Source organism: Cytobacillus sp. Hz8 (assembly GCF_042263505.1).
Lineage (GTDB): Bacteria > Bacillota > Bacilli > Bacillales > Cytobacillaceae > Bacillus_BE.
In genome coordinates, this window is record NZ_JBHKFI010000012.1 from 57,495 (window position 1) to 115,165 (window position 57,671).

The window sequence follows — 57,671 nt, forward strand, 5'->3', positions numbered from 1 at the left end:
AATTTGCCCAACCAATGGTTTCATCTTTCATAGAGGATTCATCCCAAATTCCTTTTTCAATTAGGAGTTTGGCGATTCCAAACGCTAAAAAGGCATCAGAGCCGGGTGTAATTTGGACATACAGATCCGCTTTTGCTGCTGTTACAGAATAGATTGGATCAATTACTACCAATTTTCCGCCACTACGTCTTGCCTTATAAATAAATTTCATTTGATGAATATTAGTAACAGCAGGATTTGCACCCCAAATGACGATCAGTTTTGCTCTTGCCATGTCTTCAGGTCTTGGGCTGACTATTTGACCTAGGGAGGATTTTATGGCCTCTTCTCCTGTTGATGAGCAAAGGTTTCCGTATGACTTTGTATGAGGTCCGATACTGTTAAACATTCCTTCCACTGCATAATGAAGGAGACCTAAGTTTCCAGAAAATTTATTATACCCACAAGCAAGATTGGAGCCATAGCGGTCATTTAATTCAAGTATTTTTTGGGCAATAATTGCGTAAGCTTCATTCCATGTGATTCTTTTCCAATTGCCAGATCCTCTTGAGCTCTGGTAGATAGGATATTTAATTCGTAATGGATTATATACATATTGCGTGTAAGCATAGCCTTTAGCACATAAGTGTCCTTGGGTAAACCCATGTTTTGGATCGCCAGTCACTTTTAAAAGCTTTCCATCTTTCACATAAGATAACATACTGCATGTTCCAAAACAGTTTCGTGGACAAGCATTGCGAAATAGTTCCATATCCAAATAGGTCGCCCTCCCTCCGAAAGTCATAGATCGTTGTAAACTTATTGCTGGTAACAATCGCACTAAACAAATTGAAAATTACAATTTGTGTAACTGCTTTATTTTTAGGGCTGCAGTTATGTTTAAGCGATTATTGATGTCATCAAGCTTGATGTCCAGCACTTCTTCTATTTTTTTAATTCGGTATCTAAGGGTATTCCGATGAAGAAATAGTTTTTCTGATGTTTGTTTTAAATCAAACTGATATTTTGCAAAATTCTCAATGGTATACATCAGTTCACCATTATGCTGCTCATCATATTGTTCTAAATTTCCTAAAACATGATAATAAAATTCCTTTAGCTCTTGTAAATCATGCTTATATAAAAGACGTTCAATTCCTAAATTATTGAAAAAAGGAAACTTGATTTTTAATAATAATCCCAATTCATAAGCAACCTTTGCTTCTTGGTAGCTACGAAATAATTCCTTTGGATTGGAATATAATTTACCAATTCCTACGCCGACTCGATTAGGGAGCCCTGTCATTTGAGCTTGTGCAAGAATATGAGCAATAAAATCCTCTAACCCCTTGGTTTCATTTATATTTTTCTCATTTGTATTAGGGAGAATGACAACGACTTCATTTTGTTTTTTAAATAGAATCGGTTCAATTTCATTTTGAATGAGCATCTTTTCTACGATATAAAAAAGTGTTTGAATCAAATCTTTGTCAGTAGAATAATAATCGTAGTCAATCAGCGAAAAAATTAATATGAAATGTGGCTTGGTGAAATCCCAATTCCAAATAGCACCGTAAGAAATGATATCATCTCTTTTTTTTAGATTTCCATAGAGTAAGTCAAATAGAAATGCTTCCTTAAAACGATATCGTTCTTTTTTTATGACGAATTTTTCTCTTAAGTGAAAAGAACATAAAGAAGATACATACATAATTATAGATTCATACTCTTTTAATTCATCAAGTAAACGTTTTCCTGAAAGAATAATAAAGAGATAACCAAGTATTTGATTTTTTGAAGTGATTGGATAGCCAATGGCATCAAAGTGTTCACCTTCTAAAGAAATGACAGATTGCAAAATTTCCTGATTCAAAGATTCTTCCAGAGTGTCTTTCATACGAATATCCAAAGTGGCGTTCATACGATCATCAAGGGATACAGAAAGAACTTTAAAGAGAGGGTCTGTTACAAGAACAGGTTGATCGAGGATTTGAGATAACTTATTCACAATGAAGTCCATTCCATTATCAGAAGCCATTAGTAATTCTTGTAAAAATTCTGGGACCATATAGCTTTCTTTCATAATCATGTCCTTCCTATCTTTTGTTGCTAATAATTTTTATCTTACCCCTAGAATATTTATGAGTACAACTAAAGTCACAGAATCGTAAGAAAAGCTTGTGACGAATAGACAAAATTTTGTCTGTCTTTTTGTCCTTTGTAACTATACCGAATTGGATACAAAAAATTTATAATGGAATAAATGTGAATACAATCACAAGATGAAAAATATAACCTTTTTTAGGAGTGTTAAGAGTGGGGTTATTTGAAAAATGGGTTGAGAGCTTAGACTATGAATATGAAATTTTACAAAAATGTACACGTCAAAAAAGTCCAAGGTCCACTTGCTCAAACTGTGTAGAAGTGTGTCAGCGAAATGCGATTTCCATTAAGAACGGGATTCCAATTTTAAATGCCGCCAAATGCAATGAATGTGGAAAGTGCATTGCTGCATGCCCAGTACAAGCTGTTGCAGGAATTTTCCCTCAAAGAATGATCATTCAAAATCAATTAGTCGCCTTCAAAACAGAAGAAGCTCCTGAAGTTAAGGAATTATTAATCTTTTATAAAAAAGGTGTTAAAACCATTATTACGGAAGATAATGAATTAGATGGGAATTGGGAAGAAAAGATTTATGAAGTCAATCGTATCCTGGAAGTATTGGGAGAGCCTTTAATTTCTGTGAGCTTTCAAGAAATTCAACAAGAAGAAAAGAAATATACGAGAAAAGAATTATTGACCGCTTGGAGAAAAGAAGGCCAGTCTTTAATGAAACAAATGGTTCCTGCCAAATGGCGGTTCAATCAAAATGACTTAGATCTTGCAAAATATTATCCTAATTACCAATTTGCGCAAATTTCTTTAGATGCGGATCAATGTACATTATGTGGAGCATGTCAAAAGCTTTGTGACAAAAATTGTTTCACCATCACTGATTCAAGCTTTATGATTTCAGCGCAGAAATGTTCTGCCTGTCGACTTTGCCAAGATACATGTCCAGAAAAAGCGATTGTTATTGAAGAAAAGGTGATGCCAAATACCCCTATTGATATTCCAAAATTGCATAAAACATGTACAAGCTGTCACAAACAGTTCGAAACTTTGTCAGATGCTAACGATGAATGCATCCCATGTGTAAAACGAAAAGGGTTTATGATTGCTCATTAGATAGGAATCATGGATATCTTTAAATAATACTTGATATTAATGGAAATAAAAAAATGCACTTTCAACATGAATGTGTATTTTTTTTTGCCTTTGTCAGGGTGTACAAAATTTTCTTGTTTTTTTTGTGTTTTGGAGCCATACTCTTGATTTTTTCCAGATAGTATAATTTACTTATGTGAATTCTATCACAAATCACTTCAGGAATTAGATTTTAACCTTTAGGATGTGAACAGGATGATAAGAAAAGTAAGTATAGATAATTTGAGTTTGATTAAAAATAAATCCTTTAATGAATACGCCCAAATTTATACCAATATTGAAGCAGTAACTCTGAAAAATATAGAATCCTTTGGTTTGTCGCTACAGCCAAGACAACCTTATAACAAGAAAAACTTGAAATTGAAACAGCTTGAAGAAAAAGGAGCTGTCATACGTAATAACAAAAAAAGTATTATGACCACAAGAATCTCCAGTGCATGTGAAGCCTGTCAAACAGGAACGGGTAGCTATACAACTTATACCTCATTAAAATGCCATCGCCATTGCTATTTCTGCTTTAATCCAAATCAGGATGATTATGAATTTTATAAAGATCAACAAAAAGATATTGAGAAGGAGCTACTTCAATTACTTGAAAGTGGTGTCAAGTTAAAACACCTTGCTTTAACTGGAGGAGAACCCCTTTTATTTAAAGACGAAATGATCTCCTTTTTTGAGCTTGCTAATCAGAAAACTCCTGAAACCTACACGAGATTATATACAACAGGAGATTTATTGGATGAAGAAACCCTCCAAAGACTTCAAAAAACGAAGTTAAATGAAATTCGTTTTAGCATTAAGATGGAGGATTCAATCCATAAAATTAATCATATTTTCCGCAAAATTGAATTAGCCCAAAAATATATCCCCAATATTCTTGTAGAAATGCCAGTTATTCCGGGAACCTTGAATGAAATGAAGGAACTGTTGTTAAAGCTAGATCAATTAGGGGTTTTTGGTATCAATTTATTGGAGTTTTGTTTCCCGTTAGGAAATGCAAAAGCCTTTAAAGAACGAGGATTTCAGTTGAAGAATCCTCCTTATGAAATGTTTTATAACTATTGGTATGCTGGAGGACTCGCCGTTGCAGAGAGTGAAGAAGCTTGTTTAGAACTTGTGGAATTTGCTTTACAGGAGAACTTGCAGCTTGGTGTCCATTATTGCTCATTGGAAAATAAATACACTGGGCAAATTTATCAGCAGAATCTTGATCGAATTCTCGATGAAACATATTCTTACTCCAATCTGGATTATTTTTTCAAAACAGTAAAGGTCTTTGGAAAAGATCGAAAAAAAGCTGCTGCTATCTTGGGGAAAAATCTTATTCCTTTCTATGAAAATAGCAACCATGATTTTCTTCAATTTCCAATTGAGGCGATTCATTATTTGAAGAATAAAAATATTGAGCTCGCCATTTCATCGAATGTGGTTGAGTTTGAAGAAGGGGAATCGCAAATTCGAGAAATCGCTTTAGATTGGACAACCCCTGATTTATTTGAAATAGAAGATGTTTTTCTGAAGGAAGAAGGAGGAGAAAAATGATGACACAAACGAACACTCAAATGACTGTATCCGATTTATCCCATCTCTTATTTGCAAGAGAGTACGCTTATGATATTTTAAGAAGATTTTTTATTGAGGAACCATCACAAGAATATCTCAAATTATTCGCGCAACAAAGAATGATTAAACAATTTCCGTTTATTGATGATTCACCAGAAATTGAAGAAGGAGTAAATGAGATTCAGCAATATCTTTCTGAATTCGATGTTGTTCATAATCAATCTCATTTTGATGATTTACATTGGGACTATACCAGAATGTTTATTGGACCTTTTGAACTGCCGGTTCCTCCATGGGAATCTGTCTATGTCAGAAAAGATCGACTGCTTTTTCAACAGAATACGATAGATGTGAGGAAGGAATATGAGCAGTTTGGATATAAAGTGTTCAATGTCAATTTTGAAGCAGACGATCATATTGGCTTGGAATTGGATTTCCTCTATCACCTAAACAATCGATGTGTAAAGCTATCTGAAGAAGAAACGGGCGCTTTAGAAGAAGTGAAATATCTTCTTAATGAGCAACAGGAATTTTTGAATCACCATCTATTGCCATATGTATCTGAGTTTTGCGAAAAAGTGATTGAGCATGCAGATACTCAATTTTTTAGAGGAATGGCGAAAATATTAAATTCTTACTTAAAAATGGATTCAGAAGTTCTCAATGAACTTTTGAAGATAGATTTCATTCAATAATTTTCTAGGAAAGGAGAATTACAAATGCTAGATCTATTTAAAAAAGCAAATGAGTTCAAAATGACAAGAAGATCATTCATTGGCTGGTCATCCGCTGTTGCCGCTACAGCTGCAATCCCTGTGAGTCATGGCTTAGTAGCAAAGGCACAAACAACAGCTGGAACAAAAGATGCTAGTGGAGAGGGTGTTTGGAAAACGGCTGCTTGCTGGCATAACTGCGGCGGACGCTGTTTAAACAAGGTTCTTGTTAAGGATGGGGTAGTTATTCGTCAGAAAACTGATGATACCCATACGGACAGCCCAGATTATCCACAACAACGGGGATGTATTAGAGGCCGTTCTCAAAGACAACAAGTGTTTGGAGCGGACCGCCTTAGATATCCAATGAAGCGTAAAAACTGGAAGCCCGGTGGAGGAAAGAAGGAATTACGTGGAAAAGATCAGTGGGTTCGGATTTCTTGGGATGAGGCCTTAGATAATGTTGCAAGTGAAATAAAACGTATTTCTGAAAAATATGGGTATGATTCTATTTGGGTTACTGGTGGAGGAGATATGGTCAACGTTCTTTCTGATTACGGAGGATGTAATACAGACTGGGGAACTACTTCTCGCGGCGCATGGACATTTGTTCCAGATATGATGGGTGTTGGGCCAGCACCAGAAAGCAGCATAAACGATAGAATTGATATGCGAAACTCCCAACTGATTGTTCTTTGGGGGATGAATCCTGCTTGGAGCTCTGCAGGAAGTCCAGCTTACAATTTCCTTCAAACCAAAAAGGCTGGTGCAAGATTTATTTCAATAGATCCAATTTATAATGATACGGCCAATATTCTTGGAGCGGATTGGGTGCCTGTACGCCCAGGATCAGACCATGCTTTGGCACTAGGCATGATGTATACACTTTTAGATGAAGATAATCCTTCAACAAATCCATTGATTGATTGGGATTTCTTAAATCGTTGTACGGTTGGTTTTGACAAGGACCATATGCCTGAGGGAGCAGATCCAAAAGAGAACTTTAAAGATTACTTACTCGGTACATTTGATCAACAACCAAAGACACCTGAATGGGCATCTGAAATTTGTGGCGTTGAACCACGCAAAATTCGTCAATTAGCACGTGAAATTGGTTCTACCAATCGTGTAGCACTACTTACTGGATGGGCACCTGCCCGTATAAATGAAGGGGAAGGCTGGGTACAAGCCTTTTCGACTTTAGGAATGATGACTGGACACATGGGACGCTCAGGAAGAATGACCGGAGTAAGTTGTCACTCTCGTGCTAGTAACGGAGGGCAAATATTAATCCAACCTGGTATGAATGGATACATCATTCCAGAAAATCCTGTTACTAATACGATTAATCACAATGAAATTTTCCAAGCAGTCATTGACGGAAAATTTCATCAACAGGATGAAGGGGAGCGGAAAGTCAATATTCAGCTAATGTACAATTCCTTTGGTGCAACCATGCAAACCCGTGTTGATATCTCAAGCGGGATAAAGGCTGCAAGAAAAGTTGAATTTGTCGTTTCAAACGCTTATGTATTAAATACAAATGCCAAATATTCTGATATTGTCCTTCCTGTTACAACGGAATGGGAAAAAGTCGGAGGAGTCTTATCAGGAAACCGTGAGATTTTAATTGCCTATACCCAAATTGTGGATCCGTTGTATGAAGCAAAGAGCGATGTGTGGATTGCAAAACAATTAATGAAAAAGCTCGGGAAGGACCCTTCAAAAGTATACCCATTTGATGAAAAACAAGCTTTCTTTAATACACTTGCAACAAGTACCGTTATCGATGAAAAAGGTGTTAATTTTGAGCCTTTAGTGACGATTACTGCTCAAGATATCAGTGAATGGGGAGTTCAAGGAAAGCCTCAAAAAGGAAGAATTGGACTAAAGGAATTCTTGGATAATGGCCTTTATCAGGTTGAAAGAAAACCTGGAGACCAATACGGGGGCATAGCATATAAAAATTTTGTAGAAGACCCTAAAAAGAATCCATTACCTACTAAGTCTGGTAAATTCGAAATTTATTGTAAAACAATTGCCGAAACTTCTAAAACTGGATGGACAGAGCAATCTCCAATCGCAAAATATGTTCCAAAACCAAAAGGCTATGAATCTACTTTTGATGATTGGGAGAGCAAAAAGAAAGGAAAATATCCATTCCAAGTTATGAACCCACATTATTTAAGACGTTCACACAGTACGCTTAATAATGTTCCATGGTTGCGAGAAGCTTGGCCGAATCCTGTATTTATCAATAAAAGTGATGCGAAAAAACTAGGCATTAAAGAGGGAGAAACGGTATTGTTATCAAATGAATATGGAAAAGTGCTGCGTCCAGCCCATTTGATGGAATCAATGATGCCTGGTGTTATTGGGTTGCCACACGGTGCCTGGGTCGAAATGGATGAAGAGCTAGGAGTAGATAAAGCAGGTGCTGATAATATGTTGTGTGGACCGGTTCCAACTGGCTTTGGAACCTCTGGCTGGAATACAGCAACATGTAATTTAGAAAAATGGGACGGTGAACCACTTGAAGAAGATGTGAAGTGGCCACAACGCATTGTTAAATTTTAAATGAAGGAGGTCGTAGATTATGGCTCAAATGGGTTTCTTTATCAATGTAGCCCAATGTATTGGGTGTAAAACATGTACGGTTGCTTGTAAAGATAAAAATAATTTAGAAGTCGGAAGAAATTTCCGCAGAGTTTATGATTTTGAAGAAGGAACTTATCCGCACCCTTCTATTTACCATATCTCACTTTCTTGTAATCATTGCGATGATCCTGGTTGTGTAAAAGCGTGTCCAACTACTGCCATGCACAAGAGAGACGAAGATGGAGTTGTGGTTGTAGACCATGATAAATGTGTAGGATGCAGGTATTGTGAATGGAACTGTCCATATCAAGGTCCGCAATTTGATGAAAAACTTGGCAAGATGACTAAATGTGATACTTGCCTAGATTTACGGGAAAATGGTGAAGAACCAGCATGTGTAACTTCTTGTGTGATGCGTGCGATTGAATTTGGTCCAATCGATGAATTGCGTAAGAAATATGGAAAAGTCAATGAAATAAAAGGAATGCCAAATGCTTCTATCACCAAACCAAATATCGTCATTAATTATTAATAAAGGAGGTTTTCGTCATGAATGAGTGGGCGTTATTAATCTTTACAGTTTGTATTCAAGCTGCTATTGGCGGAATCTTTATGCTTTCACTATTCTATTACAAAATTTCTAAGCTTGGACAAGAACAAACCTTTCAAGCTATGAAGCTCCCTTTAATTGTCATCGCTGTCTTGTCCATTATTGGACTAGGTGCTTCATTTGCCCATCTAGGTGCGCCAAGCAATGCTTTTAACACGTTAAGACATTTAGGCTCTTCCTGGATGAGCCGTGAGATTTTAGTAACAGGCTTCTTTATTGCTGCAGCATGTATTACAGCCGGATTAAGCTTAGTGCAAAAAAAGGTGAATTTTTGGTTGCTTCTTATTTCAACCGTAATTGGAGCTTTTGATATATATTGTATGGCATCAATTTATTCGAACTCCCTAATCAATGGCTGGCATTCTGCCAATACATTTACATCTTTTTATGGAACAGCATTGGTTCTTGGACCAGTGTTAGCCATTAGTTTTATTGTACCAATGTTAAAAGCAGATCCAGGTTTAGGCAAGAATCTCACCAAGTATTCCTTCTTTATCGCTATTTCTGGGATTGCTGTTCAATTGGTAGGAGTAGCCTTATTTTCTGCAGGCTCTCAGGATATCAATATGATTGCCGGTATGAATGCAAGTGCATCACTTCACAATTATCAGGGAACGATTGCCCTTCGCTGGATTATTGAGGTAATTGGGTTAGGTGGATTAGGATTCTTATCTCTAGCGGATAAAAGAAAATTCTCTCTTTCCTTTATATATGTCGCCTTAGCAGTTCTTGTATTAGCAGAAGGAATGAGTCGGTATTTGTTCTATGTTTTAGGTGTTTAATCAAAGTCTCAAATGAAATATATTTCCACATAATGAAGATTTTATCAAAGTAATTTTAGTTAAAGCTTAAGGAGTGGGTATAGATGTTCTCTAATATTGGAATACCCGGATTAATCCTCGTTTTAGTGATTGCCCTAGTTATTTTTGGCCCTAAAAAGTTACCTGAGATTGGTAGAGCGATTGGTCAAAGCTTGAGAGAATTCAAATCTTCTACAAAAGGAATTATCGAGGATGATGAAGCAGAGGAAGTAAAAGAGGAGAAAAAGGAAGAAGTATAAATCAAAAAATCCCCATAAAAGATATAGTAAGCCCTGGTACATTTTTAGTATCAGGGCTTATTTTTTTGTGAAGAGCTAAGAAAGAAAATATGTATGACTATAAGGAATAATGAACATTCTGCCTAGTGGAAAGAATAGGTGCTTAGGATGGAGTCTTATTTTAAAGTAATGTCATTGGTTTCCATGTCATATCGTACAAAATTTGACCGTAATTTTTGTTTTTGGGGGCCATATGTTCTGATTACCCAAAATTGTATAATGAATTTATGTAAATATGTGAATTGCCTCACAAAAAGATAAGCTAATTGACCAAAGGATAAAATGGATTGAAGTTTGGGATCATTCAAGATTTGTCAGGAATTGAGTTCAAGAAAAACAATTCTTCCTGAGAAATGGCAAGCAAAATAAAGAGAATTCATTCAAAGTGAATCATAAGTTTCATAGAAACTTTTGATATAGATTTTATTTTCTAAGAAAGGAGAATGACCATGTTAGATTTATTTAAAAAAGCAAATGAATTTAAAATGACAAGAAGATCTTTCATCGGCTGGTCATCAGCAGTTGCTGCAACAGCAGCCATTCCAGTGAGTCATGGTTTAGTGGCTAAAGCAAAAACAACCATTGGAACGGAAGATGCAAGTGGAGAAGGTGTATGGAGAACCGCTGCTTGCTGGCATAACTGTGGAAGTCGCTGCTTAAATAAGGTTCTTGTAAAGGATGGAGTTGTCATTCGGCAAAAAACAGATGATACACATCCAGATAGTCCGGATTATCCACAACAACGAGGATGTTTAAGGGGCAGGTCTCAACGGCGTCAAGTCTTTAATACGGATCGAATAAAATATCCGATGAAGAGAAAACATTGGAAGCCAGGTGGCGGAAACAAAGAGCTCCGCGGAAAGGACCAATGGGTTCGAATCTCCTGGGATGAGGCTCTTGAACATATTGCTTCAGAAACAAAGAGAATTCAAGAAAAGTATGGGAAAGAATCTATTTTTGTTTCTGGTGGTGGAGATGTTTGTAAGGTTATGTCAACGATGGGCGGATATACCGACCATACGGGTACGACTTCATGGGGAGCTTGGCTATATACGTATGATAAGCTTGGAGTAGGAGAAGGATTAATGGTTGATGGGATTAATGACCGTCTTGACATGAGAAATTCCCAATTGATTGTTCTTTGGGGGGTTAACCCTGCTTGGAGTACGATGGGAAGTGCAACCTACAACTACTATCAGGCGAAAAAAGCAGGAGCACGCTTTATTTGTATCGATCCACTTTATACTGCTTCAGCCAGTGTATTTGATGCGGATTGGGTACCTATTCGACCAGGTACGGATCATGCGTTGGCACTGGGTATTATGTATACCTTATTGGATGAGGATGATCCGAAAAAGAATCCATTAATTAAATGGGACTTTTTAAATAAATATACGATTGGTTTCGATAAAGATCATATGCTGAAGGGAGTAGATCCGAAAGAAAACTTCAAGGATTATCTTCTTGGAACTTATGATGGTCAACCGAAAACACCTGAGTGGGCTTCAGAAATTTGTGGAGTGGAACCAATGAGAATTCGTCAGCTTGCTCGAGATATAGGGGGAACTGAACGTGTTGCGTTACTAACGGGTTGGGCTGTTGCAAGGATAAGCAATGGTGAAGGCTGGGTGCAAGCATTTTCAACTCTTGGAATGATGACGGGACATATGGGAAGCTCAGGAAATATGACGGGTGTTAGTTGTTGGGAATATTCAGGAAACAATGGGCCAATGCTTTTAACTGCTGGCGATGGAGGATTACCACCTGTTACAAATCCGGTAACAAATATCATCAATGATAATCAAATTTGGGATGCTGTTTTAGATGGAAAGTACTTGCAAATAGGTGAAGGCGAAAGAAAGGTAAATATTCAATTTATCTATCATGGTTTCAACGCTACTCTACAAACCAAAAGTAATATTGGAAGAGGAATTGAAGCACATAAAAAAGTTGAATTTGTTGTCACCAACGCCTATGCATTGACAACGAATGCTAAATACTCTGATATCGTGTTACCAGTAGCAACTCAATGGGAAACAGCGGGTTCTGTGACTGGAGGAAATCGTGAAATTCTCATTACATGGTCAAAAATTATTGAACCATTATATGAGTCAAAAACCGATCAAGAAATAGCAAAAGCACTTTTGAAAAAGTTAGGGAAAGATCCAAAAGCAGTTTATCCAATCAGCGAAAAACAACAGTATTTTAATCAATTAGCGGGAAGTATGGTAGTAAAAGAAAATGGTGCGGATTTTGAACCATTATGCACCATTACTGCTCAAGATTTAAAAGATTGGGGAGTAACAGGAAAACCGCAAAAAGGACGGATTTCTTTAAAAGAATTTGTGGATACGGGAATTTATCAAGTTCCAAGAAAGCCTGGTGACAATTTTGGAGCCATCGCTTATAAAAAATTCATTGATGATCCAAAAGCTAATCCAGTTTCCAGTGAAAGTGGAAAGTTCGAAATCTATTGTAAAGCATTAAACGAAGAATCCAAAAAGGCATTTTCTGAGATTGCCCCAATTGCCAAATATGAACCTAAAGTACATGGTTATGAATCAACATTCGCAGATTGGAAGAAAAAGAAAAAAGGAAAATATCCATTCCAAGTCTTTAATCCACATTATTTAAGACGGTCACACAGTACGTTAGATAATGTCCCACAATTACGTGAAGCTTGGCCAAATCCGGTTTATATAAGCAAAAAGGATGCGAAAGAGATTGGAATAAAAGATGGTGAAACGGTTCTTTTGTCCAATGAATATGGAAAATCTTTACGCCCTGCTAAGGTAGTAGAGACTTTAATGCCGGGAGTGGTTGCCCTACCGCACGGAGCTTGGGTGGATATCGATGAAAAAGGAATTGACCATGCAGGTGCTGACAACTATTTAGTAGGTCATATACCAACCGGTTTAGGAGCTTCAGGCTTTAACTCAGCAAGATGCGATGTTGAGAAATGGGACGGAGAGCCACTCGAAGAAGATGTGAAGTGGCCACAGCGCATTATTAAATTCTAATAAAGAAGGAGGTCCTGATTGTGGCTCAAATGGGTTTCTTTATTGATGTAGCAAAATGTATAGGATGTAAAACATGCACCATTGCATGTAAAGATAAAAGTGATTTAGAAGTCGGAAGAAATTTCCGCAGGGTGTATGACTTTGAAGAAGGGACTTTCCCTCATCCAACTACTTATCATATCTCTCTTTCATGTAATCACTGCGATGATCCAGGTTGTGTCAAAGCATGTCCGACGACCGCTATGCATAAGAGAGAAGAAGATGGAGTTGTTGTTGTAGATCATAATAAGTGTGTAGGATGCAGGTACTGCGAATGGAACTGTCCATATCAAGGTCCGCAATTCGATGAAAAACTTGGCAAGATGACCAAATGTGATACTTGCTTGGATTTACGGGAAAATGGTGAAGAACCTGTATGTGTTGCTTCTTGTATTATGCGTGCAATTGAATTTGGACCAATCGATGAATTACGCAAGAAATATGGAAAAGTCAATGAAATAAAAGGAATGCCAAGTGCTTCCATCACTAAACCAAATATCGTCATTAATTATAAATAAGGGAGGGGTTCCTCATGCATGAATGGGCATTATTAATCTTTACGGTTTGTACACAGGCTGCTATTGGCGGAATCTTTATGCTAGCGCTATTCTATTACAAAATTGCTAAGCTTGGACAAGAACAAACCTTTCAAGCTATGAAGCTCCCTTTAATTGTCATCGCTGTCTTGTCCATTATTGGATTAGGAGCTTCATTTGCCCATCTAGGTGCGCCAAGCAATGCTTTTAACACGTTAAGACATTTAGGCTCTTCCTGGATGAGTCGCGAGATTTTAGTAACAGGCTTCTTTATCGCTGCAGCATGTATTACAGCTGGATTAAGTTTAGTGCAAAAAAAGGTAAATTTTTGGTTACTTCTCCTTTCAACTGTAATTGGAGCATTTGATATTTATTGTATGGCATCTATTTATTCACACTCTCTAATCAACGGCTGGCATTCTGCTAATACTTTTACATCTTTTTATGGAACGGCATTCGTTCTTGGGCCAGTGTTGGCTGTTAGCTTTATCGTTCCGATGTTAAAAGCAGATCCGAACTTAGGAAAAAATCTCACGAAGTACTCCTTCTTCATAGCTATCTTTGGGATTGCTGTTCAATTGGTAGGTGTAGCCCTATTTTCTGCAGGCTCTCAAGATATCAATATGATTGCCGGTACGAATGCGATAAGTTCTTTACACAACTATCAAGGAACGATTGCTATTCGCTGGATTATTGAGGTAATCGGTTTAGGCGGTTTAGGCTTTTTATCATTAGCGGATAAGAAGAAAATTTCTCTTTCCTTTATCTATGTTGCCCTTGCTGTTCTTGTATTGGCGGAAGGAATGAGCCGATATTTATTCTATGTATTAGGCGCTTAAAAAGGCAAAACTCTTAAAATTGGCATAATTCCTTTCGTCATTGTATTCGGAAAGTATTATACTAGAAATAAAGAGTTCAACAAAGTTTAATCCAGTTAAACCCTTTGAAAAAACTTTCTATGTTTAAGGAGTGGGTATAGATGTTTTCAAATATTGGAGTACCCGGATTAATATTACTTCTCGTCATCGCCCTTGTTATTTTTGGCCCTAAAAAATTGCCTGAAATTGGGAGGGCTGTTGGTCAAAGTTTAAAAGAATTTAAATCCTCAACAAAGGGTATTATTGAGGATGATGAAAAAGCTGAAGTAAAAGAAGAAGTAAAGGAAGTTAAAACGGAAGAATAGAACTTCCCTATTTTCAATTATTACAAAAGAAAAAAGCAATCTTCTATTAGAATAACGATGAGAAGATTGCTTTTTTATTTTCGTTTTTTTCACAAAGATTGTTGTTTTTTTGAACAGATTTTAAATACTTATGATAGGGCTTCTGATTCGGATTTGATGGTTTTGAAATCTATTATGCTGTCCGAATGCGCCCAAAAGGGTTCTCAAACAAATTTTTAACTAAAAGCAACAAATTTTACAAAAAGAACCTGTATCTTTGAATAAGCTAGTCCCCTATTTTTAAAAATGGGGAGAACTAATCGCTTTTTAGTATTCTTCGTTCGAAAGCATTGCAGCAATGTATTCATGAAGCTTGTCTTCTTCATAATTACTTAGTTCTCTCATGGGAATCACCGTTAATTTTGTCGGATCACTCCCTCGCACTTCTGCTACTAAATTTTCATTAAGGAATACGTTAAATGCCGGTTCATCGGCATGTGAACTCTCAATTGCTTCTTTATGGAAATTTGGTTTGTTTTCTTGCATTTTTATCCCTCTTCTCACATGATTTAGTCTTAGGATTTCCATTAATATGAGAAATAGTATTTTATAAGCGAATTTCAATTCGCTAAGTAAAAAAACAAAATGAAGAATATTTACCAGATGTTTAATTTTGTTTTGAAAATGGTCGGATATATTATATGATGTATATGAATAGAAAAATAAATTATTCATATGTTTTTAATGAGGTGAATAAAATGCCTAGAGGCTTTAATGAACAGGAAAAGGCAAGAATCAAGCAAATTTTATTGGAAGAAGGGAAAATCCTTTTTAGCCGTTTTGGATTAAAAAAAACAAGCATTAATGAATTAGCTAAAGCAGCAAGTATTGCTCCTGGATCATTTTACACCTTCTATCAGTCGAAAGAGGAATTATTTTTTGAAATTATGGAAAAGGAAGAAGAAATCATTAAAAGTCAGTTTTTAGATTTTGATATGACTAAGGAACATGATCCGAAACAAGCAATGAAAGATTTACTTTTACAAGCCTTTGCTAATCTCGAAAGGAATACTTTGTTTTCCCAACTTTTTCTTGAAAATAATTATGAAGCTATTCTCAGAAAATTGCCTCAAGAAAAGTTGGAATCTCATTTTAAATTGGATTCAAATGCTGCAGACCTTATAGTGAACAAATGGAAGGAAAAAGGACTTATTCGGGAGATAGATAGCGAGGTCTTGGCTGGTTTATTTCGAGCCTTATTCACTATAAGCCTTCATAAGGAAGAAATTGGGGAAGAAGTGTATCCTCAAACACTTGAGTTATTAGTTCATTTTATTGTTGAAGGACTCGCAAATAATGAGGGGGATGAATAATGGAAGATATCATTTATACTGAAAATCTCTCCAAAAGCTATCGTGGATATCATGCCGTTCATCATGTATCTTTACAGGTTAAAAAGGGAGAAATCTATGGATTTTTAGGGCTGAATGGTGCAGGAAAAACGACAACGATACGAATGTTGCTTGGTATGATACGTCCAACTTCTGGATCATGCTTTATCAATGGTCAAAAGGTGAATGCGGGAAACTATCACATATGGAACCAGGTAGGCTATATGGTTGAGACTCCTTATGCTTATCCTGAACTAACGGTAAGGGAGAACCTCAGAATTGCATGTGATACTCATCAAATCACCGATTATTCCGTAATTAGTCGCGTGATGGATCGTCTAAAATTAACGGCATATGAAAATAAAAAAGCAAAGGAATTATCAATGGGAAATGCTCAAAGATTGGGAATAGCTAAAGCCATGCTCCATAATCCACAGGTTTTATTATTAGATGAGCCAACAAATGGTTTGGATCCAGCAGGTATCGTTGAGATACGAGAATTGTTACAGGAGCTCGCTCATAAAGAAAGAACAACGATTTTTATTTCTAGTCATATACTTGGAGAAATTTCAAAAATTGCTACGAAAATTGGAATTATCCATGATGGAAGGTTAATCGAGGAGCTCAGTAAAGAGGAGTTAGACCAAAATCGTTTTGTCAAGCTATTAATAAATACACGCGATAATAATGGTGCACTACGAGTGCTTTCTAATTTAGGATACACGGTAAAGATTAATGAAAGAGGATTCCTGGAAAGCTATAGCAAGGAAGCGGTGAATCATCCGGACAAATTGGCTTCAGACTTAGTTCGTGCTAATCATCCACCCACCATGTTACTAGTAGAAGAAGAGGATTTAGAATCATACTTTTTGCGAGTAGTTGGTAAGAAGGAGGACGAATTTCATGCATCAAATGTCTAAGTTAATATCAGCAGAGTTACGTAAAACCTCTAAATCAAAAGTTATTTGGATTACTTTTATAGCTTTTACGATATTGCCAGTTATAGGTAGTTTTTTTATGTTTGTGCTAAAACATCCTAATTTGGCGGAAAATTGGGGGTTAATTGGAGAAAAAGCTCAACTTGCTGGAAAGGCAGATTGGCCATCATATTTAGGTTTTCTTGCACAGGGAATCTCTATTGGTGGAATTTTTGTATATGGTTTTATGACAAGTTGGATTTTTGGAAGAGAATATATGGACCGTACGGTAAAGGATTTATTAGCCCTTCCTTTTCCTCGAATTTATGTTCCTATGGCAAAATTTGTTGTAATCTTTATTTGGTCATTCATTGTAACAATATGGATTATTGGTTTAGGTATTTTCTTGGGCTTTATAATCGGATTAGGAGGATGGTCAACTGAGGTTTGGCAGCATGGGATAAATGTGCTTATCATAGCTTCAATTCTGACAATAATTTTAAGTACTCCAGTTGCATTCTTCGCTTGCTACGGGCATGGCTATTTAGCTTCTATTGGTTTTGTTATTATAACCATAGTAATGTCACAAATCATTGCAGCTATTGGTTATGGGGATTATTTTCCTTGGGCAATTCCAGCTTTGTTCAGTAATGTTAGTGGGGAGGGAAATATTTTAGAGCCTGCTAGTGTATTTATTGTGCTAATTACAAGTTTATTAGGGTTTTTCAGTACTTTGAGCTTTTGGAGATTTGCTGATCAAAACGTGTGAGATGAGGTGCGTAGGTTTCTTAAATTAATTTCAAAAATTTTTCCTATTTAACAATGATCAGTTCGAATTAATAAACTAATCAGCTTTTGTGGTGGTAGGCAAGGAGACGGCGACATAAGCCTATACCATCCATAGCTAGGGTATGTTATACAATCTTCATATAGCAAAATTTGAACGGATATATTAGAAATGAAAAACCCTTGCAATGCAGGGGCTTTTTTAAGGAAAAGGTCTTTATTCATCTTCCAAATTTCCTTTTCCCCACTCTTATCTTCCTGCTTCCTTCGATCTGTTTATATTCTTTAGAGCCCTCGTAACGGTAACGCGGTTCAAATCTGTTAAAAGAGCAATATCCTCATGTGTCAAGAGCGAAACGTCTATACCGACATCATGAAGCAAATCAAGAATATAGTTTACCTTATCTTCACTATTATCAGTTTGTACGTGTAATAGATGTCTAAGATTCGACTTCAATCGAAGATTTGTAGCTTCTAAAACAGTGTTGGCAAAAACTGGATTTTGTGAGAAAAGATCATTGAACAATGTATTCGAAAAAAGACATAGGGTTGCCGGAGTTAAAGCTTCTAAATAATAATATTCATCATTTCCATTATTGTACAAATCATTCATTTTAATAAAACTACCTGGTGAAAAAATTTCTATACTTTTTTGTTTCCCCTCTTCTGTGAGAAAAATGGAGATAACTAAGCCCGATTTGACAATGGCATATTTGCGGGAGGATTGATTAAAAATCAATTCTTGCTTCGGATTTAAGGTTAAGTGAACACATTTTTTGCATATTCTAAGGTTGGTAATACTATCTAGACTTCGACAAAATGTATTTTCATGACAGCATTCTTGCATATGCATACTCATATCCCTCCCTGAATTCAAGAAAAATAGGACTTATTAAGCGCTTTCATCTTTTGTATGATCAATAAAATAATCATTCATAGTTTAATAGTACTACATTATACTGCTGTCAAGTATTTAAAACATGTGAATTTATTTACAAATTATAATATTAAAATTATAAACTTTTTGTAGTATATGCTACTTATTAATTGTGTAACAAACTACTGAGGATAAAAGATGAAAAAAATAGAATGGTACTTGTAAGGATAATATGGAAGAAGACCTGTTGACATTAAACTATCGTATACAAAAAAGGAAAGCAGGGAGGTATTACTTCAGAAAAAATATCAAGATTATAGTGGTAACCATGAAGAAGAGTACACAATTAATGTTTAGGTATATGTCGGAGGGTTTGTAGAAATTATGCATCTATTAATCGGCTATTAATGAAGACGATAATTTTACAAACGCATTCAATCAGAAAGAAAGTCCTGCGAAAGTAAAAGTTATTGTCATTATGCCCGCTAATCAGCAGCATGAACGAATGTAATCCAATCTATACGTAATCATAGAGTTCTCTTATTTGTTGTAAACGAAAAAGAGGAGGAGAGTTTTGTCTGCTCTTGTCCGTACTAGTAAGTACGGAATTTAGATAAAAAAGATCAAATAATTATGAAAGGGAGGAAGATGCAGTGGAAAAGGAGAGTACAAATATTTTTCAACGAAAATTAGACAGAAGAAAATTCCTAAAGGGCAGCGCTGCAACGGCGGTGGTGGTTGGAGCTGGTATTGCTTTACCAGGGGGAGCAATGAAGACGTTGATTCCTGTTGAGGCAAAAGCGGCAACCAAAGCAGCAAAGGGAGAACGAGTAGTTAACAATATTTGTCAAGGATCTTGTTACGGTCATTGCCCAATGCACGCCATTGTCAGGGATGGTAAGCTTGTCCGTACGCGGGCAATAAACTTGAAAAAGACAGAAGTTGCCGACTATAGCCGGATTTGTTCAAAAGGGACTTCATGGCCGCAATACGTCTATGCTCATTCGCGCATCAAACATCCGTATAAACGCGTTGGAAAGCGTGGGTCAGGAAAATGGGAGCAAATTAGTTGGGATGAAGCAATTAAGACTGTCACGGAGAATTTTAAAAAAGTTCAAGCTCAATACGGAAAAAGCAGTGTCACCATGTGTTATGAAGGTGGCATCCTAGCTCCAAGTTTACTTGGTCCTTATACGCGAATGATGAATTTGATTGAAGCTAGCCATTTTACGAGAACAGATGATTTTGCATTTACTGCTTATTGTATGAATTTAGTCACTGGTGCCAGTTATGCCTATGGCAATGATTTTCGAAGCCAAGATGTAAGAGGAGCAAAAAACATTGTTCTTATGGGAGTAAATGTTCCAGAAACAGCACCGCAATCCTATCAATTTATTGCAGATGCTGTTGATAATGGAGCGAAATTAATTGTTATTGATCCTAATTTCAATACTATCGCAGCAAAGGCTAAAGTTTATGCACCTATAAGACCGGCGACCGATGGGGTTCTTTGCATGGCTATGATTAATTATATTGAACAACATAAATTGACCAATGAGACTTACTTAAGGAAATGGACTGTTGCTCCTTTTTTGGTAAAAGAAAAGGATGGCCTTTATTTAAGGAAAAGTGACCTCACGGGTAAAGGAGCAGGAACACCCGAAGATGATTTTGTTGTTTGGGATAGCAATAAAGGCAAATATGGATATTCAAAGGAAGTAGCTAATCCTGAAATTAGAGGAACTTATGAAATTAAAGGAATGAAGGTTAATACAGCTTATCGTTTGTTACTAAACAGAATAGAGCCATTTACGGTTAAAAGGGCATCTAAAATATGTGATCTCCCAGCTTCTGTGATTGAAGAGATTGCACAAGCCTGCGCACAAAATCCTACGGAAATTATTCCTGGTGTTAGTATTGACCATTATCGAGGTGGATACGGTACCGTGATGGCTCTAGGGGCTTTACAAATGGTAACAGGTAATCTTCCATTTACCACAAATTTAGCAAGTGTGAGTGTTGGTTGGCCAGTAGCCGGTTTTTATCCGGAGGAACAAAAGCATCCTGTCTCTACCAAGGAAGTTACACCATTTATGTTAAAAGATCTTGTTGAAAAAGGGAAACATGAACTAGAAGGTGGTCATGTTGTTGAAATGCCAATCAAGGCAATAGCTTTATTCGGTGGTAACCCTGCAGCAAGCCTTCCTGATCATCAGAATACGATAGCTGCACTTAAAAAAGCTGATTTTGTGGTTTCATCCAGTATAGAATGGGACGATAAATCCATATATTCAGATATTGTTTTGCCAGCTTCAACTCAGTTTGAGCAAGATGGTCTGCTTGATACCTCGATTTATCTTTTATATGCAGAAAAAGCCATTGAGCCATTATTTGATTCAAAACCGGATTGGCAAATTGCAAAGTTGATTGCAGAAGGCATGGGGCAAGAAAAATATTTTGAAAATTTTGATGGACAAACAGCATTAGACATGGCTATTAAGGCTTCACCTGCTGCTCAGGGCATGGGAATTACCTTAGACAAGGTGAAGCAAGCGGGAATTATTCAGTTTCCTTCAGTGCGCGCTAACCAATTCTTTACGGTTACTGGCAGAGCTCAATTCTATGATGAAAATCCAAAACCAAATAAAGACTTTGGCCAAAAGATTGATGTGGAAAAATTGAGGCTGCCTTATTTTGATGTGCCATTTGAGGCATGGACAGAAACGATTGACGAATATAAAAAGAACCCGTTGGCTGATAAATATCCATTAGTTTATATTACCGGAAGTCGTCGATTTAGAACTCATGCTGCTTTTGGTTATCAAAAGGTTCTTCGTGAACTGGAATCAGAGCCAAGGGTTCGCATCAATCCAAAAGATGCCAAGGCCCGAGGAATTAAGGAAGGTGATTTAGTCAAACTGTACAATGACCGCGGTCATGTGGTGGCCCGTGCCATTTTCCATCCGGGTATACGTCCAGGCGTTGTCGATATGGACAGGGGTTGGCAAACTGATCAATATGTCAGCGGCCATTATAATAACCTAACACATCTCAAGTTTGATCCGGGTACAGTAAATGACTGTTTCTATGATGTATTATGCGAAATGGAAAAGGCGTAAGGGGGGAATGAAAAATGCGTTATGGAATGCTCATAGATTTGAAACGCTGTATGGGTTGTAACAACTGTGCAGTATCTTGTAAGATAGCCAATAATTTACCTGATGATATATGGTGGAACCGTGTGCTTACAGTTGGCGGTAACTACGTGGACACAGCAACAGGAGAATATCCAAATAAATTGCATATGAAACATGTGCCAATTGGTTGCCAGCATTGTGGAAATCCTCCTTGCGTAAAAGCTTGCCCTACTGGTGCTACCTATAAGCGAAAAGAGGATGGCATTGTTGTGCAAGACTATGACAAGTGTATCGGTTGTCGTATGTGTATGGTGGCTTGCCCATATAATGCTCGATCCTTTAACTGGAAAAAACCTGAATATTATGTAGGATTTGCAACAGGAGATGCAGATGCTGCCAAACATCAGTACAACGTTGTAGAGAAATGCACATTCTGTATAAATCGTATCAGTCGTGGTGATGAACCAGCCTGTATGGAATTATGTCCGGCACGTGCTCGGATCTGGGGGGACCTTGACGATCCAAATAGCGAAATCAGCCGTAGGCTCAAGGGGAAAAACTATGTAAGGCTGTTAGAAGAAAAGGGTACAGATCCAGCTATTTACTATATTGAATAGAAAGGAGAACGGTAAACCATGAGAAAAGGGAATGCTATTACATTGGGAGTGTTTTCAGCCCTGACCATTCTCGGTATTGTTTGTTGGGTCTTACAGTTAACGAGAGGCCTACAACTTACGAATCTAAATAATTTCAGCACATGGGGGCTCTATATTATCGGTTTCATGCTATTTACTGGAATTGCAGCAGGATCGCTTATCTTCACTTCCTCCGCTTATCTTTTTAAAGGAATGGAGGAATACAAACCCTATACGAGAATTTCATCCTATGTTGGGGCCATATGTGGTGTTCTTGCAGCTGGACTTTTCATCATTGTAGACATAGGAAATCCAGAACGAGCTTGGCATATCATTTCAAGTGCCAATATTACTTCACCTATGTTTTGGGATACGATTATCCTACTTTGCTATGTCATTATTGGCATCTATTTTACCCGTCAGCTCATGATAGTACAGGAAGGAAAGAAGGACGAAAAAAGTTTAAAGGTCATATCCCTGGTAGCCTTTATTGCCGGACTAGCGGTGATGGTAACTTCATTTGTCTTTGCATTGCAGGTTGCTCGCCCATTATGGAACAATCCGGTGCAGCCTTTATCTTTTTTAGCGGCAGCGATAGTAATAGCTCTTTCCTTGCTAATCATTATTTTTGCGATATTGAACAAAAGCGGCTATATCGTAATGAGCAGGAGTCATCTAAAAAAACTTGGAATACTTGCCGGTAGCATTCTCTTGTTTGAACTATGTGTTGTTCTTGGAGAAGCTGTAATAGGCTTGTATGCAGGTTCCGGGGAAGAATCGAACATCAGCTCATGGCTAGTAACCGGAAGTGGAGCCCCATTTTTCTGGGTAGAAATCGTTTCGATTGTATTAGGGGCCGTCTTATTCCTATACAAAAATCCCGCAACAACCGTAACTGGGGCAGGTGTTTCAATTTTCGCGATTTTTATGATCAAATATAATCTTTTACAAGCGCAATTGCTTAATCCGTTAATTACTTATGCAGGTCCAACCGGATACAATGCTAGTCAAGCAAGTCTTGGAGTCTATATCCCTTCCTTAATCGAAGTGGGGGTTTCTATAGGCATTGTCGCTTTGGGTGGATTACTGGTACTTATCGGTTTGAATAAGCTGAATTTAGGAACGGGTTTCAAACAAAATCCTACTGATTCACCTATTACTCACTTGAGAGAAACGTCATAAATATATCATTTAAGAAACGAATATCTAAAACCAGCAGGTTGATTTTGGCTTGCTGGTTTTGGATATATTCAAAAAAAAGCGATTTTAGTCTCATAAAAAGAAAAGGAGTTGAAATAAACAATGCCGAGTACTGTTGAATATACCACTAAAGAACTCCAAATCCAAAATTCTGTAGCTGCTTCCGACATGTATCGATTATTATCCATGTTTCTCCATCTTCCAAAAGAAGAAATGGCTATTGGAATATTAGATGGTTCATTAGCAGAAGATGTTGTGGAGATTTTTATGGAACTAGGTGTTTATGATAGCAGAATAGAGATAATGAAAGCAAAGCTAGATACTCTACAAGAAGGGAAATCGAGTACAAAAGAAGTTTTAACTGACATGAGGCAGGAATATACCCGATTATTTACACACCCTAAGAAACCAGCTATCGAAATTTATGAAACTACTTTTCTTTTTAACCCTAGTGAGGAAAATAAGGAAGGGACTACACTTTTTATCAGTCCGGCAGCTCTTGATGCGGAACGATGCTATAATCAGGCAGGTTTAATAAGATCTATGGAAGTGAATGAACCTAGTGACCACATGGCAACAGAGTTGGAATTCATGGCGTTTTTATATTTGCAAAAGGGCATTGCATTAAAGGATAACAATTTTGAGAAAGTCATCAAAAGGAATGAACAGATAAAGGAATTCTCAGAAATTCATTTACAAAAATGGGCGATGAAATTTTTTGACCGTTGTAGTTCCTCTAGTGAGAGTGCCATATACCAAATCTTTGGTCATATTGGCGGCACATTTTTGAGCATAATGCTTGAAAGTTAAACCCATTCGCTTTAGAGGAGGTATAACATGATATTCGCTAATGGCTCATTTTTAGAGATTGAAGAGAATAAATGTTTGAATTTGATTCATCACGGAGTTGAGTGTAACCATTGTATAGGAAACTGTCCAAATCAAGCTCTTCATTTTGACAATGATCACGTCTATCTTGAAAAAGAAAAATGTATCGGTTGTGGTTTATGTTTTAATGATTGTCCAACTGGCGTTTTTCGTTCGAAACATTGGGACGAGATCACTGTAATTAAAGCTGTTGAAAAGAAAGAATGGAAAATCACAGAATTCTTTTGTGAAAATCATAAAGCACCTTATAAGCAGAATAGAGATAAGAAACGAGGTGCGATACAATTACCTGCCTGCTTAAGCATTATGTCCAAGGGAGGCTGGTATGAGTTGGGTTTATACACTGAATTAGAATTACATCGTGAAGAGTGTGAAGCTTGTCCAATGTCCGAGACACTCACTCGCTTAGAATATAATATTGGAACTGCAGCGGAATGGTTGAAGGCTTGCGGAAAAGAACCCAAAATCAGTTTTATTTTTAAAAATGTGAATGAATCAACGAAAAGAAATTTAAGAGCGATTGAAACGGGTTTAAAAGTGACATCCAGAAGAGAGTTATTTATTTCCCTTAAAGACTTTGGGAGAAAAGAGTTAATCAATAGAGTGGATAAATTTGTGCATTTTTCATCTTCATCAAGGAAATCAAATCAAATGATCCCAGGAAGCTGCTTACCTGAATGGAGAAAGAGATTAGCGAATATTTATCCAAAGAACCAGAGCCATGTTTCTTCTTCAGCATATTGGCCGTCCATAAAAATAGATAATGAAAAATGTGTTAAGTGTGAAATGTGCAGCAAATTTTGCCCCGCAGGAGCTTTACGAACAGTTATACAGGATGGTACTATTTCTCATTATTTTTCTAGTGGATTATGTTTAGATTGCAGGACATGTCAATTATTTTGTCCACGTCAAGCGATTACTAGGGGAAGGGAGCAGCTGGATAATCCTTTTGAAACTCAAACTATTGCTACTAAACGTGTAGGTGAGTGTCAAATATGTGGAAATCCTACCTCTGATTCATTAAAACATTTTTGCTACATGTGTGAAACAGAAGCTGTAAATGAAAATCAACTAGCTGAATCCTTTAAAAAAATCTTTTTATCCATATAAAGATCAGTCCTAGAACATCTTTTTCAAGCATCAACAAAATTGTGAAAAAATGAGCATGTTATGGAGGTTCACTATGAATCAACTTATTCAAGATCCCGATCAAGAGTTGGAAAATAAATTAGGAAATGTTTCATTGGACCGTGCCGACTTATATCAATTGTTGATTAGGGCCGTTCAATTCCCTACCCTTATGCTAGCAGAAAGCTTATGGAATGGGTCATATTATTCAAAAGTGGAGAAGTCAGTACAGTGGGTGAATGACCGAGAAGGGATATATCAAGCTTCATTGGAAAAATTGAAGAAGGTAGCAGAGAATAAGACGGGGAATGATCCTGTTAAGTTGTTAAAAAAGATGAAAGAGGATTATACACACTTATTTCTCACTCCTAATCAGACAGTTGTCTCTCCATTTGAAACCGATTATGGACAGATAGCACAGGATTTAGTCGTTGAGTCCCTCAATAAGGTATATAACAAAGAAAACTGTTATATTTTGCCTGATTCAAATGAATCAATAGATCATATATGTACAGAGTTTAGCTTTCTCTCTCATCTATGTCTGCAGGAAGGAATATCATGGAAAAACGGTGAAGTGGTTGCAGCGAAAAAATGGAAAATGAAACAACGAGCATTCACTGTTCATCATTTAAGAAAGTGGGGCATTTCTTTTTTTGAAAATGTGGGCATTCATGCAGAACTCGAAGCTTACCAAGCAATTGCATCAGTAGGGAAGATGTTTATGATCTTAGAACATGGGAATTAGGTAGTTCATTGCTCGAATTATACTGGACTTTGGAAAGAGAATGAGTTCGATGCAAATATGGAAGCGGAAGAAGATTCTTATTTTTACAGCTTGTTGTTGTCTGGTTCTTACTGCTATTTATCAGCATTTCATCACTAAACAGGATACGCTTAGCATGCTGCAGAGGGCAGAGCCGGCTGCAGCTAGTTATAAAGAACTCGAAGGTGTTTATCCAACCTATGAACTATTCAATCAAAGCAGGAAGTTCTTAAGCTACGCAGTCTTATCAAGTGCATCTGGATATGGTGGCTCAATTACAATGCTCACGACCATTAATAAAAAAGGCAGAATCGATTCTGCTGTTATTCTCGAAAATGCCGAGACTCCTACTTATTTAAAAAGAGTAATGGAATCAGGGTACCCTGAAAATCTTCAAGGACAAGCTGTTGCAAAATCATTAAAATCAAATCAAAAACTTGATGCGGTAAGCGGGGCAACGAGAACAACGGAAGGTATTCTAACAGCTGTACAAAAGGGCATAGCACAAGTAGGGAAGAATCAACTTGACATTGCGGTCCCTAAGGTAGCGTCTTACCATTTTCAATGGGAAGATGGAGCAATTGTCCTCTTGTTGATTTTGACTGTGGTTGCAGCAATTCTTAAATTAAAAAAATTTCGAATCCCTTTATTCATTGCATCCGTAATGATTATTGGCTTTATGGCAAAATCGTCATTAACACTCGGAAACTTTATGAGTATCTTGATGAACAAAATGCCAGTCATAACGGAGCGGCCGGTATGGTTTTTGGCTGTTTTCGGGATCTTGGTTGTTACCTTTATTTTAGGAAAGAATGTCTATTGCGGATGGCTTTGCCCTTTTGGCGCAATCCAGGAAGGAATTTATAGAGCACTTCACCTGTCTAATAACCGGGTAGACCCTAAAATTATGTCTGCATCTAAGAAAAGCCAGTGGATACTTATTTGGTTAGCTGCCATGCTGGGATTATTTTTTCATAATCCAGGGATTGCTAGTTATGAGCCTTTTTCTCCTTTTTTCGGAGGAGCAGGGAATACAGCTCAATGGATTATGATGGGAATGGTATTAGTGCTCTCTATTTTTGTGCTTCGCTTTTGGTGTCGATGCTTTTGTCCTGTCGGCAGTGTGCTAGATTTTATAGCACAAATGAAAAGAAAATGGAAGAAAATTGTGCATCGAAAACCAAATTTTCAGCATGTTATTGGAAATAGCGAAGCCTCCAGATGTAGTTCATGCCAGTCAAGGCATTCGGTCTGTCAGAAAAAAGAAAAGAACAAGGCATCATTAAGTTTTTTTAATAAACTCATTATTAGTTTCATTGTCATTATGGATTTCCTCATTATTGCAGCATTGCTTCAAAATGCAGGACTCATATAGGAGGGAGGGGTTAGGATGTTAACCAATATTGGTATTCCAGGATTAATCTTAATTTTAATTTTAGCATTAGTGATTTTTGGTCCCAAAAAGCTTCCAGAAATTGGACGAGCAGCTGGGCAAACATTAAAGGAATTTAAAAAAGGCACGAAGGATTTACTTGAAGACGATGACAAGGAAAAGATGACAGATTCTAATCAATCAACAGAAACTACAAACACTCTCTAAGTCTATTAAAAAATATAAAGGGAAATTGAATTTTCACAGGATTTTTAGCTGTGAAAATTCAATTTCCCTATTTATTTATAATGAAGATTCAATCCTGCTGATATTGCTTTTGATCCATCATTCCCGATAATCATTCCTTCTACGTCAGGGGTATCTTTTATCAATTTTAATCCTTCTTTTTTTCCAAGAATAAAAGTAGCGGTTGCCAGGGCATCTGCAAGTGCAGGACTTTTGGCAATAATGGTGCTGCTTGCTGTTTTTTCTGCAGGGTAGCCGGTTCGGGGATCAATGAGATGGCCATATTTTTTCCCGTCGATCGTAAAGCTTTGCTCATAATTTCCTGAGGTGTCCACGACCTGATTATGAGGTTCCACATAACCGAGGGTTTCATCTAATTGGAGAGGATTGCGAATGCCAACGCGCCATGAGGATTTATCTGGCTTTTCTCCAATCGTATAAATATTGCCTCCTGCTCGAACCATGGCAGATTGAATTCCAGCTTCCTTTAATATCTCCATCCCTTTTTCAACAGCGAACCCCTTTGCAATAGCCCCCAAGTCAATACTCATTCCGATTGTTGGAAGAAAAGCGGTATAATGATTAGCGTTTAAGTCGATTTTTCTATAATTTGTTAATGGCAAATGACTCTTTATTTCTTTAGAAGAGGGTAAGGTTTTTTCTCTTTTTGCCGTTTGCCAAAGCTGCACTAGGGGACCAATTGCAGGATCAAAAGCGCCTTTTGTTAAGTCAGCGATTTCTAATGACCGCTCTAACAACTCAAACGTATCTTGTGAAAGAGAAACAGTTTTTTTTCCGGCAGCTGCATTAAGTTTCGATATTTCGCTGCTTTTTGAATAAAAGTTTGTGACTTGATCAATAGCTGCCATCCTTTCTAAAGCTTTTTTACCAGCCCTTTCAGAACCAGAGCCATAAGCCTCTATATAGACTTCGGTATCAAAAAGAAATTTAGTCTCCCGGAAAACTTCTTCAGACTTGGAGGGTTGACATGAAGTTAAGAGGCTTGCAAGTAAAACGAGAATAAAGAACATGATTCCTTTTTTCATGATAAAATCCTAACCACAAGTTTATTCGGTTTGCATATAATTGATTCACCTGGTTCACGGATGAATCCCATCTTTGCACAGATTTTCCGTTCGCAGATATCACTGTCTTCATGAACAAATATTCGTTTGTTATCCACAACAATGTGAGCTTTCCCATTTTTAACTGGAATAAAAAATTCCTCCTTGTTAGATGAAAAAATTCCTTCCTTAACAATTTTTCCACCCACTGTAACCTGCCATTGGGGTTCCGACATTCCCATTAACACTTTGGCTAGTGTGTCTTTATTCCCAAGCAAAAGGGCACTTCCAGCTGCAGCACCAACTGAAAGACTATATTTTATGAATTTTCTTCGATTGCTCTTTTTTTGGAGGGTCATTCTACTCACTTCCTAATATGATATGGGGTTTATTGTTCAATTGTGAGCATTCTAAACAATAAATGGATTTTTAATCTGTACTTTTGTGATTATAAAATTTCTCCATAAGCAACATGATAGATAAGTCCTTTTAATTCATTTTAGCACTTTGCCATATATCCTTTTGTAGCAAATGATACAAAGGTACTTAAAAATAATTTGATAAAAATGATGATTGATTTCATTTTCGTTTCCCCTTTATAAATATCATATTATTACTCTATTACCACTAGTTTGTTTCCAAACCTCACCTATCCAGTTTTATCACAAGTTTACAATCTATTAATCTTTAATTTATGCACTATTTACAATAATCAAACAACTGCTCAATATTTTTCTTTTACAATCAAATTTGAAAAATAAAGAGGAGTGATTCGTTTGAAGAAGAATGTAATCGTAAGTGCAGCTTTATCTATTGCAGCTATGACAAGTTTGGGTTTTAGTCAATTGACAGATGCGAAAGCTTCGTCTTATGGAAAGCAGGATGATCATGGGAAAGCCAAAAATGTGATTGTTTTCGTAGGGGACGGAATGGGAGCTAGCCATCGTGAAGCAATCCGTTTGGCCACAGTTGGTTTAAAAGGAAATCTTGCAATGGATGATATGACTGTTTCAGCACAGGTACATACAAGTTCAACTTCAGGTATAACGGATTCAGCGGCGGCTGCAACAGCGATGGCATCAGGTATTAAAACTTATAACGGAGCTGTCGGTGTGGACTCTAACAAAAAAAATGTAAAAACCATCCTTGAAATGGCTGATAAAGCAGGGAAATCAACAGGTTTAGTGACTACAAGCCAGATTACAGATGCAACTCCTGCGGCTTTTGGTGCACATGTTACGGACCGTTCTAAGCAAAGTGATATTGCAAAACAATATTTGGAAAATAGTAAAGTAGATGTCCTGTTGGGTGGAGGAGAGGATTACTGGTATCCTGAAGGAAGTCCAGGTGCTTATCAAGACCAACCAGCAAAAGACCCATCTGAAAAAAGCAAAGGCACACAAGGGAATCTTGTAGAAAAAGCAAAGAAGCTTGGATATACTTACGTAGCAAATGAAAAAGAGCTTGCAAGAGCAAAAAACAGCAAACTTCTAGGACTTTTTGCAAATGAAGAAATGTTTGAACAAAGAGAGGAAGGAAAAGGGGATTTATACGACCCAGTTGTTTCTTTACCTGAGATGACGAAAAAAGCAATTGATACTCTTTCTTCTAATAAAAAAGGTTTCTTCTTAATGGTGGAAGAAGAAGGAACAGACGAAATGTCCCATGAAAACAATGCTGAAAAAATGATAAAATCCGGGCAAGAATTAGATAAGTCGGTGGCAATTGCAAAGGATTATGCTAAAAAGCATCCTGATACATTGGTTCTTGTTGTCGCTGACCATGAGTGCGGCGGCCTTGCCATCGAGGATGTAAGTAGCAGTGATGAATCAGGAGACGGAATTTCCAAAGAAGATGGTCCGTTTACGATTGCCAATAGTAAAAATCAATTCACAATTGACTGGACAACAAGCGAGCACGGTGGAGTTTCCGTTCCGTTAACAGCGACTGGCCCAGGATCTGAATTATTGACAGGAACTTATGAAAATACTCATATATTTGATGCAATGAAGGAAGCTATGAATTTAAAATAATATCACAATAAAGGACACCAATTGTGATGATAGCCCCCCTTTTAAGAAAGCTCTGTATATCTTAGTAACGGGTTCCGTAACTATCGCCAAACGGCAATTTACACAGGAAAATGCAAACCAAAATGTAATCCTTTTTGCACTAGAAAATGTAGGACAACTGGTAAGGTTAGAGAGATTAAAAAACATTAGAAATAGCAAGGGTTTATACCTTTGCTATTTCTGCTTTTAATGGCTAATTCTTTGGATTGCGAATTATGCTCATTAAGAAGTTTACAAACCATTTTCGCCTTCTCCTTATCGATTTCGTGTAGGTATGAGAATTCATAGGCGGAGAATTTCCTGCTAATGTATAGAGAGGAAGCTAAAGAAGCAGATATAAGCGGAGATATTCCGCTTAACTGCTCTAAATAAGACAAAATACAAAGATTTGGATAATGTAAACGGAAAAACTCCCCTTATTTTTAAGGAAATATGGGTATTTCCCAATTTAGACGGAATTTTACCGTTTATTTTTCATACACAGTAAAATCAACATTCAGTTATAACAGAGGCTAACCTTAAATTAAAAAAAACAATATTTTTCTGTAGATCCATTTGCAAGTAAAAATGTCGTGTATTTTGCTATTGTTTCCTTTTTTAAGGATAGAAACATAAGAAAAGCTAAGGATGATTTATTTGGCCCCTCAGCTTTTCATAAGTATGGTACAATTAATAACGAATTTAATCATTAGCTTTAATGCTTTGATTGGGGACTGACATGCTGGAACATGTCAGTCTCTTTAAAATATACTTCCTATCATTAATACTAAACCAGAAGCCACAACCACACCTATAGCTGTAAAAGTAAATTTAATGCGTTCCATTTGATTTCCTCCTTTATAATTGATTAATTATAGTTTAAGGATCAAAAATGAAACTTTTATGAAATTTTGCATGGTTTTAATGAAAAAAAATATTGTCCTTTTTTGAATTCAATGTATTCTAACAATCTAAAATATTGTTTTTATGACAGAATGTGTTTATACACAGAATGATTATATTTTCTTCCATACTCAAGTTCAGTAATTACTCTTATCCAAAACTCAGCTAAGCCAAATTCCTCTTATTAAAATCAATCCTATATAGGTAAGGCTATTGCTGCTTCTTCCTCTTATATATGCCTCGCTCTCTTAATGAAGCATAGTTTTGCCGCTCTAATGACAATAAATCCGGAAAAGTGTCTACTTTACTATTCTTTTTATGCACTCAATACCAAAAAAGGTTAAAACTTAAAATATAACTTGATTTAATTCCAAACACCCATGATAGGTTTACTTGTTTTAGCCTTGCCCGCATGGGATAATCCGTATATATCCTCTACTGTTCTTAATAAGTTAAAATGATTAACATCTATATTATATTGTCCTTCTTTTACCATTGGTCCCACAAAGAAGGTTGGTATGATATTTTTATGTGACCCTTCATCTTCATCCCATGTAACAATCAAAAGACTGTTGTGGTTTTTGGCCCATTGTACATATGGGTCTATGTGTGCTTTTAACCAGTCATCTGCCTCCTTGATAGTCCCATCATGCATATCGTTATTAAGGTTTGGAATGACAAATGAGACCGTCGGTAATTCAGAGAAATCTTTCGGAAAGTTTTTTAACGGTTGATTAGTCTCTTTTGGAACATTCGTGAAATTTGTCCAAGGATTGTGCCTTCGAGCATATCCGGTTTTCTCATACTCCTTATTATAGCCGACTGAAGGCATCCCCTCCGAATACCCCTTAAAAGAATAACCTTTTTCAATTAATTCACTTGCCAAGTTATCAGTAGAGAATTTTAAACTTGGCATTTCATCATCCGTAACTCCTTGATTGGAACCTGAAAATATATCTAAATAATTTGGCTGGCTGGGATGCTCGATTGCATGGTAATTTGTAAAGTTAGCTCCATGTTTCATTAATGAATTTATATATGGTGCGGATGAATTTTCAACAATCTGGCTTTTAGAGTGGTTTTCCTCAACAACAATCAAAATATGGTCAATCTTCGGAAGTGTTGCTTCTTCAACCTCTTTATGAACAGCCTTCTCTTGTGATGTCTGCTTATTAGGTGTGTTGTGACTACAGGCACTTAACAGGATGATCATGACGGTAATTAAAATTTCCCATTTATTCCTCATCGATTCTTTCCTCCTTCTCTACTACTACAACAAAGAATATCACAATGTAAAGATGATTGAAATTTCAATCATTTTACAAGAAATTGCCTTATCAAACGAAGAGTATGAATAACCAATCTTATTTTGGATATTAAGAACCGTTTAATATAAAAAAATGAGGGGAGTAGTGACCCTCATTTCTTCATTTGCTAGAAAAATTCATCATGACGACTATCATTTCACAGTTCTTCATGTTTCATAACCTTAAAAACAAATACCTTTTGGCATAAATAATTCAGTACTGTATAAAATCCTGTACTAATGAATACTGCGATGTCTGTTTTTATACCCGATGTTAAATTACTATTCCTCAAAACCCATTCTACAATATTTCTGCCTATAGTGTAGGAAACAACATAACAAAATAAAATAACTGCGATGAACCGAAGCATGCTTTTGGTTATTGTGCTATGGCTCCGGAAAGTAAAGCGACGATTCAAGAAGTAACTAACTACTGCACCAATAGAATTTCCAAGACATGTTGATATCCAATAGGAAAGGCCGGCTAGATGCAACAGTATATACATAACGGATAAACCAACCACTGTATTCAGAAAGCCAACCATTAAAAAACGAACAAACTGATAGTTCATTGATTCTTTAGAACAACTTTTTGAAGCTGTTTACCTACAGTATGATTTGAAAAAGTATCTTTTTCAACAGCAAATCTCGGGCGATGCTTTACTTCTTGATAGATTTTTCCGATATATTCACCTATTATACCAATTCCCATTAATTGTAATCCACCTACAAACCAAATCGAAATCATTAACGAGGTCCAACCTGTTTCCGTTTGTCCGAGAAATTTTTGAATAAGTATATAAAATCCTACAGCTACACTTCCAATAACTGATAAAAATCCCATCATGGTTACAAATCGGATGGGCGCAACGCTAAAGGAGGTAATTCCATCAAATGCAAAGGCAAGCATTTTTTTCAAAGGATACTTCGATTCCCCGGCTAACCTTTCTTTCCGATCATAATAAACTTTTGTTGAGGGAAAACCAATCAATGGAACAAGTCCCCGTAAGAATAAATTGGTTTCTTTATATTTTAATAATTCATCTAAAGCTTGTTTGCTCATTAAACGAAAGTCAGCATGGTTAGGAATTAAATGAATCCCCATTCTATTCATTAAACGATAGAATCCAACCGCTGTTGACCGTTTAAATAATGTATCCGTACTGCGGTGATCTCTTACACCGTATACAATATCAAAACCATCTATAAACTTCTCAACGAAAGTACGTATAACACCAATATCATCCTGCAAATCAGCATCAATTGATACTACACAATCTGAGCGCTTATTAGCCGCTTCCAGTCCAGCTATAAGAGCATTTTGATGACCAGCATTGGCAGCTAATTTTAGTCCTTCTATATTTGAGCTTTGTTTTGTTATCTGCTCAATTAAATTCCATGTTCCGTCCTTACTTCCGTCATCTACGAATAAGATCGTGCTCTCAAAAGAAATGAGTCCATCATACATTAACTCTTGGAACACTCCAGATAACTGAGAAGCAGTCACAGGCAAAACCTCTTCTTCATTAAAGCAAGGGACAACAATGGTTAACACAGGCTTGTTCATTTAACTACTCTCCCTTACAAATAATTAATTTACTTCATACAGATATATTCGCCAAGCAGAATCTTTTTGGTCAAATGCTTTTTTTAAAATGAGTCCATTGCTTTTGGCATTCATAATTGGGACACTTGAAAATATATATTTTCCACCCATTTTTTTGAACACATTTGTATTTAGCTGCAAATGATGAATTTTCTTTTTAGAATCCTTTCTAAAATCGTAGTTCTTTCCTAATTCAGCAACGAATATATAGCATCTGCCACCCCACTCATCAAAATACTTCTTCAGGACAGCATTCTTATCTAACTCAGCAGAAATCATTTTTCTAAATTCGTGCTTATAATCTAACGAATAATAATTGTTGTACGTATCAAGGGTATAGAACCCATTATACTGTGCAATCGCTGGGTGCAATCCGATGCTAGCGACTCGATAGCTGCTTTTCGGTTCTCCGATATATTGGCTGATTTCTTCAAATTGCTTAGTTGCATAAAACTGTTTAAAGGAAGGATACCCTACCACTCTATATCGTATTTCTTCATTGAATCCCATCAAAATAATGATTTGAACGATTAAACAAATTTTAACGAACTTCTGCCAGCCTTTTCCCTTGCGCCAAAGAATATATCCTCCAACTGCAAACATGAGATAAATAATGAGCGGTCTCAAAAAATGAAATCTAGCAAAATTAAATGTATTCAATAGCTGAAATTTCTCTTTCAGAGGTTCCCATCCTTTATAAAACCAAAAGGCATACCAAACTGATAGAATGATATTTAGAAAAAATAAAGACAAATACCGTTTTTCTAATAAATTCTTCGCTTTTCCTTTGATGGCCCATATTGCTATAAAAGAAAGCGGCACAATGATAGGAGTATGCAGCGTCATGACATGAGTATGGCCTAAAAAATAATTTTTGATGGCTAATCGAATACTGTGCCAAAAGCCTAAGTAAGAACTCAAGAATTCATTTCTGCTTGTTGGTTCTTGAGGGAAAACTAAAGAATAAATAAGTCGATATTCTATTAGTAAATAGATCGCTGTCATCAAAGCAATGCTTCCAAAGAATATCCAATTTCCCTTCTTTTTTACAAGCCAATCTCTAAGCCATAATAACCCCATAGCCACAAGGAAGAAGAAGAATCCTAAAACAAAACTTGAATAGAATGGTAAAAATATAAGCGCTATCCATTCCTTCCAAGAATATGTTCCATTTCTAATATTCAAAAAAGCCCATAACGCAAGCGGCATTCCGAGTGTACTTAACATTCCTGAAGGCCAAAATGGAGTCAGCGCAAATGCAAGTGAAACCCATACGCGAATCCAATCGCCATTTTTTTCTTTAATGAAGTGGGTTTTTAATAAAAGATACATGCCGAAAAAAGCAAAAAACCTAGTTATTACTTGGCTAATTGCATAAGCAAACATTGAAGGAAAAAGTTCATGTAGCCACTCTATTCCGCTAAACTCTGTTCCATAAGTATTACGAGGTATTCCATTGATAACCTGTGGAACAACTGAATGAATATCTCCAAATAACTGCCCGCTATTCTTTAAGACCTTATACCAAGCTATGTTCGAATCCAGATTATCATGAATCCTTATATGTGCGTTTTCTCCTAATATAAACAATGGAGAAAGATATAAAATTAATAGAATAGAGGCTAAAAAGAGATGTTTTTTTTCCCTAGTCCAGGACTTCCAAGTATTCATTGTTTTACCCTCACAACCTATTATCTAAAACCATGACCTTTTCTTTTTGTAAAATCTGACTCATATATTGTAGTACCGGCTCTCTTAATTCATGCTTTTTTAAAGCATATTCAATATTGGTTAGGATAAATCCCAGCTTTTCTCCTACATCATACCTAGTTCCTTCAAAATTTAAGGCAAATACATTTTGCGTTTTGCTTAATTGTTGTATACTGTCTGTTAACTGTATTTCACCTTGAATTCCACATTTTTGATTATCTAAAATGGAAAAAATGTCGGGAGTTAAGATATAACGTCCCATAATCGCTAAGTCAGATGGTGCTTGACTTAAATTTGGCTTTTCAACAAGGTCTTTCACCTCGTATAATGGACCCTTTTCATTTAGTGGATCAATGATTCCATATCGGCTTATTTCACTAAATGGTACATGTTTGACTCCTACAACCGTTGACCCTGTTTTTTCATACACCTCCATAAGCTGTTTGATACATGGGACCTTAGACTCTACAATATCGTCACCTAATAAAACAGCAAATGGCTCATCACCAATAAACTTTCGGGCACACCAAATAGCATGCCCAACTCCTATTGGTTTTTTTTGTCGAATGTAATGAATATTGACCATTTCGGAAACAGCCCTAACTCGTTCAAGAAGTTCAAATTTCCTTTTTTCCATAAGCATATGTTCCAATTCAAAATCATAATCAAAGTGATCCTCGATCGCTCTCTTTCCTTTTCCCGTTACTACAATGATATCTTCAATCCCAGAATGAATCGCTTCCTCGATAATATATTGAATCGTTGGCTTATCTACAATTGGCAGCATTTCTTTTGGCATGGCTTTTGTAACAGGAAGAAATCGAGTACCTAATCCTGCAGCTGGTATGACAGCTTTTTTTACTGGCTTCATGGCTATTGTTCACCCTCATAATATTTTTATATAAATATATGAGCTCTTCGATTATCCAAAAGATAGTTGGTTGATGGCGATTAGCAACACAATAATTCATCTATCCTTACACATGAATAACCTTTACTCACTAATTCATTTAAAACCTCTTTTAATGCTTTAATTGTATTTATTGGTGCATTGGAGTCTGCTCCAAGAGTGTCTCCACTATCGTGCAATAGGATAATATCCCCTTTCTTTATTTTAGATAGGAGCCTATTTTTTACCTTTTGACTTCCTCCTGTACTTCGCCAATCCCCAACCATTAGTGACCATAAAATGATTTTGAATTTTCCTCTTAGAAAATAATCAAATATATTCATTAATCCCCAAGGAGGACGATAATAAATTGGTTTAACTCCCGTTATTTCTTTTATAATCGTTTCACAATGCTCCAATTGCCTGCGAACAGACCAGGGAGCCATTACCCAATTTGAACGGTGAATATAATTATGGACCCCTATTAAATGTCCTTCCTGATGCATCCGTTTTATTAAATCCGGATGTTTCTCTGCCTTTGAGCCTAATACAAAAAAAGTGGCTTTAATATGATATTTTTTTAATAAATCAAGAAGGATGGGAGTATATATTTCGTCAGGTCCATCGTCAAATGTAAAAGCAATTTTGTTAGAAGATTTATTCCTCCTAAATATTTGGAATCCAAAACCAAATGAAAGAATATATGGAACGATCGTATATAATATTAATAAGGAGAGGATCAAAATGATCATCTTATACATGCCGAATGTTCACCTCTATGTTTCCTTATCATTTTGTCAAAAAGGAAAGGAAAATTTCTATTAATTGATAATACAACTAACAGATTATTTGCTTTTGTCCACTGTCCATTACATTCACAATAGCATTAAGTGCATCAATGGAGGATGTTCGAATTCTTCGGTATTGCTCTGTCCTATGTTGAATTGCTGTTAATGATTTTTCATCATTTAAAAAATTTTGAATTTTTGATCGTAAATCATGTTCATTTTTAGCTAGAAAGGCAAGACCGGATCTCAATAAATAATTGGCATTGTCTTCTTCTTGACCCGGTAATGGATTCATGATTAATAATGGAACCCCCATTGCTAATGCTTCAGATGTCGTTACTCCGCCGGGTTTAGTGATTAATAGATTGGATATTGCCATTAATTCCTGGACTTCTTCGCAAAAACCCAGTAATAATACATCATGTTTACAATTTTTTACCTCCAGTTCAAATTGTTTTTTTAATTTATGATTTCTCCCACAAACGATAATCAGTTGAAATGATTGCGATATGGAGTCTAATACGTGAAGAGTTGATAATCCTTTTCCAATATATCCTTCGCCTCCACCCATCATTAAAATAGTGAATTTATTTGGATCCATTCCGTATTTTTTCAAAAGCTTCTCCCGGGGTTGTGTCTCTATGAACCTTTGACGTATAGGGATGCCAGTTACTTTTATTTTGTATTCCTCTATACCTTGTAAAATCAATTGATCTCTCAGTCGATTTGTCCCAACTAAATATTGATCTGTATGTGGATAAATCCAATAGGAATGGTCTGTATAATCAGTAATAATGGTTACAGTAGGAATATTGATTAAGCGATGTTGTTTAAGGTTAGAGAGGATTCCTGCAGCAAAAGGATAGGTGCTAACAACTACTGAAGGCTTTACCTCTCGAATCACTTCAAGTATCGAATGCATTCCAAAAGTAAAGATTGAATTTAACTTGGTAGAGAAAGAATTCCTTACACGAGTTTTCCTATAAAAGTAACTGTATACTTGAGGAAATTTTTTGATACTGCTTTTATAAAAGAAATTACTGATCGGGTAAAGGTACGGATGAATCCATTCCATCGTATCTAAAATAATGGGAATGGTACCGGGAAGAGTAGATTCCACTGCTTCACGAATTGCGTTTGCCACTTGATTATGACCTTCACCAAAAGTCGATGAAAGGATAAGGAATTTTTTATTTTTCCCTTTACTCATACCTTCTAACACCTCAATTCCTCTTTCTGGATTTGATTTAATTATAGAACTGGATGTTTAATTTCTTCTGAATGTTACATTAAAAATTAATGAATAGTATTTAAAATTAATTTCATCTTTATCCCGCCTTAACGGGCAGTAAGACACCCACCTCGGGGATTCTGCGTATGCAAAGAAGATAGGTGGGGGATCAACTGCCCGTAAAGGTCCGACGACGGACAGGACGTCCTAGTCAGGCGAAGCCACAGGACGTGGCGCTATGAGCGTGATTGGTTCAACTAACCATCAGTGGGGGATGAAGAAAACCCCCACTGATGGAAGTTTCACTTTATGAAATTCGAAAAACCCAGCATCCTATTGGATGTGGGTTTTCCTTAATCTCTATATCCTTCATACTAGGATGATTGTTCAAAATGACAAATCTGTTTTTTATAATCCAGTTGAATCCCCACCGCAAGAGGTAATGGTTGGATTTTATCTAATGCGTGGGAAGCCTATTCCCTTAGTTTATGCTAATGGAGACATAAATTTATATCAATTTCAATCATTAAACAAATAAATTTTTCAATTCTGTTCTGAGATTGAAGAGATGGAAGAGAGGATTATTTTTAGTATGCTCTAGAAACTGTAATAAGAAACAAGCAACGGCTTTAGCTCGGAATTCTAACGGACAAAAGCCGTTTTATTTTGTCTGAATATTTGGTAATAAATGGGAATAAATTCTAAATTTACATATCTTATCCGTTTTAATAAAATCTCCTACTCTAAAAAAGAAAGCGTTATCTATATGGAATCTTAACACAACTGCTGTATTTCTTAGCGCCATCTTAATACCAAGTTTTGTTATTATGACGTAGTAAAAAGTATTTTGTTTGAAAGTTTAGGGGTGAAATAAGATGACTGTGGGGTCAATGTAGTTTGTCAGCTTGTTTAGCATTGCTGGTTTAAATCTTTTTGGATAGTTCTATTTTGGTCATTTTACATTTGAATAAACTGTATGCATTGATCTATTTTTTATCATTTTCTCTGGAACTCAGGCTACTGCTGAATGAGCAGTATAGCACAAATAGAACTGGAGAAGGATACTAAAGAAAGGATGGAATAAAATTGTCATTTTAGTAACTCTGAACCTACCAGTCATTTATGGCTACTCTGTAAAGGGAAATTTGAAATTAAAGCGAACCTTCGAATAAAAAAAGTCTTAATAAATCAATATGTAAAAAATGAGAGGAAAAGAAAGGTGGTACATAAGTGAATAATGATTTTGTTACTATTGGCCTCATGATATTAGCTTTTGTTCTTTTTGTGGGATTTACTTTATTTAGTGAAAAAGCATAAGGAGGTTATTATCTATGCTCATACCGGGAATTATTGGAGTTGCTGTGATTATTTATCTGTTATACGTCTTAATTAAACCTGAAAAATTCTAGTGCTTTTCTTTTATAACAATGAATAATGAATAGGAGGAATTTCAACATGACTATGGGAGTGATACAGATAGTCGTCACTTTGCTTATCATCGGCTTGCTAGTAAAGCCGGTTGGTACCTATCTCGTAAAGGTTTTTGATTATAATACAACTGGATTAGATCGATTTTTTGGACCGGTTGAGCGGTTTTTCTACCGTTTAACTGGAGTTCGAGAAAAAGAAGCTATGGGTTGGAAAAAGTACGTGTTTGCTTTACTACTTACTAACTTTGTCATGATGATATTGATGTATGTCGTTTTTAGATTACAAAAATACTTGCCATTGAATCCGGATGGAATCGATAATATGTCCCCAGCGTTAGCGTTTAATACGGCTACATCATTTATTACAAATACAAACTGGCAATCATACAGCGGAGAGAACTCGCTTTCGTACTTATCGCAGATGATAGCTATTACATTCCCGATGTTTACTTCTGCAGCAACAGGATTTGCAGTGGCGATTGCCTTTATTCGTGGGTTAGTAGGTCGTCAGAATAACCTTGGAAACTTCTACGTTGACTTGGTTCGTTCTATCACACGTGTAATTTTGCCATTGTCTTTTATTGTAGCTTTATTTTTGGTCTTCCAAGGGGTGCCTCAGACACTTAATGGTGCGGTAGATACAACGACAATGGAGGGGGTTAAACAAACAATTACAAGAGGTCCGGTTGCATCGTTAGAATCTATTAAGCATCTTGGCACAAATGGTGGTGGATATTTTGGTACTAATGCTGCGCATCCATTTGAAAATCCAACCGCACTAACAAACTTAATTTATATAATCTCTATGATGTTAATTCCTACTGCTTTGGTTTATGCATTTGGGGTTATGGTTAAGAACAAACGTCAAGGATGGACTATATTTGCTGCAATGGGAATTATGTTTCTGGTTTTTCTCTCAGTGGTCTCTATAGCTGAATATAACGGTACTCCGGCTCTAAATGGACTAGGTGTTCATGGAAATATGGAAGGTAAAGAGGTTCGCTTTGGTATCTCAGAATCAGCTTTATTTACTGCTGTAACCACAGCCGCTACCACTGGGTCGGTTAATAATATGCATGAATCCTTAACTCCAATCGGTGGTCTTGTTCCGCTAGCTGAAATGATGTTAAATAACGTATTTGGAGGCAAAGGGGTCGGTTTATTAAATGGATTACTTTATGTAATCTTAACCGTATTTATTTGCGGCCTGATGGTGGGGCGAACTCCAGAATTTTTAGGTAAAAAAATTGAGTCCAAAGAAGTGAAGCTGGCATCGATTGCCTTACTAATTCATCCTGTTTTAATTCTTGTGCCAACAGCGATTGCCTTAATAACGCCTGAAGCTATATCTTCTATTTTAAATCCGGGATCTCATGGATTATCAGAAGTCTTATACGCTTTTACATCGGGAGCAGCTAACAATGGATCAGCCTTCGCAGGTCTAACAGCCAATACTAACTTCTATAATATTTCTATTGGCCTAGTGATGTTGTTAGGTAGATATATTTCAATCATTGCCATGTTAGCAATAGCAGGATCATTGGCTACTAAAAAAGTTATTGCAACCACTTCGGGAACGTTTCGTACGGATACACCACTTTTTACTGGTATCCTAATGGTTATTATTGTTGTAATCGGTGCTTTAACTTTCTTCCCGGCACTTGCTCTAGGTCCCGTAGCGGAACATCTTGGAATGTTTCACTAATGCGGAGGAATAAATAAGGAGGATGACATATGGCTATTCAAAATAAACCATTATCAAAAGATATTATCTCTCAAGCTATTATAGATTCATTTAAAAAGTTAAATCCGCTTGGCATGATGAAAAATCCAGTCATGTTTGTCGTAGAAGTTGGAACGTTTATTACACTTATTCTTTCAATTAAACCAGATATTTTTGGGTTTAGTACAGTTGGAAGGGGATATAACACTGTCGTTTTTTTCATTCTTCTTTTTACTGTACTTTTCGCAAACTTTGCTGAAGCACTCGCAGAGGGACGAGGCAAAGCACAGGCAGATACATTGAGAAAAACCAAATCGGAAACGATGGCTAAGGTTAAACAAAAAGATGGTTCATATAAGGAAATTCCATCCACCTCTTTGCGTAAAGGGGATATCGTACGAGTAGATACAGGAGAAATTATCCCTTCTGATGGGGAAATAATTGAAGGACTTGCTTCCATTGATGAATCGGCTATTACAGGAGAATCTGCCCCAGTCATTAAGGAAGCGGGCGGGGATTTCTCTTCAGTTACTGGAGGAACAAGGGTTGTATCGGATTATATCATCGTTAAAGTCATGACTGATCCGGGTGAATCGTTCCTTGATCGAATGATTTCATTAGTAGAAGGAGCAGCACGACAAAAGACGCCAAACGAAATTGCATTAACCACTCTTTTGGCTGTACTAACTCTTATTTTCTTATTCGTCATTATAACCCTCGTGCCGATTGCTAACTTTTTAAAAGTTAATTTAGATGTAGCGACTTTGATTGCTCTTCTCGTTTGTTTAATTCCTACCACGATAGGTGGATTACTTTCAGCTATTGGGATAGCGGGAATGAACCGGGTAACCCAATTTAATGTTTTGGCTATGTCTGGTAAAGCAGTAGAAGCAGCTGGTGACATCAATACCATGATATTAGATAAAACGGGAACGATTACCTTTGGAAATAGAATGGCAAGTGAGTTTGTTCCTGTATCCAATATGTCGCAACAGGAAGTTACCCTTGCAGCTTTAAAGGCATCTGTAAAAGATGAAACACCAGAAGGACGTTCTGTAGTTGAATTGGCCCATAAGCAGGGAGTGCATTGGAATGAAAGTGAATATGCTGGAGCAGAAATAGTTGAATTTACAGCAGAAACACGAATGTCCGGTTTAAATTTAAAAGATGGAATGGAAATACGAAAAGGAGCTGTTGATGCTATTAAACAGTATGTAACGGCTAAAGGAGGAAATATTCCTAGTGATATTGAAGAAAAAGCAACTACAATAGCTAAAGCTGGTGGAACCCCTCTGGCAGTGGCTATTAATAATAAAGTGTATGGAGTTATTAATTTAAAAGACACAGTTAAACCTGGACTAAAGGAACGCTTTGCTGAACTAAGAGAAATGGGAATAAAAACAATTATGTGCACAGGTGATAATCCGTTGACTGCAGCTACTATTGCGGCAGAAGCAGGTGTGGATGAGTTTATAGCTGAAGCGAAGCCTGAAGACAAAATTGCCGCCATTCAAAGAGAGCAAGACGAAGGAAAATTGGTAGCTATGACAGGTGATGGAACCAATGATGCCCCTGCACTGGCACAAGCAGATGTTGGATTAGCGATGAATTCAGGGACAATGGCAGCGAAAGAAGCAGCCAACATGATTGATTTAGATTCAGATCCAACGAAACTCTTATCTGTAATCGCCATTGGAAAGCAATTATTAATTACACGGGGGGCTTTAACGACTTTCTCTATTTCTAATGATATTGCTAAATACTTTGCTATTATTCCGGCACTATTTATTACAGCAATCCCTCAATTGCAATCTCTAAATATCATGGGACTGTCATCGCCGAAATCAGCGATTCTTTCCGCTTTGATTTTTAATGCGATTATTATTCCTCTCCTTATCCCAATCGCGATGAAGGGAGCAAAATATAAGGCGATGGATTCGAATAGACTTCTTTCCCGTAATCTTCTTGTTTATGGGCTTGGTGGGGTGATTGTACCTTTTATTGGTATTAAAATAATTGATTTGATTGTCGCGGCTTTAGTTTAATACATGGAATGGAGGAAAATACGAATGAGGTCAATTTCGATTGCGTTACGGGCTTCTATACTCCTGATGATACTATGTGGTTTAGTCTATCCATTAGCTACAACAGGGGTTGCTCAAGTATTATTTCATAAGCAAGCAGAAGGAAGTCTTGTAAGTATAAATGGAAACATTCAAGGATCAGAGCTTTTAGCTCAAGACTTTACGGACCCGGGTTTGTTTCATCAAAGAGCATCCGCTGCTAACTATGATCCAAAAGCATCTGCCGGTTCTAATGTAGCTATTGCATCAAATAAATATATGAAGGAAATGACAGATAACGTAAATCAGATTAAAAAAGAAAATGAAAATATTGGGGATACAGTACCCGCAGATTTAGTTACATCATCTGGCTCTGGTTTTGACCCGGATTTATCTCCAGAGGCCGCAAAAGCTCAGGTACCAAGAATTGCAACTGCAATCGGCCTTTCGCAAAATCAGCTAATATCTTTGATAAATAAACATACAAAAGGTCGCGCATTAGGCATTTTTGGTGAACCACGTGTTAATGTTCTAGAATTAAACATGGCATTACAACAGTTAAAGTAAAAGAGAGGGGGAGCTTTCTACCCCTCCGAATGATATTAGAATAGGAGGGATAGGAATGAGTGAAGAGGAATTCCGTAGAAAGACTCCAAAGGAAATTTTAGAATCCATACAAAAAATCCGTAGAGGCCATCTGAAAATTATTCTAGGAGCAGTAAGTGGATCAGGAAAAACCTATCACATGCTCCAAGAAGGAAACATTCTAAAAAAACGAGGTATAGACGCTGTAATTGGGATTGTTAGTACGTCCAACCGTCCAAAAACGATAGAACAAATTGGTTATTTAGAAATAGTTCCATCCATAGAATGGACGAACAATGGGGAAGTGAATCATGATCTTGATGTTGACGCTATTATTGCCCGTAATCCTGACGTTGTATTAGTGGATGGATTAGCACACCGAAATCGTCCCAATGCTCCCAGACCAACTCGCTTTGATGATATCAACTTTCTTTTAAATATGAATTTAAGTGTTATTACGACTATTAACATTTATGAGTTAGAAGGTGTGAGGGGAATAGCTGACAAATTAACAGGTGGAAATGTCAAGGTGTATGCCAGTGTTCCAGAAGATGTCTTAGCTCAAGCGGATGAAGTTAAACTTTTGGATGTGACTCCAGAAGTGATACTTAAGAGACTTCAAGAAGGAGATATCGAACATGAACATGAGAAAAAGCGAGGGAGAGATAATATTTTCCATCGGAGCAATCTAGCAGTTCTCCGTGAGCTGGCACTTCGCTTTTTAGCAGGGGAAGTAAATGAAGATTTAGATGAGTATAGGGGAAAACTTGGGATGATAGGTCCTTCTGGTGCGACTGAAAAAATTTTAGTGACAGTTCAGTACCATTGGAATGGATCCATTCTAGTTCGACGCGGTCAACAAACTGCTAAAAGATTAGGTGGAGATTTACTGGTTGTTTGCTTTCGACAGCCAAATCATCCATTTTCTAAGGATGAACTAACCTTTAAGCGCTCTATCATTAAATTGGTAGAGAAAGTTGGAGGGAAATTTGAGGAATTACCACTTGAAAGTGATTCAGTAGCTGATCAAATTGTTCATTACGCAACGGAACAAAATGTAACCCGAATTGTGATGGGGCAATCGAAGCGAACTCGTTGGGAGGAAATTGTGTATGGCTCAATAATCAATAAAATCCTACGTAAATCAAGAAATATAGATGTATTTATTGTTGCAGATCGTGCTAAAAAACATGGAGAACGAGTTATTCCAGCAAAACGAAAAAAGAATGAAATAACAAATCCGTATCGTCGCCTTACCCTTAAAGAGCTGGAAAAAGAAATTGATAAAATAAATCGGGGTACTTTGAAAGTCTATATTGGAGCAGCTCCAGGAGTTGGAAAAACTTATACGATGTTAAGGGAAGCAAATGAATTAAAGAAAAAGGGGATTGATATAGTCATTGGATTATTAGAAACGCATGGAAGGAGTGAAACCATAGAACAAATTGGATCGTTGGAAATAATTCCTCGGAAAAAGATCCAATATAAAGGAACAACTCTAGAAGAGATGGATACAGAAGTGATTATTAAGCGAAATCCAGAAGTAGTGTTAGTCGATGAGTTAGCCCACACAAATGTACCCGGATGCAAGTATCTTAAACGATATGAAGATGTAGAAGATATTCTTGCATCAGGTATATCTGTTATTTCTACTATGAATATTCAACATTTGGAAAGTTTAAATGACAGTGTTGAACAATTTACTGGGGTGAGGGTACGTGAGACTGTTCCTGACCATATTTTAAGAATAGCAGATGAGATTGAATTGATTGATATCTCACCAAATGCTTTACGTGATCGAATGAAGGAAGGACATATTTATGCGGAGGAAAAAGTAGAGCAGTCATTGAATAACTTCTTTAAAACTGGTAACCTCATTGCTCTTAGGGAGTTAGCCCTAAGAGAAGTTGCGGATGATGTGGATGAACGACTTGAGGCTTGGGAAAGAAAGGGAACATTAAGAGGACCTTGGAGACAGGAAGAAGTTATTTTTGTTTGTACCAATCTAAGGAATGATAGTGAAAGGCTAATCCGTCGTGGATTTCGTATTTCATATCGTTTAAAGGCTGTTTGGTATGTCGCATATGTAAAAGACCATGATCCATTAACAGAAGATGAGGTTAGAACATTAAATAAGGTGAAAGAATTAACCGAAAGGCTAGACGGTAGATTTCAAATATATGAGACAAAAGATCGAAGAAATGTATTTAGACTGTTGGTAAAAGAAATGCATGAAAAAAAAGCAACACAAGTTATTATAGGTCAATCTGCAAGGTCTCGCTGGGAGGAAATTACTAAAGGTTCTGTTGTTGAACGCTTGTTAAGAGAAGTAAGACATATGGATGTACTGGTTGTTGCAGATCAACATAAACATTAACAATTCTCTAAACGAATAGGCAAGTTAGGTTCTGTCATCCTGAGAATGTTATTTTACATGTTTTAAAGTCATAGAAAAAAATTATTCTTGTTGTTTTTAGGGAGATGTTCTAATGAAGTTACTTTCTCTAAAGAATAGTTACAATAATAACTCTACACCCATTTATTATGGCCTTCAGGGAGGATACCTTGATATACACACTTTGAGATATAGGGTGTTTGGTGCAGTTTGGAAATTGATAAATAGAAAAAGGTATATTATGGGATATTGGTTTGCAGATAATGAAGAAGACATTCATGTTGCCATCCAGAAGGCAGGATTTTCTAAGTTAATACAAAGAAGTGATCTTGAAATAAAGGAAGTGTATCATTGTATTAGAAAAGAGCAGGAGAAAGAAAATTGGAGTAATAGAACGAGACTGCCATTTTTAACAGTTATAAAGGAACCTTGGAAAAATCTAAGTGATGGATGGTTTATACTTCAATCAAGCACGAATTTTCCTTGTGTTCTTACCTGCATACAAAAAAAACGCAATTCTGTTTGGATTGAACATGTTCAAGTTTGTGAAAATCAAAATGATCGTATTAAATTTTTAAATTTAATTAATCATGCACATAATATTCATTTGGTCAGCAAAGAAATTCAACATTATCGTTTTGAAAAGTAGTATGATAAGTAAATATATTTTATTGGAGGAAAAGATTCATCATCTTAATCAATTAAATATAACTTTGAACCTCTATAAATTTACGTGAAGACAATTTAAGAGAAGTGCTAATTTGAAGTATTTTTTCATTATATAAAATGTAAATAAATAGTACAAAATGAGAAATGGCCATTAATGATATTAATTACTATCAATTAGGGAGGTGGAAATTTGCCTAGGAGAGATGATTATCTACCAGATCCAGTGGAATTTATAAAAAATATGAAAATAGATGACAAACGGAATAACGAAAGGGGAAAGCTAAAGATTTTCTTTGGTTATGCAGAAGGAGTTGGAAAAACTTATGCCATGTTGGAAGAAGCACATGAATTACTTAAGGAAGGTGTTGATGTTGTAGTTGGGTACGTGGAGCCACACACATATCCTGACACAAATCATCTCTTAGCAAGATTGCCTTTAATTCCTCCACAAACCTTGAGATTTAATCATATTCAAATAAAAGAATTTGATGTGAATGCTGTTCTCGCGAAAAAGCCTAAGTTAATTTTGGTAGACGAATTGGCTCATACGAACGCAGTTGGTCTCCGTAATAAAAAGCGGTATCAAGATATTGAAGAATTGTTGCAAGCAGGAATTGATGTATATACTACGGTAAATGTTCAGCATATTGAAAGTTTAAATGATTTGGTAGAAAAAGTCACGAATGTTGTTGTACAGGAGACAGTGCCAGATTATATTTTCGATCGTGCAGATAGTATTGAACTTATCGATATTGATCCTGAGGAATTGATTGAAAGATTGAATGAAAATAAAATTCATTACATGGAAAATGAAAAGGTAGGGCAACAGAGTTTTTTGTCAAAGGAAAATCTACGACTGCTCCGTGAAATATCTATGCGTAAACTAGCTAATCATATTAGCCAGAATCAGAAGGTGAATGAAACAAAGCCTGAAAAAACGGCAACGATGAAATTAATCGTATGCATAAGCGCGTCTCCTTCTGCTGCTAAAGTGATTCGTTGGGGAGCAAGAATGGCAGAAGCTTTTCACGGATCTTGGACAGCTGTATATATCAGAACGAGTGATGAAGAAAATTATTCGTTAAATCAAAGGAAGATGCTTGAAAAGAATTTTGCCTTAGCAGAAAAACTGGGCGCAAAGATTATTGTTCTTTATGGTGACGATGTAGCTGAAACGATTGCTGATTATGCAAACATTTCTGGTATCACGAACATTGTGATTGGAAAGGGCCGAAATAAGAAACGCTTTCGATCATTATTTGAAAAAGACATTGAAGAAAAGTTATTTGAATTGCTTGATAAGAGTGAGATTCATATTTTAACAAACAAAGATTATAAAGAGAAATACTCACCTAATACGAAAAGAAAATGGTTGAAGGAATGGATGAGTTCGTTTTCATGGACAGATACAAGTAAAATGTTGGGTATTTTATTTCTAGCTACTCTCATATCTTATGGAATTCAATCTATGGGTGTAGAGAAATATAATTTATCAATGATTTTCATTTTAACTGTGATTCTCATTTCCAGAATAACAAGTGGGTATTTCTATGGTGTTGCGGCAACTTTGATTAGCGTTTTCCTATTTGATTATCTTTTTGTTCCACCATATTTCCAGTTGAAGACCCATGATCCAAATTATTTTATTACATTTGTCATTATGCTAATTATTTCTTTAATTATCTCTGGTATAACGGCGAGATCTAAGATCCAATCCCACTTAGTCATTGAACGTGAGAAACGGTTAGAAGTACTATATGATATAAATAAGAGATTGTTAAGGACAAGAGGTATAAAACATATTATTTCTGTTACAAATGAGTATATTGAACAATTGTTTCACTGTTCAGTGGTTTTTTATTGTGAAAATGATAATGGAAAGATATCAGCTTACATTCAGAAAACGGTTGATGACAAGGCGGATTATCTATTATCAAGTGAAGAACAAGCAGTGGCCAATTGGGTTTTTTTAAATAATAAAGTAGCAGGTTCGGGAACGGATACATTAGCTGGATCAGATGGTTTTTATATGCCGATTTCTTCAGAAGGGACAGTTTTAGGTGTTTTAGGCATTGCGTGTAAGAAGAAACCATTTAATCAAGATAAGCGCTTAACCTTGCAGATTATTTCTTCATTAGTGGCAATGGCAATGGATCGTCAGAAAGCATCAAATGAGCAACGCAAAGCGATGGTCGAAAATGAACGAGAAAAAATGCGAAGCAATTTATTACGTTCCATCTCACATGACTTAAGAACACCATTGACGAGTATTCTTGGAGCCAGTTCGGCCGTACTAGATAATAAAGATGATCTAGATAAGTGCACCCAATTAAAATTAATAGGGTCGATAAAAAATGAAGCACAGTGGCTAATCCGCATGGTTGAAAATTTGCTTTCAGTAACGAAAATACAAGATGGATCTGTATCTATAAATAAAACAGATGAAGTGATTGACGAAGTCGTTTTTGAAGCCATAAGTCGAATAAAAAAAGGTTTTCCAAATCGAAAATTTAACATAAAATTACCCGATAAAGTGCTGTTTGTACCAATGGATTCGATTTTGATTATGCAAGTATTAATTAATTTATTAGAAAATGCCATTAAACACTCTCCGGAAGAATCTATAATTGAGGTGAAGGTTATAGAAGATGGTAAAGATGTACTTGTAGAAGTGGTGGATGATGGTGAAGGAATTGCAGAAGACGAGTTTCCTTATTTATTTGAACCTTATACACCACATAGTAAAAAAAGCCCAGATGCATCGCGGGGAATGGGGATTGGATTATCCATTTGCATGACAATCGTACAAGGGCATGGCGGTACTATGAATGCATTTAATTTACCAGAAGGTGGTGCTGTTTTTCAATTTCGGCTGCCTTTATTTTAAGGGGAAGATAACGATGGAAAATAAATTGACGATTTTAATAATTGAAGATGAAAAAAATATTACAGATTTTTTAAATGCTGTTTTATTGTCTAATCATTATAAGGTTTGGAACGCCAAAACTGGAAAAGAAGGAATTTCGATGATGACTTCTTATAATCCAGATTTAATTTTGTTAGATTTAGGCTTACCGGATGTCGATGGTCTCGATGTGCTTAAAGAAATCAGGAAGTGGTCTGAGTTACCAATCATGGTTGTATCAGCTAGAGATCATTCACGTGAAAAGGTCGAAGCATTGGATTTGGGTGCAGATGATTATATCACGAAGCCTTTTAGTACACCTGAACTACTTGCGCGTATTCGGACTGCTTTACGTCATAGTTTAAAGCGTATAAATCACGACGCTCTTCCTACCGGCAGTTTTACAGTAGGTGATTTAGTCATTGATTATGAGAAAAGGAAGGTTTTTGTTGAAAATAAAGAAATACATTTGACACCCATTGAATATAAAATTGTAGCGCTTTTAACACAGAATGCAGGAAAAGTGTTGACCCATGACTTTATCATTAAATCGATTTGGGGTCCTTATTCAAATGAAAATAGAACATTACGAGTGAACATGGCTAACATTCGCCGCAAAATTGAAAAAAACCAAGCAGAACCGAAATATATCCTAACTGAAATTGGAGTAGGCTATCGTATAGTAGATGAATGGATTGAATGAATAAAATAAGGAACCTCTGCTGAATTCATGTTTAGTACAACAAAATCCAATTTAGTAACTCTGCTAAATATTGATGGTAATAAAACATATAGATGCATGCAAATTTTATAAGGTTTTTATTATCATTCAATTTCGTTATGGATTAACCTTAACATATCTGTAAAATCATAAGGATTATATTTTCTGGCAATATCAGCAAACTGGGATACAATCGTTAGTGTTTCAGTACTTTCTATTGGAAAATGTCCCGAAGCGCTTTCGGCTGAAAGCATTACTGCGTCGGTCCCATCTAATACAGCTTGAAAAATATCTGTTACTTCTGCTCTTGTAGGTACCGCATGTTCAGTCATTGACTGTAGCATCTGCGTAGCAGTAACAACATATTTATTTACTTTGTTGCATTCATGTATCATTGCTTTTTGCAAAAACGGGATCCACTGATAAGGTAATTCGACTCCTAGATCCCCTCTAGCAATCATGATGGCATCTGATTTTTTACAGATGTTTAGAAAATCATGGATGGCTTCAAGTGTTTCAATTTTGGCCATCAACTTAGGAGGATGAGGTGTGATTTTTTTTATAAATTCGCTAATATCTTCAATATTAGAAGCCTTTCTGATAAAGGAACATGCGATATAATCTGCTTTTAAATCAACTAGAAATTGAATATCTTGTTTATCTTTTTCAGTAATAGCAGGTAATGATAATGTTGTTCCAGGAACGTTAACACCTTTTCGAGAAGAAATGATTCCACCGACTTTCACGATTGTCTTAATCGTGCTAGCATCTATGTCCGTTACGGTTAATTCTACTTCCCCATCATTTATAAGAATATGACTCCCTATTTGTATATCATCAACTAAGCCTTTGTAGTCAACACTTCCTCTATTTTTATCTCCAATAACTTCATCAGTGGTTAATAGAAAAATATCCTCTTCATGAAGAGTAATATTATTTTCTGAGAAATTTCCTAATCTTATCTTTGGACCTTGCAGATCTCCAAGAATTTGAATATTTGTATTAATAGAACGAACAGTTTGGACGATCTGATTATGGCTTTCATAAGTTCCATGAGAGAGATTTAAGCGAATGACGGTCATGCCATGATCCATTAATTCAGTTAATCTTTCCCTATTGTAGCTAGCTGGTCCTATTGTACAAATTCGGTCTACCATATGCTGCTTCCTTTCTTATATATATATTGATATTTTATTTTGAGACGAACTTCAAATGAATCCTTTGAAATTCTATTTGTATAAATTTTAAAATAAGTTTGAGCCGTAAAGAATTTGGTCTTATATCTTAATATGTAAAATACTGCATGATAATATGAGAAATAAGAATATTTAGTAAACAGATTTACTTTTATTGTTTTGAATCAAAGGTGTGTAGATGTAGGAAGCAGGGGACAGATCCTATTTTATTTTTATATAGATCCTTGTTTTAACCATGATACAAAAATAGCTCCTTCTATGGATTGTTTAGTTTGAAGATTAAGCAATACCACAAAAGGAGCGTTTTTTTAGAAAAACGGTTAAGAGCCAGCATGAAGCAATTCTGTTCTTCCTTGCATTTTAAAATTGTGGAAGCAGATAAGCGTCCCTTGCTTCCACCCGACTTCATTCAATCTATTTTCTAATTTAACTATCAAAGCATTGGTCTCGTTAGTAGATTTATAGATTACATTCATCTACTCTTTTACTTTTTTGAAGACAGTCATTTCTAATATTTGCTTATATTTTTCATAAAATAGGTTCAATATATGGTAATTAATGTTAATATAAAAGGATGTTTCTACTAATAAAACAATCTATCAGAGTATGATGAAAGAGAGAGGCTAATTTTTATTTTTCCGTAAACTAGGAATAAACCCGCACTTTAACCCACAATAACATGATTACAATGGGGAAATTATAGGCTTTCTAATTGGATTTCTATCCCAATCTCATCCTGATTCAGAAAACATAATGTCGGAAAGGAACTATACAACCAATTTTTTAATATGGTAAAACAAAATGGCTGTAATATTATCCGCTGTGTAACGTCTCGAGTTAACAAAGTTTCAATTGCATACCACACCAAGATGAGATTTAAAATTGAAAAGGGAGATAAAAAAATCGATGGTATTGAAGTAAACATCAATTATGACGGACCAAATCAAGACAGAGTTTTATTTATAAAACATTTAGATTAATTAATAGTTCCTTCTTCAACGTCCTTTATTTATTAATGGGGTTGCTTTTTCTTTTTGCCGGAGTGGAATGGGGGACGAAAATATCTTCATGAGAAAAGGAAAAAAAAATTAGATAAAATGAAAACTCGTGACATGAAATAGAAATAAAGCACATTTCTTTCTTAGGCAAGAAATGTAATCTAATTAATGAATTGAACCATTTATTTGATGAGATATTACCTAGATAAGTTAAGGGGAGAATGAATCTAAATTATGATGTTCACTATGACAAATGTAGCTAATAAAGTCGTATTAAAAAGAGCTATTTATTTTTTTATATTTGCAGCAGCTATAACACTTATTGCAACAATAGTAACCTACATAATTAATCCAGATTTAAAAGAAGTAATGGAAGGGATAGGAGATAGTTCACCAAGCCAAATAAAAGAAACTACAGGTATTGATAAAGTATGGTCATATATTATTCATAACGGTTTTGTAGTACCTTTGCAAATGTTTATCTTAGCTTTAGTTCCAATACAATTTCTATATTTAGTAAATATAATTTCAACTAATTCTTTGCTTGGTGTTGTTTTTGGGATTGCTTTACAAGCTGATTTTAAAAAAGGCTTTCAGCTAATAATTTCTTCCATCCCTCATTCTATTTTTGAGATTTTCGCGTATTGCTTGCTTGCAGCAGTTCTCTTTGAATTAAATCAAGTTGTTAGAGTAAGAATAAGAAATATATTTAAGAAAGATAAAGGAGAAAAATCTCTTATTAAAAAATTTTTAAAGATAATAAGAACTTACGTTGTTTTTGTTTTACCGATAATCATTGTAGCCGCATTGCTAGAAACATACATAGCTGACATTATACTCCATTTACTTCAATAGCAAATTGAATTCCCTTAGAGACACAATGAATAACAGTTTTCCATAAACGGGCGCATTTCCAGAGTATGGATCTGCGTTTTTTGCATGAAAGGACCAGATTGTTGAATAAAACAGTTATGGTTTTATGCTAAAATTAGGAAGGTATTGTGAAGAAACGTACTTAAAGTAACGGAGCAGTTTAGTGTAATAAGAAATTATTTCTCACACCAATTTATGGAATTATTATGGCGATAGCTTTGTGAATTAATTCAATAGATAAGGAGGTATTAATTATTGGCAGCATCAGTAATAGTATTAGACCTTGATGGGACATTATTAAATAATAACAAACAGTTATCTAATAGAAATCTAAATGCAGTCTTAAACTGTTATAATAATGGAAAGAGAATAATAATAGCGACGGCTAGACCTCCAAGGTCGGTTAAAACTTTTTTACCAAAAGAACTTTTAGCTGTTTCATCTTTTGTTTTCTATAACGGGGCATTTATATTAGATACAAAGACAGGTTTTGAAGAACACCATTCAATACCGAAAGAAATATTAACAAAGGTCCTAGATTATTGTAATGAATTTCTACCACAATGTAAAATCAGTGTTGAGATGAAGGATAAATGGTATTCCAATCAAGAAGTAACTGACTCTTCTATTTACAATTTGAAGTTTAGTCCTAATATATTACCAATTGAACAATTAAAAGAGATTCAAGCAACTAAGATACTTTTATCAGAATTTGATAAGATAGAAAAAATAAAATTATTTATTGGAGAAGAAATTAATTATATCGTAACTGATAATGGTAAATTGATTCAAATAATGAATAAAAATATTTCCAAGAAAACTGGGGTACTAAGATTATGTAGCCATTATGGAGTAAGTCCATCTGAAGTTATGGTCTTTGGGGATGACTACAATGATGTAGAGATGTTTAGAATGTCTGGATATGCGGTTGCAATGTCAAATGCCATTAGTGAACTAAAGGACATAGCTAATGAGGTAACAGATACAAACGATAATGATGGAGTAGCTAAAGTTTTGGAAAGAATTATTTAACCCACTTGAATTTGTAGTGGGTGGTAATGGTGTTCAACGGTGATGAATGTGATGTTATTCACTTAAGCTAAATGGTCAACCAGAAATATTTTCATTTCTAGTTGACCTTATAATACCAACGAGTGCTTTAGCTCAATAACTGAGGAACTTTTGGTGTTTTTGTGTTTTTCAATATTCCATTATCGGGCGTAATTCTCCAGCAAGAATTGTGCTCTTTCTTTATGTTAAGGTGCAGATTGTTGAGAACTAGCTAAACCTAACGAAGCAGCTGGGGTTAAGATGATATAATTTAAAAAAACTGATTTGTATCAACAACAACTGGACGAACATGGCAAATGTGAGTTTTTGAAATGACCATAAGCGAATCAGCATTGTTTCACGGTGGTGTGACAAGAAATTGGAGGAGAAATATTGGAAAATAAAAAATTGACATTCGTATTATTCATAATCTATGTATTAGCACTTATTTGGTTAGTTCTTTTTAAGTTACAGTTTTCTTTTGATCAAATAGACAGAGTGCGAGTAATTAATATGATTCCACTTAATAAGTCTGTCTTTTTTGAGGTGTATAACAATATAAGGATTTTTGTACCTTTGGGTATCTATATTTGCATGTTGAAAAGTAAGTGGTCTTTTATGAAAAAACTTCTTTCAATTATTGGTTTTACTCTGGCATTTGAGATTATACAATTTGTTTTCGCAATCGGAAGAAGTGATATTACTGATATACTGGCCAATACACTTGGAGGAACAATCGGTATTGGCATTTATGAGATATTATTCAAGATTCTAAAACACAGGACGAATAAATTTATAAATATATTAGCCTTGGTGCTAACTTCTTGTGTAATGTTTTTCATTATCTTTATATTTAAAAGGCATAGCTAGGTACGTATTGAATGGATTTTGGAAATATCTATCTAACCCCTTGGCTATTCGAAGTAGAATAGTTGAGGGCTTATTTTTGTATAGGGAAATTTTTATTGATTTTTCTATGGACACTATCTGAATGCCAAATTTAAAAAATAGGAATTTCTTAAATTTCATCAAGACATTTTTTAATGCATTTTTGAATAGATAATAAGTTCGGATTTTCATGAATCTTTATGAAAAAACTTTTTAAAAATGACTTACAGTTTGCAAGCAAAAACCCAAATTTTTCTTCATCAATTTTTTCTTTCTGTATTTTTAGTACTTGCGGTATAGACTGTATTAAGGCTTCTATTTTTTTTGGATCCAATCCATTGTTTAACATCACTAATATTGGTTGTAGAATTCTCTCAACTTCATCATGATCGTATGCATTATCAGATACAAATACCTTATTCCACAGTGGTTTTAATATTTCTAAATAAAGCTTCTGTTTTATTTTTGGACTTTTAACAAGTTCATCAAATGCGTCTGCTACATGAGCAATACTATGAGCCCACCCTTTTAACGAAACAAAACCCCTTAAATCCTTCTCCAAATTAATATAATCGATTAGTTTATCTTTTATTTGATATACCATCTCTTGTGAGAGAAAGTTGTCTCTATTATCTCTATATAATATGAGTGCAATTAAAAGAGAGGTAAAAGACCTTGTAAAAACCGTATCAGTACCATTT

Annotated in this window: 49 protein-coding genes and 1 pseudogene (2 of these 50 cut by a window edge); 35 read left to right on the forward strand and 15 right to left on the reverse strand. The window is 35.9% G+C overall.

Features of this window, described 5'->3' with window-relative positions:
- A protein-coding gene (locus ACE38V_RS15035) for a molybdopterin-dependent oxidoreductase (protein ID WP_375842520.1) crosses the window boundary here: on the reverse strand, window positions 1-751 show its 5' portion. Its footprint begins 1,256 nt before the window's first position; only the first 751 of its 2,007 coding nucleotides appear in the window; its start codon is at window positions 749-751; its stop codon lies off the left edge, out of view.
- An 84-nt stretch (window positions 752-835) separates the two neighbouring features.
- Entirely contained in the window at window positions 836-2,062 is a 1,227-nt protein-coding gene (locus ACE38V_RS15040; protein ID WP_375842409.1) for a PucR family transcriptional regulator, read from the reverse strand.
- Window positions 2,063-2,295: 233 nt separating this feature from the next.
- Between ACE38V_RS15040 and ACE38V_RS15045 the strand changes: the two genes are divergently transcribed.
- From ACE38V_RS15045 to tatA, 11 genes are all read left to right on the forward strand, one after another.
- Window positions 2,296-3,207 carry a 4Fe-4S dicluster domain-containing protein gene (locus ACE38V_RS15045; protein ID WP_375842411.1) on the forward strand — a complete coding sequence of 304 codons (912 nt, stop codon included), beginning with the start codon at window positions 2,296-2,298 and terminating at the stop codon, window positions 3,205-3,207.
- Between the two features lie 234 nt (window positions 3,208-3,441).
- Entirely contained in the window at window positions 3,442-4,788 is a 1,347-nt protein-coding gene (locus tag ACE38V_RS15050; RefSeq protein WP_375842413.1) for a radical SAM protein, read from the forward strand.
- Window positions 4,788-5,504 carry a TorD/DmsD family molecular chaperone gene (locus ACE38V_RS15055; protein WP_375842414.1) on the forward strand — a complete coding sequence of 239 codons (717 nt, stop codon included), beginning with the start codon at window positions 4,788-4,790 and terminating at the stop codon, window positions 5,502-5,504. The genes ACE38V_RS15050 and ACE38V_RS15055 overlap by 1 nt, the downstream gene beginning before the upstream one ends.
- A 24-nt stretch (window positions 5,505-5,528) precedes the next feature.
- Window positions 5,529-8,099 (forward strand): molybdopterin-dependent oxidoreductase, encoded by a 2,571-nt coding sequence (locus ACE38V_RS15060; RefSeq protein WP_375842416.1) that lies wholly within the window; start codon window positions 5,529-5,531, stop codon window positions 8,097-8,099.
- A 19-nt stretch (window positions 8,100-8,118) separates the two neighbouring features.
- Complete coding sequence (locus ACE38V_RS15065) at window positions 8,119-8,652, forward strand: DMSO/selenate family reductase complex B subunit (RefSeq protein ID WP_375842417.1); 534 nt, start codon at window positions 8,119-8,121, stop codon at window positions 8,650-8,652.
- A gap of 17 nt (window positions 8,653-8,669) precedes the next feature.
- A complete protein-coding gene (locus tag ACE38V_RS15070; protein ID WP_375842419.1) occupies window positions 8,670-9,512 on the forward strand; it encodes a dimethyl sulfoxide reductase anchor subunit family protein in 843 nt (280 codons plus the stop codon).
- 83 nt (window positions 9,513-9,595) lie between these two features.
- Window positions 9,596-9,790 (forward strand): twin-arginine translocase TatA/TatE family subunit, encoded by a 195-nt coding sequence (locus ACE38V_RS15075; protein WP_375842421.1) that lies wholly within the window; start codon window positions 9,596-9,598, stop codon window positions 9,788-9,790.
- Between the two features lie 488 nt (window positions 9,791-10,278).
- Window positions 10,279-12,849 (forward strand): molybdopterin-dependent oxidoreductase, encoded by a 2,571-nt coding sequence (locus ACE38V_RS15080; protein WP_375842423.1) that lies wholly within the window; start codon window positions 10,279-10,281, stop codon window positions 12,847-12,849.
- Window positions 12,850-12,869: 20 nt separating this feature from the next.
- Entirely contained in the window at window positions 12,870-13,406 is a 537-nt protein-coding gene (locus ACE38V_RS15085; RefSeq protein ID WP_375842424.1) for a DMSO/selenate family reductase complex B subunit, read from the forward strand.
- 14 nt (window positions 13,407-13,420) lie between these two features.
- Window positions 13,421-14,263, forward strand: coding sequence for a dimethyl sulfoxide reductase anchor subunit family protein (locus ACE38V_RS15090; protein ID WP_375842426.1), 843 nt, complete (start codon window positions 13,421-13,423; stop codon window positions 14,261-14,263).
- A 140-nt stretch (window positions 14,264-14,403) separates the two neighbouring features.
- Window positions 14,404-14,607 carry a twin-arginine translocase TatA/TatE family subunit gene (gene tatA / locus ACE38V_RS15095; RefSeq protein WP_375842428.1) on the forward strand — a complete coding sequence of 68 codons (204 nt, stop codon included), beginning with the start codon at window positions 14,404-14,406 and terminating at the stop codon, window positions 14,605-14,607.
- A gap of 306 nt (window positions 14,608-14,913) precedes the next feature.
- Here the strand turns inward: tatA and ACE38V_RS15100 are convergent, their stop codons facing one another.
- Window positions 14,914-15,132 (reverse strand): hypothetical protein, encoded by a 219-nt coding sequence (locus ACE38V_RS15100; protein WP_375842429.1) that lies wholly within the window; start codon window positions 15,130-15,132, stop codon window positions 14,914-14,916.
- 212 nt (window positions 15,133-15,344) lie between these two features.
- Here ACE38V_RS15100 and ACE38V_RS15105 point away from each other — a divergent pair, with 212 nt between their 5' ends.
- Genes ACE38V_RS15105 through ACE38V_RS15115 form a run of 3 tightly spaced genes read left to right on the forward strand, consistent with a single transcriptional unit; the run spans window position 15,345 to window position 17,663 of the window.
- Window positions 15,345-15,959: a TetR/AcrR family transcriptional regulator gene (locus ACE38V_RS15105; protein WP_375842431.1), complete on the forward strand. Its 615-nt coding sequence runs from the start codon at window positions 15,345-15,347 to the stop codon at window positions 15,957-15,959.
- Window positions 15,959-16,897 (forward strand): ABC transporter ATP-binding protein, encoded by a 939-nt coding sequence (locus ACE38V_RS15110; protein WP_375842433.1) that lies wholly within the window; start codon window positions 15,959-15,961, stop codon window positions 16,895-16,897. Before ACE38V_RS15105 ends, ACE38V_RS15110 begins: the two co-directional genes overlap by 1 nt.
- Window positions 16,881-17,663 carry an ABC transporter permease gene (locus ACE38V_RS15115; RefSeq protein ID WP_375842434.1) on the forward strand — a complete coding sequence of 261 codons (783 nt, stop codon included), beginning with the start codon at window positions 16,881-16,883 and terminating at the stop codon, window positions 17,661-17,663. The genes ACE38V_RS15110 and ACE38V_RS15115 overlap by 17 nt, the downstream gene beginning before the upstream one ends.
- Window positions 17,664-17,930: 267 nt before the next feature.
- Here ACE38V_RS15115 and ACE38V_RS15120 read toward each other — a convergent pair whose 3' ends face one another.
- Window positions 17,931-18,533 (reverse strand): Crp/Fnr family transcriptional regulator, encoded by a 603-nt coding sequence (locus tag ACE38V_RS15120; RefSeq protein WP_375842436.1) that lies wholly within the window; start codon window positions 18,531-18,533, stop codon window positions 17,931-17,933.
- A gap of 677 nt (window positions 18,534-19,210) precedes the next feature.
- On the opposite strand from ACE38V_RS15120, the gene ACE38V_RS15125 reads away from it, so the two are divergent.
- From ACE38V_RS15125 to ACE38V_RS15160, 8 genes are all read left to right on the forward strand, one after another.
- Window positions 19,211-21,676 (forward strand): molybdopterin-dependent oxidoreductase, encoded by a 2,466-nt coding sequence (locus ACE38V_RS15125; protein ID WP_375842438.1) that lies wholly within the window; start codon window positions 19,211-19,213, stop codon window positions 21,674-21,676.
- 26 nt (window positions 21,677-21,702) lie between these two features.
- A complete protein-coding gene (locus tag ACE38V_RS15130) occupies window positions 21,703-22,311 on the forward strand; it encodes a 4Fe-4S dicluster domain-containing protein (protein WP_375842522.1) in 609 nt (202 codons plus the stop codon).
- A gap of 18 nt (window positions 22,312-22,329) precedes the next feature.
- Window positions 22,330-23,511 carry an NrfD/PsrC family molybdoenzyme membrane anchor subunit gene (gene nrfD / locus ACE38V_RS15135; RefSeq protein WP_375842439.1) on the forward strand — a complete coding sequence of 394 codons (1,182 nt, stop codon included), beginning with the start codon at window positions 22,330-22,332 and terminating at the stop codon, window positions 23,509-23,511.
- Between the two features lie 120 nt (window positions 23,512-23,631).
- Complete coding sequence (locus tag ACE38V_RS15140; protein ID WP_375842441.1) at window positions 23,632-24,339, forward strand: TorD/DmsD family molecular chaperone; 708 nt, start codon at window positions 23,632-23,634, stop codon at window positions 24,337-24,339.
- Window positions 24,340-24,366: 27 nt separating this feature from the next.
- Window positions 24,367-25,527 (forward strand): 4Fe-4S binding protein, encoded by a 1,161-nt coding sequence (locus ACE38V_RS15145; RefSeq protein WP_375842443.1) that lies wholly within the window; start codon window positions 24,367-24,369, stop codon window positions 25,525-25,527.
- Window positions 25,528-25,600: 73 nt separating this feature from the next.
- A complete protein-coding gene (locus ACE38V_RS15150) occupies window positions 25,601-26,290 on the forward strand; it encodes a TorD/DmsD family molecular chaperone (RefSeq protein WP_375842445.1) in 690 nt (229 codons plus the stop codon).
- Window positions 26,291-26,339: 49 nt separating this feature from the next.
- The gene (locus tag ACE38V_RS15155) at window positions 26,340-27,683 is read left to right on the forward strand and encodes a 4Fe-4S binding protein (RefSeq protein WP_375842447.1); all 1,344 of its coding nucleotides are present in this window, start codon (window positions 26,340-26,342) and stop codon (window positions 27,681-27,683) included.
- A gap of 15 nt (window positions 27,684-27,698) precedes the next feature.
- Window positions 27,699-27,908, forward strand: coding sequence for a twin-arginine translocase TatA/TatE family subunit (locus ACE38V_RS15160; RefSeq protein ID WP_375842449.1), 210 nt, complete (start codon window positions 27,699-27,701; stop codon window positions 27,906-27,908).
- 71 nt (window positions 27,909-27,979) lie between these two features.
- Here ACE38V_RS15160 and ACE38V_RS15165 read toward each other — a convergent pair whose 3' ends face one another.
- Together ACE38V_RS15165 and ACE38V_RS15170 are read right to left on the reverse strand one after the other, a co-directional pair.
- On the reverse strand, window positions 27,980-28,972 hold the full coding sequence (locus ACE38V_RS15165) for an FAD:protein FMN transferase (protein ID WP_375842451.1): 993 nt from the start codon (window positions 28,970-28,972) through the stop codon (window positions 27,980-27,982).
- Entirely contained in the window at window positions 28,969-29,349 is a 381-nt protein-coding gene (locus tag ACE38V_RS15170; RefSeq protein ID WP_375842453.1) for a NusG domain II-containing protein, read from the reverse strand. Before ACE38V_RS15170 ends, ACE38V_RS15165 begins: the two co-directional genes overlap by 4 nt.
- Window positions 29,350-29,811: 462 nt before the next feature.
- Here ACE38V_RS15170 and ACE38V_RS15175 point away from each other — a divergent pair, with 462 nt between their 5' ends.
- The gene (locus ACE38V_RS15175) at window positions 29,812-31,023 is read left to right on the forward strand and encodes an alkaline phosphatase (RefSeq protein ID WP_375842524.1); all 1,212 of its coding nucleotides are present in this window, start codon (window positions 29,812-29,814) and stop codon (window positions 31,021-31,023) included.
- Window positions 31,024-32,308: 1,285 nt separating this feature from the next.
- Here the strand turns inward: ACE38V_RS15175 and ACE38V_RS15180 are convergent.
- From ACE38V_RS15180 to ACE38V_RS15210, 7 genes are all read right to left on the reverse strand, one after another.
- Window positions 32,309-33,190, reverse strand: coding sequence for an alkaline phosphatase family protein (locus ACE38V_RS15180; protein WP_375842455.1), 882 nt, complete (start codon window positions 33,188-33,190; stop codon window positions 32,309-32,311).
- Window positions 33,191-33,408: 218 nt separating this feature from the next.
- Window positions 33,409-33,822, reverse strand: coding sequence for a GtrA family protein (locus ACE38V_RS15185; protein ID WP_375842457.1), 414 nt, complete (start codon window positions 33,820-33,822; stop codon window positions 33,409-33,411).
- The gene (locus tag ACE38V_RS15190; protein ID WP_375842459.1) at window positions 33,819-34,817 is read right to left on the reverse strand and encodes a glycosyltransferase family 2 protein; all 999 of its coding nucleotides are present in this window, start codon (window positions 34,815-34,817) and stop codon (window positions 33,819-33,821) included. Before ACE38V_RS15190 ends, ACE38V_RS15185 begins: the two co-directional genes overlap by 4 nt.
- 24 nt (window positions 34,818-34,841) lie before the next feature.
- Window positions 34,842-36,527: a DUF6044 family protein gene (locus tag ACE38V_RS15195; protein ID WP_375842461.1), complete on the reverse strand. Its 1,686-nt coding sequence runs from the start codon at window positions 36,525-36,527 to the stop codon at window positions 34,842-34,844.
- Between the two features lie 10 nt (window positions 36,528-36,537).
- On the reverse strand, window positions 36,538-37,437 hold the full coding sequence (galU, locus tag ACE38V_RS15200; protein ID WP_375842463.1) for a UTP--glucose-1-phosphate uridylyltransferase GalU: 900 nt from the start codon (window positions 37,435-37,437) through the stop codon (window positions 36,538-36,540).
- A gap of 80 nt (window positions 37,438-37,517) precedes the next feature.
- On the reverse strand, window positions 37,518-38,216 hold the full coding sequence (locus ACE38V_RS15205) for a polysaccharide deacetylase family protein (RefSeq protein WP_375842465.1): 699 nt from the start codon (window positions 38,214-38,216) through the stop codon (window positions 37,518-37,520).
- 76 nt (window positions 38,217-38,292) lie between these two features.
- Complete coding sequence (locus ACE38V_RS15210) at window positions 38,293-39,453, reverse strand: MGDG synthase family glycosyltransferase (protein ID WP_375842467.1); 1,161 nt, start codon at window positions 39,451-39,453, stop codon at window positions 38,293-38,295.
- A gap of 1,352 nt (window positions 39,454-40,805) precedes the next feature.
- Between ACE38V_RS15210 and kdpF the strand changes: the two genes are divergently transcribed.
- From kdpF to ACE38V_RS15250, 8 genes are all read left to right on the forward strand, one after another.
- A complete protein-coding gene (gene kdpF / locus ACE38V_RS15215) occupies window positions 40,806-40,883 on the forward strand; it encodes a K(+)-transporting ATPase subunit F (protein WP_375842526.1) in 78 nt (25 codons plus the stop codon).
- 52 nt (window positions 40,884-40,935) lie between these two features.
- Complete coding sequence (gene kdpA, locus ACE38V_RS15220; RefSeq protein ID WP_375842527.1) at window positions 40,936-42,609, forward strand: potassium-transporting ATPase subunit KdpA; 1,674 nt, start codon at window positions 40,936-40,938, stop codon at window positions 42,607-42,609.
- Window positions 42,610-42,638: 29 nt separating this feature from the next.
- Window positions 42,639-44,672, forward strand: coding sequence for a potassium-transporting ATPase subunit KdpB (gene kdpB, locus ACE38V_RS15225; protein WP_375842469.1), 2,034 nt, complete (start codon window positions 42,639-42,641; stop codon window positions 44,670-44,672).
- 24 nt (window positions 44,673-44,696) lie between these two features.
- Window positions 44,697-45,257, forward strand: a complete 561-nt coding sequence (gene kdpC, locus ACE38V_RS15230; protein WP_375842471.1) for a potassium-transporting ATPase subunit KdpC — start codon at window positions 44,697-44,699, stop codon at window positions 45,255-45,257.
- A gap of 55 nt (window positions 45,258-45,312) precedes the next feature.
- Window positions 45,313-47,652 (forward strand): universal stress protein, encoded by a 2,340-nt coding sequence (locus tag ACE38V_RS15235; RefSeq protein ID WP_375842473.1) that lies wholly within the window; start codon window positions 45,313-45,315, stop codon window positions 47,650-47,652.
- Window positions 47,653-47,764: 112 nt separating this feature from the next.
- Complete coding sequence (locus tag ACE38V_RS15240; RefSeq protein WP_375842474.1) at window positions 47,765-48,319, forward strand: hypothetical protein; 555 nt, start codon at window positions 47,765-47,767, stop codon at window positions 48,317-48,319.
- Between the two features lie 210 nt (window positions 48,320-48,529).
- Entirely contained in the window at window positions 48,530-51,226 is a 2,697-nt protein-coding gene (locus ACE38V_RS15245; protein WP_375842476.1) for a DUF4118 domain-containing protein, read from the forward strand.
- Between the two features lie 13 nt (window positions 51,227-51,239).
- Window positions 51,240-51,947, forward strand: coding sequence for a response regulator (locus ACE38V_RS15250; RefSeq protein ID WP_375842477.1), 708 nt, complete (start codon window positions 51,240-51,242; stop codon window positions 51,945-51,947).
- A 122-nt stretch (window positions 51,948-52,069) separates the two neighbouring features.
- Here the strand turns inward: ACE38V_RS15250 and pyk are convergent, their stop codons facing one another.
- Entirely contained in the window at window positions 52,070-53,122 is a 1,053-nt protein-coding gene (gene pyk / locus ACE38V_RS15255) for a pyruvate kinase (RefSeq protein WP_375842479.1), read from the reverse strand.
- A gap of 726 nt (window positions 53,123-53,848) precedes the next feature.
- Between pyk and ACE38V_RS15260 the strand changes: the two are divergent.
- The 4 genes and pseudogenes from ACE38V_RS15260 to ACE38V_RS15275 all read left to right on the forward strand — a co-directional run.
- Window positions 53,849-54,141, forward strand: a pseudogene (locus ACE38V_RS15260) (GNAT family N-acetyltransferase); the annotation flags it as partial.
- A 264-nt stretch (window positions 54,142-54,405) separates the two neighbouring features.
- Complete coding sequence (locus tag ACE38V_RS15265) at window positions 54,406-55,014, forward strand: stage II sporulation protein M (protein WP_375842481.1); 609 nt, start codon at window positions 54,406-54,408, stop codon at window positions 55,012-55,014.
- Window positions 55,015-55,287: 273 nt separating this feature from the next.
- Window positions 55,288-56,064, forward strand: coding sequence for a Cof-type HAD-IIB family hydrolase (locus ACE38V_RS15270; protein ID WP_375842483.1), 777 nt, complete (start codon window positions 55,288-55,290; stop codon window positions 56,062-56,064).
- Window positions 56,065-56,475: 411 nt separating this feature from the next.
- Window positions 56,476-56,952 carry a VanZ family protein gene (locus ACE38V_RS15275; protein WP_375842485.1) on the forward strand — a complete coding sequence of 159 codons (477 nt, stop codon included), beginning with the start codon at window positions 56,476-56,478 and terminating at the stop codon, window positions 56,950-56,952.
- A 148-nt stretch (window positions 56,953-57,100) separates the two neighbouring features.
- Here ACE38V_RS15275 and ACE38V_RS15280 read toward each other — a convergent pair whose 3' ends face one another.
- Window positions 57,101-57,671: the 3' portion of a DUF2785 domain-containing protein gene (locus tag ACE38V_RS15280; RefSeq protein ID WP_375842487.1), read on the reverse strand. Its footprint extends 281 nt past the window's final position; only the last 571 of its 852 coding nucleotides appear in the window; its start codon lies beyond the right edge, outside the window — the gene reads right to left on this strand; it ends in the stop codon at window positions 57,101-57,103.

What these genes read in the sequence shown, in the direction of transcription:
- ACE38V_RS15040 (WP_375842409.1), bottom strand. Translation starts at nt 2,062, where the DNA reads ATGAAAGAAAGCTATATGGTCCCAGAATTTTTACAAGAATTACTAATG.
- ACE38V_RS15050 (WP_375842413.1), top strand. Translation starts at nt 3,442, where the DNA reads ATGATAAGAAAAGTAAGTATAGATAATTTGAGTTTGATTAAAAATAAA.
- ACE38V_RS15055 (WP_375842414.1), top strand. Translation starts at nt 4,788, where the DNA reads ATGACACAAACGAACACTCAAATGACTGTATCCGATTTATCCCATCTC.
- ACE38V_RS15060 (WP_375842416.1), top strand. Translation starts at nt 5,529, where the DNA reads ATGCTAGATCTATTTAAAAAAGCAAATGAGTTCAAAATGACAAGAAGA.
- ACE38V_RS15065 (WP_375842417.1), top strand. Translation starts at nt 8,119, where the DNA reads ATGGCTCAAATGGGTTTCTTTATCAATGTAGCCCAATGTATTGGGTGT.
- ACE38V_RS15070 (WP_375842419.1), top strand. Translation starts at nt 8,670, where the DNA reads ATGAATGAGTGGGCGTTATTAATCTTTACAGTTTGTATTCAAGCTGCT.
- ACE38V_RS15075 (WP_375842421.1), top strand. Translation starts at nt 9,596, where the DNA reads ATGTTCTCTAATATTGGAATACCCGGATTAATCCTCGTTTTAGTGATT.
- ACE38V_RS15080 (WP_375842423.1), top strand. Translation starts at nt 10,279, where the DNA reads ATGTTAGATTTATTTAAAAAAGCAAATGAATTTAAAATGACAAGAAGA.
- ACE38V_RS15090 (WP_375842426.1), top strand. Translation starts at nt 13,421, where the DNA reads ATGCATGAATGGGCATTATTAATCTTTACGGTTTGTACACAGGCTGCT.
- tatA (WP_375842428.1), top strand. Translation starts at nt 14,404, where the DNA reads ATGTTTTCAAATATTGGAGTACCCGGATTAATATTACTTCTCGTCATC.
- ACE38V_RS15100 (WP_375842429.1), bottom strand. Translation starts at nt 15,132, where the DNA reads ATGCAAGAAAACAAACCAAATTTCCATAAAGAAGCAATTGAGAGTTCA.
- ACE38V_RS15105 (WP_375842431.1), top strand. Translation starts at nt 15,345, where the DNA reads ATGCCTAGAGGCTTTAATGAACAGGAAAAGGCAAGAATCAAGCAAATT.
- ACE38V_RS15110 (WP_375842433.1), top strand. Translation starts at nt 15,959, where the DNA reads ATGGAAGATATCATTTATACTGAAAATCTCTCCAAAAGCTATCGTGGA.
- ACE38V_RS15115 (WP_375842434.1), top strand. Translation starts at nt 16,881, where the DNA reads ATGCATCAAATGTCTAAGTTAATATCAGCAGAGTTACGTAAAACCTCT.
- ACE38V_RS15120 (WP_375842436.1), bottom strand. Translation starts at nt 18,533, where the DNA reads ATGCATATGCAAGAATGCTGTCATGAAAATACATTTTGTCGAAGTCTA.
- ACE38V_RS15130 (WP_375842522.1), top strand. Translation starts at nt 21,703, where the DNA reads ATGCTCATAGATTTGAAACGCTGTATGGGTTGTAACAACTGTGCAGTA.
- nrfD (WP_375842439.1), top strand. Translation starts at nt 22,330, where the DNA reads ATGAGAAAAGGGAATGCTATTACATTGGGAGTGTTTTCAGCCCTGACC.
- ACE38V_RS15140 (WP_375842441.1), top strand. Translation starts at nt 23,632, where the DNA reads ATGCCGAGTACTGTTGAATATACCACTAAAGAACTCCAAATCCAAAAT.
- ACE38V_RS15145 (WP_375842443.1), top strand. Translation starts at nt 24,367, where the DNA reads ATGATATTCGCTAATGGCTCATTTTTAGAGATTGAAGAGAATAAATGT.
- ACE38V_RS15150 (WP_375842445.1), top strand. Translation starts at nt 25,601, where the DNA reads ATGAATCAACTTATTCAAGATCCCGATCAAGAGTTGGAAAATAAATTA.
- ACE38V_RS15155 (WP_375842447.1), top strand. Translation starts at nt 26,340, where the DNA reads ATGCAAATATGGAAGCGGAAGAAGATTCTTATTTTTACAGCTTGTTGT.
- ACE38V_RS15160 (WP_375842449.1), top strand. Translation starts at nt 27,699, where the DNA reads ATGTTAACCAATATTGGTATTCCAGGATTAATCTTAATTTTAATTTTA.
- ACE38V_RS15165 (WP_375842451.1), bottom strand. Translation starts at nt 28,972, where the DNA reads ATGAAAAAAGGAATCATGTTCTTTATTCTCGTTTTACTTGCAAGCCTC.
- ACE38V_RS15170 (WP_375842453.1), bottom strand. Translation starts at nt 29,349, where the DNA reads ATGACCCTCCAAAAAAAGAGCAATCGAAGAAAATTCATAAAATATAGT.
- ACE38V_RS15175 (WP_375842524.1), top strand. Translation starts at nt 29,812, where the DNA reads ATGACAAGTTTGGGTTTTAGTCAATTGACAGATGCGAAAGCTTCGTCT.
- ACE38V_RS15180 (WP_375842455.1), bottom strand. Translation starts at nt 33,190, where the DNA reads ATGAGGAATAAATGGGAAATTTTAATTACCGTCATGATCATCCTGTTA.
- ACE38V_RS15185 (WP_375842457.1), bottom strand. Translation starts at nt 33,822, where the DNA reads ATGAACTATCAGTTTGTTCGTTTTTTAATGGTTGGCTTTCTGAATACA.
- ACE38V_RS15190 (WP_375842459.1), bottom strand. Translation starts at nt 34,817, where the DNA reads ATGAACAAGCCTGTGTTAACCATTGTTGTCCCTTGCTTTAATGAAGAA.
- ACE38V_RS15195 (WP_375842461.1), bottom strand. Translation starts at nt 36,527, where the DNA reads ATGAATACTTGGAAGTCCTGGACTAGGGAAAAAAAACATCTCTTTTTA.
- galU (WP_375842463.1), bottom strand. Translation starts at nt 37,437, where the DNA reads ATGAAGCCAGTAAAAAAAGCTGTCATACCAGCTGCAGGATTAGGTACT.
- ACE38V_RS15205 (WP_375842465.1), bottom strand. Translation starts at nt 38,216, where the DNA reads ATGTATAAGATGATCATTTTGATCCTCTCCTTATTAATATTATATACG.
- ACE38V_RS15210 (WP_375842467.1), bottom strand. Translation starts at nt 39,453, where the DNA reads ATGAGTAAAGGGAAAAATAAAAAATTCCTTATCCTTTCATCGACTTTT.
- kdpF (WP_375842526.1), top strand. Translation starts at nt 40,806, where the DNA reads ATGCTCATACCGGGAATTATTGGAGTTGCTGTGATTATTTATCTGTTA.
- kdpA (WP_375842527.1), top strand. Translation starts at nt 40,936, where the DNA reads ATGGGAGTGATACAGATAGTCGTCACTTTGCTTATCATCGGCTTGCTA.
- kdpB (WP_375842469.1), top strand. Translation starts at nt 42,639, where the DNA reads ATGGCTATTCAAAATAAACCATTATCAAAAGATATTATCTCTCAAGCT.
- kdpC (WP_375842471.1), top strand. Translation starts at nt 44,697, where the DNA reads ATGAGGTCAATTTCGATTGCGTTACGGGCTTCTATACTCCTGATGATA.
- ACE38V_RS15235 (WP_375842473.1), top strand. Translation starts at nt 45,313, where the DNA reads ATGAGTGAAGAGGAATTCCGTAGAAAGACTCCAAAGGAAATTTTAGAA.
- ACE38V_RS15240 (WP_375842474.1), top strand. Translation starts at nt 47,765, where the DNA reads ATGAAGTTACTTTCTCTAAAGAATAGTTACAATAATAACTCTACACCC.
- ACE38V_RS15250 (WP_375842477.1), top strand. Translation starts at nt 51,240, where the DNA reads ATGGAAAATAAATTGACGATTTTAATAATTGAAGATGAAAAAAATATT.
- pyk (WP_375842479.1), bottom strand. Translation starts at nt 53,122, where the DNA reads ATGGTAGACCGAATTTGTACAATAGGACCAGCTAGCTACAATAGGGAA.
- ACE38V_RS15265 (WP_375842481.1), top strand. Translation starts at nt 54,406, where the DNA reads ATGACAAATGTAGCTAATAAAGTCGTATTAAAAAGAGCTATTTATTTT.